The following is a 57671-nucleotide window of genomic DNA, read 5'->3' on the forward strand; positions in this document are numbered from 1 at the left end:
GAATAGGATCACATCTTTCGGATACTGTGCACCTTTGAAGGAAATCATGAGCTGGCTTTCGACTTGATACGACCGACGAGTCATTCACTCGTTAATTCCGAAAGCGTCAATGGCCGAAAGTTTGCAACGGAACCCGGGCAGAGACCAGGGCGCGCGAGGATCAGGCCTATGAGGCCCGCGCGGCAGAGCGCACTGAGCGGGCTCGGAAACTGGCCGTCGTCGAAGATCTGGTTTCGCGGCGAAACCCGACCCAGCGCGATGCGGACAAGAGGTTGTTTCTGTCTGGCCTGACTGACGATCTGGATCGCAAACATTTCCGCGCGCATGGGTGGAGGTCGAGATCGAACGCAGCGGCGGTTTTCGCGTTCTGGGAAGAGCTGGAACCGGGTGTATTCGAAGACCATGGATAGTTTGAAACAACCTTGAAACGCGGGGTGTGTTTCAAGGTGGCAACCAAGGCCGATATTCAAAAAATCTCGACCTGTCTGCTGAAAGAAACCACGAGAAAAGTGCACGTGCTTTGATGGTAAGGCTCAAGCAGTGCTTTCAGTTTTCAGGGCCTTCGATTTCAATTGGTCGGATGTTGACTTTCAATTGGTCGTTCCCGTACTTTCAATCGGACAAAAAGAAGTCTTTCGAACATGTATCCAAGATTTGCCAAAACCAGAATAGAAGAAGCGTTGTCAGACACGCGTGTTGTCGTGATCTCCGGACCTCGGCAGTCTGGCAAAACAACCTTGGCAACAGAAATCGCCTCTGACAAAGTTCCCTTTTTGACATTGGACGATGCGACTGTGTTGCAATCAGCCATAGATGATCCGGTCGGTTTTATCCGCGGGTTGGACCGGGCGGTTATCGATGAGGTTCAGCGCGCACCGGACCTCCTTCTGGCAATCAAGAAAACGGTGGATGATGACAAAAGGGCAGGGAGGTTTCTGCTGACCGGTTCCGCCAACCTGATGACCATTCCCAAGGTCGCGGACTCTCTTGCCGGGCGAATGGAAATTGTCCGTCTCCTACCTCTCAGCCGGACGGAAATCCTGGAAACGAAATCGGGTTTTATCGACCGGGCATTCGAAGCCAAAGCCCCTGTCGTAGACCAGCCGGTCATTGGCGACGAACTTGTTGAGACAGTTCTTTCCGGTGGCTACCCCGAGGCTCTTGGACGGAAAAGATGGGGGCGAAAGCAGGATTGGTACCATGATTATCTTGATGCGATTGTACAACGGGACGTTCGCGATGTGGCCCAGATCGAACAGCTCGCAATCATGCCAAAACTACTGGCAGTTCTGGCAGAGCATTCTGGTCAACTGGTCAATTACTCGGGGATCGGTGCTGCCATAGGTCTGAATCACGTGACCACTCAGAAATACGTACGTGTGTTTGAAAACCTCTTTCTCGTGCACAGTTTGCAGCCGTGGTTCACCAATCGCCTGAAGCGCCTGACCAAATCCCCCAAGTTGCACTTCCTGGATGCAGGCCTTCTGGCGGCCATGCGCAGCATTACTCCGGACACTGTCAAAAAGGACAAGACACCCTTCGGGTCGATCCTGGAAACATTTGTGTTCAGCGAGTTGCGCAAGATTGCAACCTGGAGCGAGCAAAGGTGCACGTTTTCGCATTTCCGCGACAAAGACAGAAACGAGGTGGATATCGTTCTGGAAAACAGGCGTGGCGAGATCGTTGGGGTCGAGGTGAAGTCGTCTGCTACCGTTACCTCCAGCGACTTTTCCGGGATGCGTAGGTTGGCAGAGGCGTGTGGTGACAAATTCATCCAGGGGCTCGTTCTTTACGACCACGATCAGGTTGTACCCTTCGCGGACAACATGTTCGCAGCTCCAATTTCCAGCCTGTGGGCAACGACTTGATGGACGCGCAAAGCCAAGGAAGGGCAGGGGGCTTGAACCATCGATATCGCTGTTCCCGGCAGGTAGTATTCAGCACAAAGGGCGGGAAACGGTCATTTGCCGCAGGCCTCTCGCGTCACGCCGTGCAAAACCTCTATCAGGATCTCCCTGCCGCTTTTCCGACCCGTATTCCACTGGAAAAGTCTCTGCGGGACGTGGCCCGTTTGCACAAGACGGACTGGGGTTTTGTACTTCGCACGTTGGAGCATCTGGGCGAAGCGTCTGGAAAGGCTCGGCGGATCAGATGCAGCAGATACTGTTAAGGTGTCTGCTTCGATGAAGCTGTTGGCATGCATTTAACAGATACGTGAGATTTGGGGACTGGAAGTAAGAAAGCTTTGCCCTCTTGTCAGTCTCAATCCAATACTGAAGCACGTGACATTGTTGTCGGAGATTTAGTTGCGATTTAGCGTAGGCATCGCTGTGTCAATTCTGGTGGCTGTGTCTATCGGGGTATCGACGTTTATCGTCCATTCCCTGTGGTGGACAACAGCGCGCGACAATAGCCGTATGCTGGCGGCTGAGATCAACGGCCAGATTGCAAATACCGTGCGCATTGAAGTGGGCGTGACCCTCAGGTCGGCCGAAGCCGCCTGGGCAGCCGTTCGCACTATCTTTGTACAGAACGTCATTGCGACACGACAGGCCGACAAGCGAGAGTTTGTCTTTCTGTCACAATTGCAGGCGCAGCCGAATATCTCGTGGATTTTCTTCGGCTGGCCCGATGGGAATTTTTTTGCGTCACATCGCCTGGGTGACGGCGGGCTCGAGATGATTGAAATCGACGAGGGTATTCGGGACGGAATGTTACGGAAAGACCGTTACATCTTCATTCCCGGTGACATCCAGTTCGAAGAAAGGACCTTTACCGAAACATCCTATGACCCGCGCGAACATGCCTGGTTTGAAAACTTCATGGGCCTCAACTCTGCCGGGTGGATCGAAGCGCGTGATCTTCCGGATAGTGACAAAACCGTTTACGCCTTTGCCGGTCCGATAGATGTCAGCCGAACGCGGCAAGGGGTTCTGGCCGTTGCGATCGATACGGACCGATTGTCACGCTTTCTTGCCACGCTCGCACCCGGCGAGTTTGGCGCGGCATTTATTCTGAACGCCAATGGCAAGGTCATTGCAGTTCCCGACGCTGAAGCGGATGAGATCACTCCGGCGCGCATGGGTGAGGGCAAGCTTTACGAAGCCGCCATGATATCGGGCGAAAGGCTGTTGGCTGACCCCCAAACAAATACCTCGGGCACTTTGACGAAACGTATCGTCATCGACGGTGTACCTTATGCGGTGGCGTTGACGCCGCTGGGATTTTACGGTTGGCGCGTTGCAACAGTCATACCCGAAGCGGCCTTTCTGTCGGGCATCGATGAAACGCTGATCAACCTGATTTATGTGTTGATCGTTGTGGTGGTTTTTGCAACAGGACTGGCAATCTGGCTGATCCGCAGAGTTGTGGCAAATCCGTTGGCGCGCATCGCTGAAGACCTGGGTAAAATTGAACGCTTTGACGTCGAACGGATTGCGCGCAGACCGTCCAGCCTGTCTGAGCTTGCCAATCTTTCTGCAGCTACCGCCAGTATGGCGGCAGGTTTGTCTGCGTTCCGAAAATACGTGCCCACGGATCTCGTGCGTATGTTGGTTGCTGAGGGCATCAAGATACAGCCAGGCGGAGAAATCAAACAGATTTCCGTTTTGTTTTGTGATGTTACTGGGTTCACCGGTCTGTCCGAAAAACTTGGTCCCAAGATTGTCCAACTCATGGAGCCCTTTTTCAATGCGGCCTCTGTGGCCATCACTCAAAACGGTGGAACGATCGACAAATTCATTGGCGATGCGGTAATGGCGTTTTGGGGTGCACCCCGCAAAGATACCAACCACGCTGAAAATGCCTGCCGCGCAGCGTTGGACCTTGTCGCTGCCGTAGATGCGTCCGAAGTTGAAGACAAGGCCGGCAACCTTCTGCGCGTCAGGATCGGGGTGAACAGCGGTGAGGCTCTGGTCGGAAATATCGGCTCAGAACAGCGTCTGAACTACACCGCGATTGGTGATGTCGTAAACGTTGCCAGCCGGCTGGAAAGTGCCAATAAAGACTTTGGCACGCTGATCCTGATCGGAGAGGAGACGCGACGTCAGGCCGCCGGCTCGATTGTGGTCCGTGAACTGGACACGCTTGCCGTGTTCGGACGCACCGAAGAACTGGTTGTCTATGAACTGATCGCGATGCAGGATGAGTTTGATGGATCCCTTGCCTGGATTGGGTTGTATGAACAGGGCCTTGCACACTACCGGGCCGGGCAGTTTGAAAAAGCTGTTGCAGCATTCGTGGCCGCAGATCAGGCCCGAAACGGGGATCCCGCCTCAGTCGCAATGATGGCCCGGGCTCAACTCCTGTTGGACAGGCCACCACCGGAAGGCTGGCGTGCTGTTACAAGAACCAAAAAGTACTAGATTTCACTCGATCAAGTTCGGGCGCTTCGATCTCGGGTTTTTTTGCAGACATGTGACGTTCTGATTGCGCGCACAAGCGTCCGTGGTTTGGACGGCTATTCGGAAAATCCGAAAATTCGCACTTTGCATGAGCGTAACATGCCGGCGACATCACAGTTGCAGCGAATACCCGGCTGGTGCGCTGCTGCCCCAACATTGGTGCAATTGCTTGAATGAGCGCGAAGAACCCTATAACCGGCGTCGCAATTTCGCGTGTCACGCAGAAATATCGGAGGGCGAAACTCGCGGAACGCATAACAAACCGGCCCAGAAAAACGTTGTGGTCAAGAGTAGTTGTTTAGCCTGGTGCACTTCGTATACAGACAGCAGATGTGTGAGGGAAAAACATAACATCCAGACAAACGTGAAAATGAAAGTTTGTACTTTCAGCCTCTCCAATTGGCTTTAGGAGCCGACAATTTTGCATCTTGGTTCCCAGCGCTAATTCCCTTCTGAAATTATCAACCCCCCGCGTTTCACCAGGAGGTCAACAATCGCGCTGACCCCTTTTTTGTGACGAAGGGACGCGAACAAAAAAGGCCGTCCGTTGCGCATTCTGGCTGCATCTCTTTCCATGACCTCCAGTGAAGCGCCAACATGCGGCGCCAGATCGGTTTTGTTTATGACTAGGATGTCGGATTTTGTTATTGCCGGTCCGCCTTTTCGCGGGATTTCCTCACCAGCGGCGACGTCGATCACATAGATTGTAAGGTCGGCGAGCTCCGGGCTGAACGTAGCCGACAGGTTGTCGCCGCCGCTTTCGATCAGAACAACATCAAGATCGGGATGGCGTTCCTGCATTTCAGCGACCGCTGCAAGGTTGATCGATGCATCCTCGCGGATTGCTGTATGGGGGCAACCGCCCGTTTCGACGCCGATAATCCTGTCTTGGGGAAGGATCTGCATACGCATCAGCGCTTCGGCATCCTCCTGCGTGTAAATGTCATTGGTGATGACGCTCACCGAACAGAAATCGCGCAGGGCTTCAGATAAGGCAGCGGTCAAAGTGGTCTTTCCGGCTCCAACCGGACCACCGATGCCAACGCGAAGAGGGCCGTTCATACTGCTCATGTCCGAAATATCCTTGAATACTGTGTTTCATGTCTCATCGACGCGATGTCCGTTAGGAATGCAGTCGAACTCAACTCTTCCAAGCCTGCCGATTGCGCCTTTTCGGCGATATGAGAACATAGCGGTGTCAAATCACGGATCAGCCTCTGAGCATCGGTTTGTCCCAGTGGCACAAGGCGCGTCGCACAGGCGACAAGGTTGCTTGCGAATGCTTGCAGAAACATCTTGGTCGTCAGCAGCAGGGGAAGGTTTTGTAGTCTTGCAGCCCGTCCAATCGAGACGGGGTAAGTGAACTGCCCAAGGTCCAATTCCCAGACCCCTTTGGTGACATTTCCGAAGGCCTGCCCCAGCAGTTCGGTTTCCATGAGCCTTTCGGATGTCGCGCAAAAGGCCCGCGCCGTGACATCGACGTTGATCAGGTCATCTTTGTCCAGCGCATTGAAGGCCGCCACAGCGAACAGAGCGTCATTCCACCCAGATCCATGTTCCAGCGCATCTGATATCCAGGCTTCGGTATCTTGAGAATTCGCGACAGTTCCCTCGTCAATTGCAGCTTCCAACCCATGGGAATAGGCAAAGGCCCCTACAGGATATGCCGGAGAAAACCACTGGATCAGCGTCAGGATATCGCCGTCAGTGGGCGTGGCCATGGGTCCTGCCGTGGCCATAGGCCCCGCCTTCGGGGGTGAACGGCTCGTGCACCTCTCGCACTGAGGCGCCAATTTTCAGAAGCATGTCTCGAATGACATGATCGACCTGGATCAACAGGCGATCCTTTTCGATCTGGCAGGGAGTATGGCGGTTGCCGATATGCCATGCGATGCGCGCCAGGTCAGGGGCTGCAACCTCGAGCAAGGTTTCAGGTGCGGCCTGTATTTCCACTTCGCGACCGTCATCCAGAACCAACGCGCCGCCATGGTTCAGCGAGGTCGTTTGCGCCAGATCGACAAGAATCTGTTCGCCACTTTCGCATGTCAGGACCTTGCGGCGCAAAAACCGGTCTTCATAGGTCAGCGACAGGGCGTCCGCAGGCTCGCCGTGTAAATGATCATAATACTGCCGTGCTGTACAAAGGAGGATGGTCATGTCAGCGCCCCCTCTGTGGAACGGGCAGCGATTACCAGATGGAGCCCGCGAAAACGTGTTGTACGATCCGGTCGCGGGACAGGCCGCGTTTGCGCAGTTCTTCGTCGCTCAGCGATTGCAGGAACTGCACTTGATCGGTGCGCGATCGTGCTTCGGCCAATCGAGCAAGAGCCGAAAAGATCGACGAACCAATTGCCGAGAACAGACCGAATACGGAAAAACCGGAATGCGGTTGACTTTCTGTGTGTGCCATTGGGACCCTCGTAAGCTTGCGAGACGTTGGTCCTCCCTTGCGTCCTAATATCTGTCATCTTTCACTCGCTTAGTAGTGGCTGATTGGTCATGCCCGGGATGCGCTTGCTGCAACGCAGCGTAATTTTTAATCAGAACATGAAGTATCGCTGTGCCATCGGTAGAACTTCGGCAGGCTGACAGGTTAGCAATTCGCCATCCGCGCGCACCTCGTAGGTTTCCGGGTCAACTTCGACATGCGGTGTCGCGTTGTTCAGCAAAAGGTCCTGTTTGCCAATCTCTCGCGTGTTTTGGACAGCGACGGTCTGCTTTGCCATTCCAAGTGTATCACCGATCCCGTCCGCCTGCGCGGCCTGCGAGACAAAGGTGATTGCCGAGTTTTCAACGGATCGGCCATAGGCGCCAAACATTGGGCGGCTATAAACCGGCTGCGGTGTGGGGATCGATGCGTTGGGATCACCCATCTGGGCGCAGGCGATTGTGCCACCCAGCAAAACCATCTCTGGTTTCACACCGAAGAAAGCAGGATTCCAAAGGACCAAGTCAGCGCGTTTGCCTTCCTCGATACTGCCGATTTCGTGGCTCAGGCCATGGGCAATGGCCGGGTTGATTGTGTATTTCGCAATATAGCGGCGTACGCGTAAGTTGTCGTTCTCACCGGTTTCCTCGGGTAGGCGCCCGCGCTGTTTCTTCATCTTGTCAGCGGTTTGCCAGGTTCGAATCAAGACCTCTCCGACTCGGCCCATGGCCTGACTGTCAGACGCGATGATCGAGAATGCCCCCATGTCGTGCAGGATATCCTCGGCCGCAATCGTCTCGCGCCGAATGCGGCTTTCGGCAAAGGCCACATCCTCGGGGATGGATTTGTCGAGGTGGTGACAGACCATCAGCATGTCGAGGTGTTCCTCGACCGTGTTCACGGTAAAGGGCCGCGTGGGGTTGGTCGAGGACGGCAGAACATGTTTCTCACCGCAGATCTTGATGATGTCCGGAGCGTGACCACCCCCTGCGCCTTCGGTGTGGAAAGCGTGGATCGTGCGGCCCTTCATGGCGGCCACTGTGTTCTCGACAAAGCCTGATTCATTGAGCGTGTCGGTGTGGATCATCACCTGCACGTCCATCGCGTCTGCCACCGACAAACAGCAGTCGATGGCGGCAGGGGTGGTGCCCCAGTCCTCGTGCAGTTTCAGGGCACAAGCCCCGGCCTTGACCTGTTCTTCAACTGCTGCGGGCAAGGAGGCATTGCCCTTACCCGCAAAAGCCAGGTTCATCGGAAACGCATCCGCTGCCTGCAACATCCGCCCGATATGCCAGGGGCCTGGCGTGCAGGTGGTGGCCAAGGTGCCATGCGCAGGGCCTGTGCCACCGCCAAGCATGGTTGTCAGGCCGGAATGCAGCGCGTCCTCGATCTGTTGCGGGCAGATGAAGTGGATATGGCTGTCGAACCCGCCGGCCGTCAGGATGCGGCCCTCGCCCGCGATGGCCTCGGTCCCCGGACCGATTATGATGTCGACGCCCGGCTGGGTATCCGGGTTTCCTGCTTTGCCGATCTTGGCGATGCGCCCGTCTTTCAGGCCGACATCCGCTTTGTAGATGCCGGAATGATCGACGATCAGCGCGTTGGTGATCACCGTATCCACGGCCCCTTCGGCGCGCGTGGCCTGAGATTGCCCCATCCCGTCGCGAATGACTTTGCCACCACCGAACTTGACCTCTTCCCCATAGATGTCTTCGCGGTGCCCGGTTTCGCTGAAACGCGCTGCTGTTGCGCGCTCGACGATTAGGTCTTTCTCGACCTCGATGATCAGATCGGTATCCGCCAATCGTACTTTGTCGCCGACTGTGGGGCCGAACATCGAGGCATAGTCACTCCGGCTGATCTTGCCCGGCATCTTTTAGAGCCCCCATGACATGCATATTGAAACCGTAGATGTGGCGGCGCCCATCGTAGGGCACCAGCATAACCTCGCGCGTTTGGCCTGGCTCAAATCGCACGGCAGTGCCTGCCGGGATGTCCAATCGCATTCCCAAGGCCGTGTAGCGATCAAAATCCAGGGCCGAGTTCGCTTCGGCAAAATGGTAATGGCTGCCGACCTGCACGGGTCGATCACCGGTATTGGCGACGACAACCAGACGGCTGCTGCGTCCTGCGTTGAGCGTCAGTGAACCTTCGGCAGGAATGATCTCACCCGGGATCATTTCGGCAGCTTCATTATCACTGTGATGGCGATGACTGCGATCAAGGCCAGCCCAGCTGCGAGAAGGGCGTAATCACTGCCATGAGCATGAACATGGGTATCCGTATGGGCCACGGCAGGACCAGCCAGAACAAGAGCGGGAAACAGCATGCGGGTCATGGGAAACTCCTTTGAAATTCAGCGAATGGGGTTATGGACGGTCACAAGCTTGGTGCCGTCGGGGAATGTGGCTTCGACCTGCACCTCGTGGATCATCTCGGGCACGCCTTCCATGCATTGGTCGCGGGTGATCACTTCGGCGCCGGCTTGCATCATATCGGCGACCGAACGGCCGTCGCGCGCGCCTTCGACCACGGCGTCAGTTATCAAGGCAATGGCCTCGGGGTGGTTCAGCCTGACGCCACGGGCCAGCCGCTTGCGGGCGACCTCGGCAGCCATGGCGACCAGCAATTTGTCTTTTTCACGAGGGGTCAGGTTCATGTCAGAGCATCCAGCATCGGGGCAATGTGTTTTTGTTCAGTCGGCGCAGAGCCGGTATCAGCGTTCGGCGCAGTGCAAAGCTGTTGCTGGCCAGAATGCGAACGACCAATAGGTCTTTCCGGATCAGGGTTGCCCCGGCGGTGTCCGGTAGCATTTCCCGGACAGGTTTCAGATGACCTTCGGCAGAACTCGACGCCAAGACGATTAACGCCATCGCCCCCGCCCCGTTTGCAATATGAGGTTTGGATAAGTGCCTATGCCAATCACCAGAGAACCTGATCGTCTCGAGAAACACCGGCGTCCCTCCGCGTCGAACCTCGATCCGATCGCGCAAGCGGATGTCGGTCAGCGTCTCGCCCATGGCAACGCGCCCAAAGACAAGCGGCTCGACCATCAGCATTTCAGCGTCGAGCGCCATGTCGATCCGGAGGCGTCTATCCAAAGCACTGCCGTTGTACAAGATGGTCTCTTGCGGCAACCAGTTCAGCCGGGCATCACCCTCAACCGTCAAGTGATTTGTAATCTGGCCCCATTCTTCAGGCCGGGCTTTGTAGGCGCGCTCGCAGGCTTGTGTCGTCAAAGTCAGCGCCGTGCTTTTTGCTGCTTTGCAAGAAAACCGGAATGAATCGCCACCGGTCACGCCGCCCGCCGTGTTCAGAAGAACCGCATCCAGATCAGGTGAGGTCGCTCTAGGGAACAGGCATCTAAAGGACCCGGACTGTCGAAACGTGTCCAGCACGGTCCTGTGGCACAATTGCTTGGTGGATAAGCTGACGGTGCCTGCAGCACGCGTCGGTACCGCGCTGTGCGTGGGAAATATGGCTGCAACTTGGGTAATAGGGCACCTTTAGAGCGTCGTTCGGTGCCATCTGTTTCTCTGTTGAAGTGTCGGAACACTAACCTGCAGTGTCAGAATCTGCTTATTTCCACGCCATGTGCCTAATTTTTGTACAGCGCTTCTGCCTTGGATGAAAAAATAGGCGCATCTCGCCGATTTCCCAAATTGGGCTAAAGGAAAGTTGCCAAGCTTGCTGCAATGCAGAATCCGCATGGGTTCCATTGCAGAGATGATCTGGGGGTGTGTGGGCTGCGCGAGTTGAACCTCGAACCCAACCGCTACACGTATCGCAACAACAGTTGCGGGGATTGAGCAGCCTTATCTGACTGGTCCAACTTGATTGTTATTGCATGAGACATTTTCTCTGGTTCGTGACCAGTTCCACGCAAATAGCGGCTTTGTCCCGCAGATTGTGAATTTGTCCATCTGTTGATCTTACTCGTACCGCGAATGGCATGTGTGGATAGCTCCCGCATAGCAAGACATTTTTTGAAAGTAATTTCGCACTGGTCAGAAGCAGACGTGTGTCCGGCCTGTTTGCGCAGCACACGCGGCTGCTGGCCTTGATGGTTTCCGCGACCAAGTCCCATACGGGTATTGCGGACAACTAGTGTCCTTGCCGTTCGACGGGGTGTCTTGGCTGGCGGGCTGACTGTACTCCATCATTTCAAGGGTCTTGCTGTCTCGAGTATTCCCATCTTGTTCTCTCAGATCGTGTGGGGACGGTAGTATTCGCTCTTGGTCGGCACAGCCCAGACGATCCGCGCCGTCTTATTGGCCATGGCGATTGTCGCCAAACGGGGAGGCTTGCGGGCGAGCAGGTCTATGGCCCATGGATCGACACGGTCGGGGTTCACCTTCATTTGCCGCAATCGCGCCGTCATACCGGTCACCAAGAGGCGCCGGATATATCGGTCGCCCATCTTCGTGATCCGCCCCAATCGTTCCTTACCACCACTGGATCGGTTGAGCGGCGTCAGACCAAGCCAGGCTGCAATCTGTCTGCCGTTCTTGAACTGCTTCGCGTCACCGACGGTTGCAACAATTGCCGATGCTGTCACGGGTCCAACTCCTGGGATCGTGCGCAGCAACATCACGCGCTTGTCCAGTTTCGAATGCAGGCGCATGCGCACCTCGTACCAACGGAGGCGGAGATGCATGGCAACGAGTTGATGACTCAGCTGCTTGAGAACATCCATCGCAATTTCAGGCAGGTCTGGTTTGTCTCCATCCAGAAGGTTCTTGGCATACTTCACGGCACTTCCTGTACCCTGCGCTATGATAATGCCAAACTCGACCAGCAGGCTGCGTAACATATTTCTGAGCTGTGTCCGTTGGCGGACTATCAGATCGCGAGCACGATGGAGGAATAGGACCGCTTGCTGCGCTTCCGATTTCGGCGCTACAAACCGCATTTTTGGGCGCGTCACTGCCTCGCAAACCGCCTCAGCATCAACCGCGTCAGATTTGCCGCGTTTCACATAAGGCTTCACGTAGTTGGCCGGGATCAGCCGAACATCATGGCCCAGCTTTGAGAGTTCTCGTGCCCAATGATGACTGGACCCGCATGCTTCCATCCCCACCAAACATGGCTCGAGTTCATCAAAGAAGGCGACAAGTTGGGCGCGCCGAATCGCTCGATTGAAAACGACGGTGCCAACCGTAGTAATCCCATGGACTTGAAAAACATGTTTGGCCAGATCGATGCCGACTGTTGTAACTTGCATTGGGTAGCTCCTTTCCTAGCAGTGATACACAACTGCAGTATGGCGCATTGCGACGCCGGTTGGAGCAGGAGCTATCCACCCCATCGGGTTCAACAGGCGGCGCCGCAGCATGGAGATTATGGGGTGAATGTCCGGAAAGGGGGGCGAGGCGACAGATGCAAACCCGCCACCGGTTTTATTTGGTGGCGGGCGATTTTCGTGCGCATTTTGAGTCAGAGCTTGATCCGGAAAGCCGCGAAGCCATCGGCGCCTTCTCCGGCGTCCTCGATTGAGACACCTTTGATGTCGCCCATATAGTCCCGCGCCTTTGGACCTGTTTCGAACAAAACTGTCGTGTCCGCAAGCGGCGCAAATGACCAGTTGGCATCTGCCTTTGGATCAATCGTGCCCTGTTCGACAATGTAGCGCACGATGACGTCGCGGTTGGTATCGGGGGCTTCGAATACGATTGTGTCACCCAACGCTCCGGGGAAGGATCCGCCGCCTGACGCGCGATAATTGTTGGTGGCGATGATGAATTCCATGTCATCCGTGACAGGTTCGCCATTATAGGAAAGGTTCATAATCCGCGCCGCATCGGGGTTAACCTCTTCGCCTTTGGGCCCAAAGCGCGAGGGCTGGGACAGGTCAATCTGATAAGTCACGCCATCCATGACGTCGAAGTTGTAGGATGGGAATTCCGGGTTAAGCAGAACCGCATCTTTTGAACCCGCTTCAACATGATTGAACATTCCGGCTGAACGTTCCAGCCAGCCCCTGACCTGCGCACCGTTCACGCGGACCGCCCGCACCGTGTTCGGGTAGAGATACAGATCGGCGACGTTCTTGATGGCAACGTCACCAACGGGGACATCGGTGTAGTATTCCGGACCGCCGCGGCCACCGGCCTTGAAAGGTGCTGCCGCGGACAGGATAGGCAGGCCTTCATGTTCGGTGCCTTTCAACATCTCTTCGACATACCATTTCTGCGCGATCGATACGATCTGCACGGATGGGTCATCTGCGACCAGCGCAAAATAGCTGTGGAGCGGCGCAGATGTCTTGCCAACCGCGCGGCGGACATAGGCCAGAGTTTCGTCGTGATCCTTGGCAACCGAGTCGAGGACCCTCTGATCATCTCCGACCAACGCGGTAATCGAGCGATCCTCGTTCCTTTGGGAAATTGGCCGCGCTTCGGATGTGGAGGCCACCACGCGCCACTTATTTCCGTCCCTTTCCAGCAGCAGATCAAGCAGGCCCAGATGCGACCCCCAGAAGCCGCCCATGACGGCGGGTTTTCCCATCAGTGTGCCCTTTTCAACATCGATCCCCGGACGGTCTGCAAAAGTTGGCGAGGGAAAGACCAGGTGGTTGTGCCCGGTGACCAGCGCATCAATCCCTTCGACACCTGCAAGCACAACCGAGGCGTTTTCCATACCATCTGCATGGTTCGCATCGCCAATGCCGGAATGCGACAACGCGATGATCAGATCGCAGCCTTGTTCCTGCATCTCAGGCACATAGGCCTGAGCTGTCTCGATGATATCCCGCGCCTCGACATTGCCCTCGAGATGCTTGCGATCCCAATTCATGACCTGCGGAGGCGTAAAGCCGATAACACCGATTTTGATCGGATGTTTCGTGCCGTCGCCCATTTCGATTTCGCGGTCGAGAATGGTGTAAGGCTGAACGAGCGTCTTGTCATCGCGCGGACTCGCGCCTTTCTCTTTAGCGACGTTGGCAAGAACCACTGGGAAATCCGCACCAGCCAAAGAGGTCTCAAGAAAGTTCAGCCCGTAGTTGAACTCGTGATTGCCCAGCGTTGCTGCGTCATAACCAACCGTGTTGAATGCGGTGATGATTGGATGATTGTCCCCTTCTTTCATACCGCGTTCATAGGCGATGTAATCGCCCATCGGGTTGCCTTGCAGAAAGTCTCCATTGTCAACCAGAAGCGAGTTCGTCGCCTCAGAGCGGATTTCATTGATGATCGTGGCCGTGCGGGACAGGCCCACCGTGTCGCGGGGCTTGTCGGCATAGTAATCGTAGGGGAACACATGGACATGAATGTCGGTTGTTTCCATGATCCGAAGATGGGCCTGATTGTTGGCCGCAGCAACCGAGAAGGGGTGAAGCGTAATTGCGGCAGCACTCGCAGCTGTTGTGTATAGAAACTGGCGACGCGAAAATAACGGGCGGTCAGTGAAAGACATTAGGCACCTCTCAAGTTAGTTGGTTAACGCGCCTTTTGAAGGCTATCGGCGACATACGTGTGACATCAGTTGCCAGAAATTCTGTCGCGTCACTTATAGGCGGTGACATGCAGCACCATACCCAAACGAAACGGGTTTGCTAAGGTGCTGCGGGTTGCGAACTTGTGTTTCCCTTTGCTTGATCAATCTAACCACAGATTTTTGGACATACGAGCCTGAACGAAGTGAACACCAAGGCACAAAATCCCACTTTGTTCGCTGCGGCCGGAGTGTTCTGGGAGTATGCTAAAAATCCGCTATGCCCTGCTACCCGTGAGCTCGTTTGTCTCGACGATTTGCTGGTGCAGCGAATGTCAGGTTCGGTGAGCCGCACCGCAGTACTGAAAACCATCGTCCAACGGCAGGAAAGGGCCGTCAGAGTTTTTCTCGGCTGCATTTGCTTTGCTGCGCTTGGAGCATCGGCTGATGCTATCAATCCTCACCAGCCATAAAGGACGAAAAGGCGTCCTTGTAATCCGGGTGCCAGCGGCTAAGCGCGGGTCGATTTTCGATCACGTCCGCCAGGTTCCATGCGATGCGTTTTTCGTCGATATCCCGCGTCACGTCGTTGTCTGGGCACAGGATGTAAAAATCACCCCGGTTCACACTGTCGACGAAGAAATCAACAGTCTGCTCAGCGGTCCAGGCAGAGGCGGGTTTTTTCGGTGCCGAGATCATGCCGGTGTAAACAAAGCCGGGCACCAGCAGATGGGCCGTTATTTGGTGTCCCGGGCCAGTACGTAGTTCGTGTGACAAGGCCTCGGTAAAGGCCTTCAAAGCTGCTTTTGAAACATTATAGGCCGGGTTTCCGGGCGGGGTGGTAATACCCTGTTTTGAGCCGGTGTTGATGATGGCGCCCGGTCTGCCCCTGGCGATCATGTTCGGGGCAAAGACCTGCGTGCCGTGGATCGGCCCCCAGAGATTGACGCCCAGCATATTCTCCCATGGTTCCGCAGTGTCCAATGTGGATGACTTGCCGCCCACACCGGCATTGTTCATCAAGATATCCGCGCCGCCAAAACGGTCATTCACCTGCTTTTCAAGCGCTTCCACTTGCGCGCGAACGCTGACATCGACCTCGGCTGTCATCACTTCCGCAGCACCAGCGGCCCTGATCAGATCTGCAGCGGTGGATAGATTCGCTGCATCCCGATCGACAACAACCACCCGCATGCCCATCTGAGCGAATTTCAATGCGGCGGCGAGACCAATGCCGGACGCCCCACCTGTGATGACTGCGACAGAGTCGGAATGGAATGCGGGATGGGTCATACGGTGCACCTTTTCGATTGCGGAAGTCTGGCGGCAAGCCCGGACGCATATCCGGGCCTGCCGCGCGTGTCACGCGGCGTCAGCGACGGTGGTGTTCAGCGTCATCATGCCGTCCATCCCATAGGCAGTAAAGAGCGCCTTGGTCGCCGCCTCCGCCTGCTCGTTCATCGGGATAACGGGCTCGGCCATGCCGCTTTTGTCCACTGCGTTGCGGAACCTGCGTTCGCCTGCAGGCGTATGGATAACCTCCAGCACCGCATCCGCCACGATTTGCGGCACCTGCAAGGGATTGTCAGCGAGGGACTCTCCCATGCTTTGAAGCATGGCGTCAGGTGCACCGGCGAACTCGCCATAGCTTGCGTCCCGGTCGCGCGACGTCGGAGCGGTAAGGTTGGCGAAGAAATTCGTCGGGAAACCGCCCGGCTCAATCACGGCCACATCGACACCGAACTGGCTCAGCTCCCAGCGATAATTCTCGCTTAGGGCTTCAACCGCCCATTTTGCTGCATTATACGGTCCAAGGAAGGGCACGGTGACACGGCCAAGAAGGCTGGTGACGTTCAGGATCAGACCCGCGCGCCGCTCTCTCATCTTCGGCAACACCGCGCGCGTCATGCGTTGAACCCCAAAGACGTTGACGTCGAAGATGCGACGGAAATCCTCACCCGAGAAGTTCTCCTGCAGACCCTGAGCACCGGCACCCGCATTGTTGACCAGAACGTCGAGATAGCCAAAGGCAGCCTCGACCGCGGCGGCACCTGCTTCGACCGACGCGTCGTCGGTCACGTCGATATCGACCACTTCGACACCGATCTCACGCAACGCTTTTGCTGCGTCCTGGTTGCGCCCGTCCAGATCGCGGACTGTTCCGGCGACGCGATGTCCGGCCTTGATCAAGTCAGCCACGATCAGATTGCCAAACCCGCTGCTGGCCCCTGTGACGATAATGTTCATTTGCTGTCTCCTGCGTGTGATCCCGGTCCAGGACCGTCTGATGAGCTGAAGTTAGGTATTGCCAACAGAAAGCAACAGACGTATCAAAATGAACTAATGGTTGTGAATATTAGAACAGTTGGCATACCTGCCCTCATCAGCTTTCACAGCGTTGCGCGCCTGGGGGGTATCAGTGTTGCGGCCGACCATCTGAATATGGCGAAATCCGGGGTCAGCCGGCACATCTCGCGGCTTGAAGAACATTTTGGTGTAAAGCTGGTCGTACGCAGCGGCAGGTCAGTCAAGCTGACCCCAACAGGCATCCGGCTGCATCAGCGTATTCAGTCTATTCTGGCCGACATTGATCTTCTCGATGACATTGCCCGCGAAGCAACCGGGGATGTGTCAGGGCAGGTCAATTTCGCGGCCACCGCTGAATTCGGATCGCTCATCGCCTCGACGCTGCTTCCGGCGGTGCGAGACAGGTTTTCCGATCTCACTTTGGTCATGCGTCCGGCTTATGACTTTGAAGATATGCAGGATCCGAGCACGGATCTGGCCTTTCGCATAGGCACGTTCGACGATGACCGGCTGGTTGCAAAAGAACTCGGCAGCTTCAATTGCTTGCTGGTTGCTGCACCGGAACTTGCAACACGATCGCCCGTCAGCGCACCAAACGACCTGAAAGACAAACCCTGCCTGACATTCCGCAGCGATGTCGCAGAAACCACCTGGACCTTCTTCTCGCCCAAGGCCGTGTCACCGGTACAGGTCAGCGGGCCGTTTGCGACCCGAAGTTTCCCGGTGTTGTTCGATCTGGCTGTCGCGGGACGAGGCTATGCTTTTCTGCCAGAGTTTATGCTGGCGGACGCCCTGACTGATGGTCGGCTGGTCAGATGTCTTCCCAACCACGTGTCGCGATCCTATTCGGTGTTTTTGACCTATCGCCCGGGTACGCGGCGCATTGCGCGCGTCGACGCGGTCGCGTCGCTGGCTGAGAATTTGATCCCCGCACTTCTTCAGGATGTAGGATCTGAATAGGAAATTGGTTCAGGACCCAAGGCATCATTGCCGAAGGCAAATTGAATGACGGATTGTGCCGCAGGATTGCCAGTTTTTCGTTCCCGCGCACATGCAGCACTTGACCGCTAAGTGGGTGATACGGTGCCCGAAACCCAGAACTCGTTTCGTCTGGATCTGACCCGTTCGGCAAGGAAATCGACGAATAGTCGGACCCGTGCCGTGTTGCGCAAATCACGATGCAGCAAAAGCCAGATGCTGCGATAGGGCATTGGCTTTTGGAACGGTGCGCGGATCAGCTCAGCGTGTCGGTCTCCGAGGTTGCAGGCGAGATAGGCCATACCTAGGCCAGAGGCCGCCAGCGTGATCAAGGGGACCAGTTCAGAAACCCGGTGTTTTAACGTGGCTTTGGGGTAGTAGCTGTCTTTCACCCATTTCGCGGTAGTCGCGTCTTCGGGCTCGTGCCAACCAATCAGGTGCAGGTCCTCTCCGCCATTGTCGCTGATGCGTTCGGCGTAGCTGCGGGTGCAATAGGCTGCCTGGGACGTCTGGACCAGCTTTCGCCCGACCACGTCGTCCGTCACCTCGCCGGCAATCCGCAGGGAAACGTCGGCTTCCCGGCGCATCAGGTCGCGAATATCGTTTGTGAAATTCATGTTGAGTGTAATGTCTGGGTATAGATCAGCGAAGGCGGCGAAATCATCCATCAGCGACGTCATCGCCAAACCATGGGGAAGTGTGACGTAGATCGTGCCTGAAGGCTGAGCGTCACGGCCAACGATGACCCGGGACGCAGCTGTCATTTCCGCCTCGACCCGTTCGGCATGAGGCATCAGGTCCTCGCCAAGTTGTGTCAGTGACAAGCCGGACTTGGAGCGGTCGAACAACCGGCTGCCCACACGCTCTTCCATAACCGAAAGCCGCCTGGTCAGGGTCGTATGGTTGACCTGAATGCTATCAGCACCACCCCTGAGCGTTCCGGTTCGGGCAACAGCCAGAAAGTATTTCAGATCGTCCCAATTGAGGGAATGGCTTTCCTGTATCGACATGCACCATATGTTTCATTCCTGAAGCCTCATGTCCAGTTTTTGCTATCTACAGTTCATTTTTGCGCCGACCTATCTTTGGTGCATCAAACCGGACACCAAGGAACCTACATCATGAATCCGATCCATTCCGTCTTGATCACCGGAGCAAATGCCGGGCTGGGCCGCGAGGCCGCTCGGCAGCTTGCCCTGCAGAAGGGCATCGACAAAATCTATCTGGCTTGTCGCAACCGGACCAGAGCGGAGGCAGCCAAAACGGCGCTGGAAAGTGAAACCGGACGCAAGATTTTTGAATTGGTCCTTCTGGATGTTACCGACCCGGCTTCGGTTCGCAACGCAGTGGCCAAGCTTTCCACCCCGATTGACGCCGTTATTCTCAATGCCGGTGGTACAGGCGGGCGGGAGCCCAACACGTTCACTAGCGCAGGCGTGACCAACATCTTCGCCACCAATGTTCTGGGCCATGTGGTGCTGGTGGATGCGCTATTAGAGCGCCAATTGGTGACATCCACTGTTCTTTATGCGGGATCTGAGGCCGCGCGGGGTATTCCAAAAATGGGAATGCACCGCCCCGATCTGTCCGATGGAACCGTAGAGGAGTTCAGGTCAATCGCCGATGGCAGCAAGTTTGGCCCCCAGGGCGATCCGATGCAGACTTATGGTTATGCCAAGCTGACGGCGATCCTGTGGATGGGGGCGATGGCGCGTCAGCACCCGCATGTCCGTTTTGTAACCATGAGCCCGGGCGGCACGGCCGGCACCTCGGGCTTTGACGATCTGCCGCTGATGAAGCGCATCTTCTTCAAACATGTTGGCGGGGTGTTGATGCCACTTTTTGGCATGATGCATAGCGTCGAGGTCGGAGCAAAACGTTATCTGGACGGGTTGCTGAACCCCGAATTCAAAACCGGTCACTTCTATGCCAGTCAAACCGGCTATCCAACGGGGCCGGTCGTAGATCAGGCCGGCATTGATGGCGCTCTGTCAGACATCGCTACGCAGGACAACGCCAATCGGGCTTTGCGCCAGTTGGCCTGAACCCAAGGAGACTAGAAATGGAAACCACACTAAACATCCTCGTCATTCTTGCATCCCTGATGCTGGCGGGGCTGGGCGCCCTGTCCATGTTCGCGCCCCGGCGTATAGTCGCCAATTTTGCCATCGAACCGGTGGGGACGGCCGGACTCAGCACGATCCGTTCCGTGATCGGTGGGCTGTTTCTGGCTTCGGTGGCACTTCTGGTGATCGGCCTGATGACCGGCCAGACGCTCAGCTATGTTGCCGTTGCAATCCTGATGGGAGCCGTAGCGCTTGGACGCATTGCCGGCCTTCTGACCGACGGGTTCGACAAGGCGGTTTTGCCACCATTGGTCGCTGAACTTGTGATTGCCGCGCTATTGCTCACTGCCTACTACCAGTCGTCTGTTTAGTCGGTCGACAGGAAATGGGCGGGTGTTGTAGGCCAATCCCTGCCGTCCACATCCGAACAAGGTGGGCATATCAGCTGGATGCAGCGTCGATGCCGGGGTGAGAAAAAGATCTTGCCGAAAACCTTGGGGCCTATGGCGGTCAAATGCAGCTTTCGGCGAAGAGAATTTCGCCAGCAGAAATGATCGCAACCCTCATTCTGCGGCCAGCCTGAGTACCGCGTTGTCGGAATCGGGATTTTGGTGAGTGGACAGATGTCGTTTTCCAAACCGTCCCCGGTAGACCAATGCGAAAACCGGTGGCGTGAAGTAAAAGGACACGACGGTCGACAACAATACGCCACCGGCGATCGCCACTGCGAATGGCGGCCAGAACGCGCCGCCACCGAGGATCAGAGGCAGGAACCCGCCAAAGGTCGTCACCGTTGTCGAGATGATGTGGCGGCTTGAACCGGACACAACCCGCGCCATGGCAATATGATCGCCGCGGCTTGCATCAGGGTCCTTTTGCAAGCCGGTTAAAATGATGATCGCGGCATTGACGGACACACCGATTGAGCCGATGACGCCGATAATCGCCGTGATGCCGAATGGAAACTGCATGATGGCCAGTGACAACATCGAAAGTCCCGCGGACAGGACGCACACCACAAGGGTTACAACGGTCAGCCGGAATGAGTTGAATGTCAGCACAATCGTCGCAATGGACAATGTGACGATCAAGCCAACGGATGCTAGCAGATTCCCGACGGTGTTGGACCGGGCGTCGCTGTCGCCACCCAAGGACATGGTGTAGCCTTGTGGCAGCACAAATCCTGACGCATCGAGCGCCGCCAATACATCCTGCAAAGCCTCTTCGGGTAATACACCCGGGACAATAAATGCCTGAATGGTGTTTTCGCGAATGCCGTCTGTTCGCGTTATGACGCTTTCGGCCGGTTCAATAACGGGGCGGGCCAGTTCTGACAGCGGCACGGCGGGAAACACGCCGGTCGCCGAGACGGCGGCCGCGTTCGGCAACAGGATGGGCATACTGACAATTGCGCTAAGATCCGACCGGACCTCGTCACCCAGACGCACACGCACAGGCAATTGTTCTGTTCCTTCGATCAGCGACCCGCCGGTAACGCCCACCAGCGCGGAATCCAGCTGTCGGGCGATATCCGCCACGTCCAGCCCCAACAAGCGGGCTTTGACCTCATCAATCTCGAACCGGATTTGTGGGTTGCCGCCGTTGACGCTGGCCCGGGCCTGGGTCACCAGATCAAGATTGGCCATGATCGAACGCACCTCATCGCCCAGCTTGCGAAGAACCGTGATGTCCTGCCCTTGTATGTTCACCTCAACCGGTGCCGCGACGGGCGGGCCCTGCACCAGATTGCGCACGATAATCTGAGCGTCGGGAAATTCTGTGTCCAGTTGGCTCTGCAATGTGCCAACCATACGTGCCGCGTCGTCAGCGGTCTCGGTTGTGATCATGGCCTGCGCAAAGCCGGGCTCGCGCGAGCGGTTGCCGACAATATTGTAGTAGAAGGCAGGGCCGGATTCTCCGACGGTCCAATAGACGCTTTTCACCCCCTCATCCGCCAGCAGCATTTCGTCGATCTGTCGCGCGGTTGCTTCGGTCTTGGCGATTGATGTGCCACCAGGCATATCGACTTCGATATAGAATTGGTTGCGGTCTACGCCGGGAAAGAACTGCGCCGTCAGCGTTGGAAACGCCACAAAACCCAGCACTGGTAAAATCAAGGCCAGGGCGATGGATCGCACCGGGTTGGCGACGGCAAAACGGATAGAGGCTTCAAACAGGCGCGCAAGCAGAGGGATGCTGATACCGCGGCTCAGCATCCCGGCATCGGCGCGGTCTGACAAAAGCCAGCCCGCAATCGCTGGCGTCACAGTCAGTGCAACAAGCAGCGACCATACCAGCATAAGCACCACAGAGATGGCGATGGCGCCGACAAAGTCCCCGGCAGGTCCGGGAAGCAAGATCATCGGTGTGAATGCAAGCGCGGTTGTGACAGTCGATGCCAGCAAGGGCGCGGCCAGTCGGCGGACAGCGTCCCGGACGGCCTCAGGGCGCGCCATTCCTTCCTGCAGGCGACGCCGAATTTCGTCGGTCATAACAATGGCCGCGTCAACGAGCAAACCCAATGCCACAATCAGACCTGTGACGGACATCTGGTGAATGGGCAAACCGATCATGTTCATCGTGGCCAGAGTCGCCAATGAAACGACCGGCAGCACCAAAGCGACAACCGCCGCGGCGCGCACGCCCAGCGTTACGAACAGCACTGCCACCACAAGCGCCACACCGATGGCCATGTTGATCCCGACCTCTGTCAGGCGGTCCGTCGTGTATTGGCTTTGATCGAAAAGTAGAAGTTCCTGAATGCCCAAAGGCACCGAGGCGCCGCCGGTCTCAAGTTCGTTCCGTAGAAAACCGGTCCAGCGGTCGATCTGAACACCGTCTTGTGCCAGAACGCCCACCAGAACAGCGGGCTTGCCGTTGGCGAATGCGATGGACGACTGCGGATCGCGTGCGCCTCGGTCGATGCTGGCAATATCTCCCAGCTTCACCACAGCGCCTTCCGCACTTTCGCGCAGGACAATATTGCGGACACGGTCCAGGGTCTCGATCTCACCGCTGATGTTGATCGTGAGATCCACATCGGAGTGCAGTCGCCCCGACTGAACTTTGCCATCGGCTTGTGCAATTCGTCGGGATATCTCGGCAGCGCTGAGCCCCAAGGCTGCCGCCTTATCCAATTCAACACTGACCAGAACTTCTTCGTCCGGCAGACCAAAGTAGTCGACGGCCCGTGTCGCAGGTATCGCGCGCAGCCGGTCGCCCAGTGTTTCGGCGTGGCGAGACAGCAAAGTAATCGGGAAATCCGGAGTGTCTGCCGCCACCGCGATGACCGCAGAATAAGCGGAAATACCTTCGGCGTCGAAGTCCGGAGGCAGCACGCCCACCGGGAACTTCTGGCTGGCATCCTCAACCGCATCTCGCGCTTCAGCCCAAACCTGTTCGATGGTGGTCTCATCCAGCGTTTCAATCAGCTCGACAGAGACAACGGAAACGCCCGAACGGGATACCGAGCTGATTTCATCCACTTCGGCAATTTTGCGAAGCTCTTCCTCGATTTCCGCCGTGACAAGGGCTTCGACGCGCTTAGGATCTGCGCCCGGAAACTTAGTGGTTACGGTTGCAAAAAGGTTGGTGATTGTGGGGTCTTCTTGCCGGCCCAGCGACAGGAACGACGATAACCCCGCGGATACAAGCACCAGGATGATAAGAGCGACAAGCCGGGGGTGGCGAAAGGTCAGGGTTTCCATGGGATCGCTCCGCTACTGGCCGGTTTCGAAGGCGACACGCTGACCAACGGTTACACGCTGTGGTCCCTGATCAATCAGAACCGTGCCGTCTGGGAACGCTCCACGTACAAAGACGCGGTCATCTTCGGCGTGAAGCACTTCGACCGTGGCCAAACGCACGGTTTTTTGACCGTCCGCCACCAACAACGTCCACTGGCCTCTGTTTCCTTCCTTTAGCGAGGTTGTCGGAACCCAGGTTCCTGCGCTTTGAACCGGTTCGATGACATGCACACGTGCAGTCTGACCGAATGCAATATCCGGCTGATTTTTCAGAACGAACAAGGCTGTGCGGGTGCGGGTGACCGGATCAATATCGGGCCGCAGGGTCGCGAGTTCTGCCTGACGTCTTTCACCTGCTATTTCGATCTCGACATCCGATAACAGGGCGGGCGCGACGTCCAGCGGTATTCCAATCCGCACCTGCGGGGACACGACCTCGACCATGCCCAGCACCAGTTCGCCAGAGCGCAAAGTCTCGCCTCCATCGACGTGGCGTGAGGTAATTTGCCCCGCAAATGGTGCCTTGATGCTGGATTTTTCGTTCCGAACCGCCACGTTATGCAAGGCTGCATCAAGCTCGCCAATTCTGGACGACAACTCATCCTGTTGCGCCAGCGCCTCATCCAGCCTTGCCTGGCTGGTAAAGCCCTGTTCGACTAGCTTTGTATTTCGTCCGACCGTTTTCTGCGCAAAGCTTAGCTGTGCAGCAATGGCATTTCGCGATGCGGTCAGGCGGTCGCGTTCAACCTTTAAAAGCGCGATATCCAGTGTCGCAAGAAGCTGACCCTTCGCCACTTCATCGCCCTCATCCACCAGGATCTGATCCAAAGTACCGTTCAGTTCGAATGACACATTTGCCGAGCGCTGCGGTTCGACCTGACCGATGAAAACGCGATCAACAGTATACTGCGACTCGGACCTGATCGGTGTGACGGAAACAGGGGTAACGGATGCAGCATCCGGTGCGGGCACGGCGTCCGCTCGGCGCGTTAGCTCGGAGGTTCCAAAGAAGACCGCGGCTGATGCAATGGCGATAACGCTGACAGTCACCCCTAACCGGAAAGTAGCGCGCAACATGCGCGAAAACAGGCTTTGCCGGATGGGTTCAGAAGAAGATTTCGCAGGATTCGGCATTTTGGGACCTCATCAAGTTAGTGCATCTAACATATGTTAGAAGTTCTCACTTTGACAAGTGTTACGTGATCTGCCACATGTTGGATCATGACGAGCACAGAAAAAACCTTGGCCACAGCCAGCAAAACCGGCCACCGATCCGTAAAGAAGAAATCGTATCATCACGGTGACCTGCGCGCGGCACTCATCGAAGCGACCCGGCAGCTGGTGGAAGAAAAAGGCCCGGACAGTTTTTCGGTTTCCGAGGCTTGCAAGTTGGCGGGGGTGTCCACTGCAGCACCCTATAAGCACTTCAAAGACAAGACAGAAATGCTTGTCGCCGTCGTTCTTGAGGGCATGGCCAGGCATCGCCAAAACATGCTGACTGCGCTCGAGGGTATACCTGAAGGATCGCCGGAACGTATCACCGCCATCGGAATGGAGTATATTGCATTTGCGCAGAACGAGCCGGGAGTATTTCGGCTGAAGTTTGGCGGATTCACAGATCGCATCGCCGACCCTCATTTGGAGGTGGGTGGACAACAGAGCTTTGGCATTCTTTTGACCGAAGTTGCAAAATGTCTTGGCGAGCAGGGAATCACGGACGAAGTGCGCCGCCGGGGGTTTCTGCTATGGAGTTTCGTGCATGGCCTGTCGTTCATTCTGCAAGACAAGGGGCTCGCAGAAAAAGGTTCGGAATTCGAACTGCACGATCTTCTTGAGGATGTTTCTGAGAGAATGCTGAGTTGATAGCACTCCCGTCAATTTCAACTCGATCGACCAAATCCAAAAAAAATTCTCAAACACGGAACTGGGTCTGCGGGCCTTCGATTGCTTTGGTCCGCCATGCGTACCGTAGGTGAAGCAAACATCTCGCCGACGCAGCGAATGGCAGCAAAGCAGGCTGCAAATGCAGCAACGAGGTCAGTTGCCGGATGTCCGTAGTGGGCCGGTTTGGGTCGTGCGTGAACACTGATGTGGGTCTGTCGCTTGTTTTACTGTTCGGATGTGAGGCGTTCCCGGTTAGATATCAGGAGCGCCACAAATATCACTCACGTCATACTCGGTATGCCGTGTAGCCCAACGGTTCAGCGTCGTGTGATCTATCGCAATGCCACGCTCGGACATGATTTTTTCAAGATCACGGTACGACACGCCATATCCGACGTAGAAGAACACAGAAAAGAGGATCACATCCTTAGGATATTGCGCGCCTTAAAACGAGATCATGAGCTGGCTTTCGACTAGTTGGGACCGAATGCCATCCACGCGCTAGACCCAAACGCGTCAACAGCCAAAGCTATGCAACAGAGCCCTCGTTCTGCTGGTTGTTCCATCTGTCCAAGATTGTGTCGCAATTTCAGGACCGGCCACGTTCGGTCTGGCACGGGCAAATGGTACTGCGACCTCGGCAAGCAGTCGGAAGCCGGATGCCGTCGCGTTGGTCACCGGAACTTTGGCATGAACCGGTTGGCGGCCTGACGAAGGTGCCTAAGTGAAACCTGAAAGAGGGTGGTTTTCCGCCTGATCGGTCATAAATTGTGACTGCGCGGCCCCTGCGGTTCAGATGCCTGCTGGACAGTCAATCGCATCAGTTCTTGAAGCTCCGCGTCGCTTTCATGTGCGAGTGCTCCTGCAATCAATTCAATCAGTTCTGGCGAACGGACCAGATAGGCGGCAAAGACCGCGGATTTTCGTGCGCCGGCAAACTCGTCCGCGAGCGCCTTTTGCACCAGCGAAGTCAACTGTTCATGATCAGAGCCAACCGGTGCCACCTGAGCAAGCCGCACCAACCGTTCTTCCAATGCACGCCCGGAAAGCGGTTGTGCGTCCGACAGCAACTCTGAAAAGCTCTGAACGTCAATTTGCTTGCGTATTCGATTTGCAAGGCTTTCAGCGTCGGCGTCTGATGGCGCAGCAATGTCAATGCGAAGAATCTGGTTCAGGGAATCATCCGACAGGAACACGATGATTTCACCGGATTCGGAAATCCATGTGATTTCTGTTGTTCCATTCCCGTCATCTACTGGCGGAGCGCGGTCAAATTCCCCCAACGCGGTGGTCGCGGACTTGATTGCGTCAACGGCTGACGTCAGATCGTATTGAGACGCCAGAAGGCGGATTCTGAGTTGGTTGGTCATGACTCAAGGATACCGACTTCGAAGGAAGGCGACCATACTTGCAATCAACCCGGCCACTGCGGCGTCGCGTTGTGCGGGTGTTGAGGCGCGGCGGCCGGCGCGCGAAACGTTTGTGATAGCCCACCTGCGGAAGGCTTGCGCCAGGTCGCGCAGCGCTGTCCCTTCGCCGTAGATGTCCATGCTGCGCGCTTGCTGATGCAATACGCGATCCAGTCTCTGGAACACGCGGCCGGTGCGTTCACGCCGGGTTGCCGAGGCTTGATCGACCTGGGCCTGAGTGAAGGAGCCGCTGTCTTGTCTGCCCCGGAATTCCTGATCGGCTGCGACCGAAGCCCCTTGCGGAGCCATCGGATTGAATTCGCCGCTGGCTGCCTGCATTGGATCCACCATACCAGCGCTGACCAGATCGCGCGTAACGGCACGGGTGGCTAATTGCCCGGGTGCCCGCGCCGCTTCGACCACGTCGAGCAATTGATTGCCCGAGGGCGTCTGCAGCGTGGCCGGCGTAAATCCGGCGTAGCTGGGTGCACCGGGCTGTACCATCATCGACCCGCGCAGATTGTCCCGGATCGTGACCTGTGGACCGCCGGGGCGAGTTGAGAATGAGGCGATCCGGCTGGCCTGGCCGCGTCTGCTGCGGAACGGCATCAGCATTTGCCGTGGTCCAGAAAAGAACCGACGGGCTCCGAACACGACGTCTGCGTCGTTCATGTTCGGACCCGCCACAGTGTGCCGCCCCGATGCCAGCCCCTGATCAAATGCGGCTGCTTCGCTGGCCACTTGCGGATTCTGCAGCCGCTGTTGTTCGAATATCCGTTCCGCTTCGCGCAATATGGGCTCAAGCGCATTGCCGATACGCTGCGGGCTCATTTGCGAGATTCGTCCGGCTTCGGAAGCCGGGTTCACCCGCGCCATGATGCGCCCGCCCGTTATTGCAAGCGAAGACAGGCGATAGCGGATGCGCCACACCGCCAGACGCGCTCGCAGTCCCAGCCTTGAGACACCGCGTCTGTGCAACCGTGCCACTTTGGGGCGAATGGCACGAACGGCACGTTGCAGCCGCTCGCGCCGACGGCGCTCCCGTTCTTGTTGACGGCGGCGGCGGCGGTCGGCGGCGCTTTCCCGGCGGCGGGTGTTCGGATTGCGACGGTCCCGTCTGCGGCTGCGCCGCGAGCGGCGTTGCCGGCGCTGGCGTCTTCTGGTGCGCGCTCGGGACCGGGCGGCGCCTCGTCTGTTCGCGTTTCCGCCGCGCCCGCCGTCCCGTTGCCTCTGCCTACGTCCGCGTCTGCGGCGGCGTCGCATCCGTTGCATCAACGCCCGGAAGCGCGAACCGATGCGGCGGATGATGCGGCCAAAGGGGCGGGCGATGGCCCCAACCACGCGGCGGATCAACCTGTCGACACCCAGAAACGTCAGGATGGCGTCGACGGCGGCCACAATGCCGAAGGCAATCGCGCGGGCAAAGGCCACGGCTGCACCGCCCAAACCACCCGCGACGGCCATCAGGAAACTGAAAAAAGCCTGCGCGGCGGTAAACAGGCTTTGCACAAGGGCGTAGGCCCCGCGAATGGCGTCGATCACCGCCATGATCGCTCCGACCCCGGGGATCAGCTTGGCCGCCAGTGTCGTGGCAAGCCAGATCATCGCCGCCGTTCCGACGGCCGGTAACATGGCGGGCAAATTCTCGGTAAACAGCCCGATCATATTGGTCGCCAGCGCCGTCAGCATTTCGTACCAGTTGGGGGGCAGCGATAACAAAAGCTGCAACATCGGCAGCTTCATAAAGAGCCACTGCTTGAACGCTTCCTGCAACTGCCCCCAAAGGTGATTGCGCATCCCGTCGCCTGCCTGCGCCAGCGCGGATGACAGAAACGTGCCAATGGCCATGCGGGTGATCCGCGCCATCAGCGCCATGAACTGCCCCAATGCAGCGGCAAGGGCGGCAATGGCCCCGGCGATCCGGTCCACCAGACCGGCATTTTCCGAGCGGATCTTCTCCAACTCGGCATCCATCGCCTGAATCGCGCGTTCGCGCTCGGCATCCAGCGCGCGCTTGGCGGCCTCGGCGGCCTGGTCGATGCGCTGCTCCATCCGGGTGAAGCCATCGCGCGCCCGTGTCAGAGCCTCCTGTGCCGCCGTATCAAGCTGGTCGGCATTGTCTGTCATCAACTGCTCGATCGTCTCTCTGGCGGTGCGCAGAGCGGTTTTGCAGTCTTCGATTGTGGTGTCGATGTCGGCCTTGATCTGGGTGATCAGCGCATCGATATCGGCAATATACTGGTTCCTGTGCCGTTCGTAGAGCCGCTTTACCTCTGGCACGGAGTTGATCGAGAGGAGCCAGTCGCGCACTCTGCGTGCGGCACCCCTCAGGCCTGAGTATCGCCGCCGCTTGAGCGCTTCGAGGTCAGAGCGTACGCCACTGGCAAAGGCTTCGAGCCGCGCGCCTTGCCGTTCACGAAAGCTCTCAACCGCGTCCGTAGTGAGTGACGAGAGTTTTGTGTTCACCTCGGTCTGAGCGGTCTGGTAAGTGGTGTTGATCTGGTCGGCCAGCGACTGCTCGCCCTGTTCCTCACTAACGCGCGTGCTGTCCTGTTGCGTGGACACGCCGGTTTGTCCGGCCTCGCGCTGACCAACCATGTCCGCCTGCGCGCCGGACTGCGCCCCGGAAAGCGCGCTGCGGGCCGTGTCGCGGGCCTGTGTTTCTGTCGCGCGGGCCCGGCTGCCCGCAGCCTCGACATCGTCATTCAGCTTGGTTTTGTCGTTTCCAATGTCGCGCAGGGGGCCTTCGTCAGCCTTGTTGAGCGTTTCGTCATCCACATCATGTTCGGCCAGTTTGGCGTCCGCTTCGGCCTTGAACTCGGTTGCATCCAACGCCTCTTCGTTCACTTGCGGCGGCACCGCCTGCGTCAGGGCGGGATCGGCAGTGTCCGGAGCGGTCATAGGCTCGGGCTGCGGCACCGCCGGGGCGGGGGCTGCGCCTTCGGGTGGGGCATTGACCGCATCAAGGCTGGATTGCACCTGTGCGGTCTGGCTTTGGGCCTGACCTGAAATTGCGTCGGTCAGCGGTGCCCGGCGCGCGGCACCCCCGGCCCCGGCGAAATCCTCCAGCTCTTCGATGGTGCCCGGCGTTGCCGCAGATACGGCCGAGCGGGAGGCGGCGCGTGCCGCCGCTGGATCGCCTGCGGGCACGTCCGCGCCTTCCAGTGCCGTGGCATGGCCTTGCTGGCCCGAGGCCTGTGCGGCATTGGCTGGCGGGGCGGCGGCCTCGCGCGCGGCTCCGATCCGGCTGTCAGCCCCTTCATTGGTCGACAGCGCCACGGCGCGATCTTCCAGCCTGCGCTGAGCCTGGCGGGCAGTTTCGGCCCCGCGGTCGCCCGTGACCTTGCCAAAGGTGCCGCCCCCGCCGCCGCCGCCACCGCGCGGAGCCCGGCTTGCGCCCTTACGGCTCTTTTCCTTTTTCACCTTTTCGGTGTCTGTTTTCTGCTCTTTTTCCTTCTTGCCCTCCCGTTTTGGTTTCGCCGCAGCGGCAGGGCCTTCTGCCGCGGCACCTGCAGGGCTGCCTGCGGTCATCACATTGGGCGCACCGGGTGCCGTGCCGGCTTGTGTCGTCTGCGCTTCGTCCGGGGCTTTCGCGGACTGCGCGCTTCGGGCGTTGGATGCCTGTTTGGTGTCGCGTCTGGATGCACTGTCCACCAGTTTGCCGCCTGCGGGGCTGAGGGTGGAGGTCATCGTCGGAGTAAGTATCGGGGCCGGACCGGCCCTGGTGGCACCCAGCACGCTGGTCGGGGCGGCCACAACGGGCGAGGGGGCTCTGGTGCTGGCCTTGGCGCGCCGCATGATGCGCCCCCGTGTCGACAGGCCCGAGAGCGACAGGCTCGCCTTGCGCCCGGCCACGATATTGTCTGCAGCGGCGCGCGCTGAAACCTCGGCGCTGTCCGAGATGTTTGAGACCAGCGCATGACGCTGCACAACCTGCCCGCCTGATCCGCGTTGCTGGACCACATGCGCAACCTCCTCGGCGATCAGGTGATCCCCGGCCTTGGTGCCGGGATTGTAGCGCCCGGGTGCGAAGGCGATATTCGGCCCTGTTGCAAAGGCCTCGGCCTGTACTTGCGATGTGGCTTTGGCCGCCGCCCCACCGGTATGGACCCGCACATCGCCAAGATTGGTGCCAAATCCGGCTTCCAGCCGCTGGCGCGTGGACAGGGGCAGGGGCGCGCCGCCGGTCAGGCTGGACTGAAGTGTCGACAGGTCTGCCGCACCCATTGCTTCGGGCGCTGGCGTCGGGGCCGGTCTGGCGGGGGCCCTGGCGGTTTGGGGGGCGGATTTCGCAGCGGCCTGTTTCATTCCGGGCCCCGGCAACAGAGAAAGGGAAAGCGAGGCTTTCCCTTTGCTATCAGAGATTTGAACTCTGTGAACCATAAATACATATCACGTTGGCGAAGCCCATTGTTGCGAGAAACGCCGTGGATATGCAGCTTGGACACTACCACAAGTTGCTTGTATGTCCTAGTGGTTTTCGGCACAGCTTCAGTCTCTGATCAAGGTATATTGACGATTTCTGCCTGTCCGGGGCCTCCGGAAAGCGCGTTGGCCGGAATAGACGCAGTACCCGTCTGGTCAGAGATTTTCCAGACCGAGCGGGTGGGATCAGGCTGAGGATTCAGCGCGCGGAACCGTACTCCGTGTGTGGTTCCGAAACAGGCGTTTCGCTCAAGCTGAACATAGCTGCCGAACACCCCCCATAGCCGGATACCATCTGTTGGTGCCAGACCAACCGGCACGGGCCGGTCAGGATCAATGATCCCGGTCTCAGCAATCAGGTTGTTCACCCGATTGTTGCGCACCGCGACACTGACAGAGCTTCCGACCATAATTCCCCAGCGCGAGCGGGCATACATCGGCGGGCGGATATCAACGCGGTTGCCATCGACCTCGACATCGCGGAAAACCGTGCGCTGCGTATCGAACCCGACTGTGTTCCGGGCATTGCCCGCGATGCGGATGCCCTGTTGAAAGCCCGAGATGCGATTGCCGTTGATCCGGACCGATTGCGCATCCTGACGGTCGATCAGGGTCGAGGGGTCGCGCTCTCCGGCAATCGTCGGTCCGCGCGGGGCGGCGATCACGATGCCCGTTTGCCCGTGCGTCAGCGTGCCGCTCGCCCTAATGGCGATACCAACGGCCCGGACCCGCCCCCGCGCCGTTGCCGGGACTGTCACAGGTGACGGAAGCTGCAGCGCGGCGCGTATCAGGCCCCGCCGGAACCGCCGGATATGAGCCCGCATGCTGGGCTGGCCACCCGAGGGGTTGCCTGGCGGGTTGGCATCGGCCAGATCGTCCCAATTCCTGGTGGTGATCAGATTATGGGTTGAAAACCGCAGTGGATCGCGGCCCCAACCTGCAATTGCGATATTCTGGCGTCCCAAATCCACATTGCTGAACGACACCACCGATCCGCCGACGAAGATATTAGTATCCACGTTGAAACTGAGCTGGCTCAGAAACACGTGGCCAACCGTTGAGGCAAATATGTCATCGCTCGCCACGCGTCCGCTCAGATCGAACCGGTTGCCCGGCACTTCGATATCGCAGCCCGAAACCTCCACATCGCGCACACCGACGGCCAGAATGCCGGTGTCGTTGTGCCCCAGCTCCATCCGGCAGTCGCGCAGTCTGGCGCTGCGGGTGCGGCCATCATCGCTGGTCGTGATGCGGATCGCGGCTGCGCCGTCGAAGACTTCGGCCCGTGACCGTATCACAAGCCGCTGCACGTCTATCTGCCCGCAATCGTCAAACCGCAGGATGCTTTGCCCGGTGCCATCGGCATCGATCGAGAAATCCACCAGAGTCACCGCCCGGCAGTTGCGGAAATGGAACGTGGGCCTGCGCACCGTCAGTAAAGAGCCAAGCCCGATGCCGGTGATGGTGATGTGCCCTTTGTCAAACACCTCGATCACCGACGGCACGGGCCGTGTGCCGGGACCGAGGCAGATCTTGGCGTCGCCGCCATCGGGGATCGCGTCGATGATATCGCGGATATCGCCGCCTTCGGGCACCGGGATTTCGCCGCAGCCATCGCCGGTTTCGCGCTCGAACAACTCGTCCAGCGCTTCCTGCACCGTGATGCTGTCGCTGTCGACGCGCGCGCCGTCATATGAGACGTCATCCGCCTCGATCTCGCAGAGTTTCGGAAAGCGTTTGTCGAGCCATGCTTCCAGCAGCATCGGGTTGCCCGCGGGCGTCTGCTGCAGGATGGCAAGCGGCGCAAACAGCCGTTCCGGCCCATGCGGGGCAGGGCGGACGGGGCCATTTGCGTTGGCACTGACAACCCGCGCCTCATATTGCCACCAATCGCCGGGCTCGAACGCGGTGCCTGCGATATCCGCCTCGATCCCGTGTTCCAGCTCGTAGACATTGTCGGCGCTGTGCCGGATCAGCCCGGACCAGCGGCGCAGTTTGAGGCTGCCGGGGTCGTGCTCAGCCGTGGCGATGTCGGTCACGGAGGTTTCGTCCAGCGGATCGCGCAGATCGAAGATGCGGGTGGAGCCAGTAATCTCCTCACCGCCCGACAGGCGCAGAAGCCTGCCCACCCGGCGTTCCGGCCGGGTAAAGCCGCTGGCGTCAAGCGTGCCGGGGGCCGCGTCGCCCAGATCGGTCGCATCGCTGAGCAGTTCCACAAGATCGCCATCACGCAGATCGGAATTGGCAGGCACCGACAGGCTGGCCGCAAGGGGCGGGATGCCACCATCATCGGGGAACCATGCGCGATATAGCTCGGACCCGTTTTCTCGCGACCATTTGAAAAGCACGGCTCCGATATTGTTTTCGTGCGTTTCCAACCGATACAGCCTGTTGTCCGGACCGGTATAGCCGCCCGGTGCGGGCAGGTCACAGGGATCGGCGGTCAGAGTTTCCGTAGCGGTGCCCAATGTCAGCGTGCCGGTTGGGGACAGCCGGTTGGCAAAGGCATCAGACACAGCATCTGCATCGGCAAGGCCGGAAATCTCGGCCAGCTTCACCTGATGGCGCAGCTCTGTCCGGGTGGTGGTGTCAAGATCGCCCCCAAGGGCGGTTTCGCGAATGCCGGGGTCCTCCAGCGCGGAGATGTGCCGTTCCCAGACCTCGACATATGCTATGAAACGCGTGCCGGGTGCAGCAGGCGAGGATTGCCCGACAATGTCAGCCCCGGCGGGATCGGGCAACGCAGGCCACGCGCCGCCCTGGGTTTCAAAGGCCAGCCCGCCGACTTCGTAATTTCCCGCAGCACCGTGCAGGACGGGATCGGTTGTGCTGTCGGCGCGGGTTTCGATCATGGCGACCCAGATCCGCGATGCCGAATCGATATCGATCACAATATCCGTCCCGTCGACCGTCGCATCGACCGGCTGGTAATCCGGCCCGGACGGCACCGCAACGGGCGTTCCGTTCACCAGCGGATTGGCCCCGCCATTGTCCGCGCGCGCCCAGATCCGGATGTCGGTCGGCCCTTCCAGCGGCGTTGCAAGCGCAATGCTTACCTGACCGCCGGTGCCCATGCGCAACCCGGGCAACCAGTCCAGATACTTACGCGAATAGTCCCGCACCACTTCGGCCCCGCCGGACGCAATGAAATCATTGCCCAGCGTGCCGTCGAATTGCGTCAGCAAGCGTCCCGGCGTAACGAGCAACCCCAAATCGGACGACCCGGCGTCACAGGCCACCATCGCAAGGTTTTGCCGCAGAGATCCTTCGATCGCATCGGACAGGGCCGCCATGTCCGAGTCCAGTACGGCCCGGCCCTGCTGCAGCAGAACACGGCGGTAGCGTTCACCGCGTTTGGTGTCTGGATTGAACCCTCTGGTAAAATCTCCCTTCATGGCAGACCACCTTTCTTTTCGTTAGTTCTGTCGGATCAGTCCGGTTCGAAGACCCGCGGGTGTATGTTCACTCAGCCGCTGGAATACGGCGCGCTCAAGTTCGGGCAGGCCTGCAAGGTTGAAGGCCCCCATTTCACCGCCGTCAGACGCACCGGTGAGGATCGTGCTGTCAGTGTCCTGTGCCAGTCGCAGATGCGCCGGGTCGCGCCTGTCAAAGGTGACAAAGCGCGGGAAGGGCTGGCGCACCACGCGGTGTTTACGCGGCGTTTGCCCGCCGGGGGCCAGCGCAGAATAGCGGATGCAGCCGGCAAAGCGTTCGCCTGCCGTGACCGGGTGGCGCAGGATCGAATCCGAGATATCGACCTGCCGGGCCTGAACCGGTCCCAGCAGGGTCACGCGGTCCATGGTAAGATCCGCCTCCGGTGCAACAATGGCATCCGTCAACCCGCCCGCCCCGGCATCCAACACACCGTCAGCGATGCGGATCAGGCCCGGATCGGCAAGCGTGATCGGGCCAAGAACCGCGCGCGTTATGGCAAGCGCCTCGGCCCCGGTATCTTCGAAGAAGCTGAACGCCAGTGTCAGATCGCTGCGCCGGACCGTCACGAAATTCAACATCTGTGATTGCGCCTGCGGTAGATTAAGCGTCAGTGCAGCGGCGGACGTGAGCGCGATTCCGGTCAATTCCAGAGACCGGTAAGAAACACCACCGGGCACCGAGTTCGCCACACTCACAATCGGCTGCGTGTCGCGCGCGGCGCGGATCACGATGTCATCCGGCCCGGCGGGCCAGGTCAGGACTTCACCGGGGTAGAACCGGCTATCGGCGATTTCGATGACCTCGCGGGGTTGCGGATCGCTTGCAATCGCGGTCAGGGCTTCGGCCAGAGTGCGGTGGAGCGTCTGGCCCGCCGCGACCGCCACAGCCCCTTTGGAGAGGTGCCCGGACGCGGAAACCAGTCGTGTGGCCGGTTCGGGCGCACGACCCAGCACTCTGTCATGGTCAAGCGGAAGCGCGCCCACACTCATCGTGGAACCTGTCTGCATGGCGACCGAAACGCTATCGGGCTGCGGAACCGGCCCGGCGGGATGGTCCGGCGGCGGTTCACTGGCCGCCATCGCGAAAAGCCCATGTGCCGGATCGATGTCGAGCATGCCGGGCAATGCGGGATCAAGCACATCTGGCGGGCTTTCGTTCTGCCAGGCGCAGAGCACGCGCCACCGCAGTACGCGCCTTTGCGGTGCGATGGGTCCCGGCAGTGGGACAGCAGACCCCAGAGCGCGGCGGCGCAGAAGATTGGTGCCCGCCGTCCAGGTGGACCCATCGCGCCCGACCTGCACTGCCGCTGACTGCGCGGCAAGTGGCGCAGGCCCGATTGGCCACGGCCCGCCGGTCTCACTGGCGATCAATTCCGGTGTGTGGATCAGAACGGCGCGGCCATCTTGACCGGTAAAGGCAATCTCGCCGGGCATCAGCCGCGCATTCGCGCGTTCGCTTTCAAACCTCAGACAGATGGACAGATCAGCCGGGGCGGCAGCCACGGTTTCGGCCAGTTCGGTCCAGCGCGCCGCCACATCCGGTGCCGGGGCACCTGTCTCATCAAGCGCTTCCCAGGTGCCTGCGGCGGGGTCGGCACCGCTCCAGACCAGCCGCAGCATGGGCCGGAACTGACGCCCCAGTGCTGCAAAACCCAGCGCGAAGCTGAGCGCCGAGGTCTCGCCGCCCGGCAAGACCGAGTTGCCCGACGGGTGCAGCGCCTGCGCCCCGTGAACCACCAATGGTGCGGCACCCGGGGCGGCAAGCGGCGCTGCAAAAGGTCGGCGGTCAGCAGTCGCGGGCGCGGGCGGCCAGATCGGACCGACAGGTGGCGAGGCCAAAGCGCGGTCCGGCAGGTTGGAACCCGACAGCGGCACAGTCACACCTGCCCCAGCGCCGGTGTCGGCGTGATGCAGCCCGCCATCGGCACCGATATAGAACCAGCGCTGATCTGTCAGGCGGACAGCGGGCACCGAGACGTAAAGTGCGCCATTCCGGTAGCCTTCCTGAGCGAGTTCGCTAACGGGGCTGGGATGGCGCGCGCGGATCAATCCGCCGGTGATCCGCAAGACGGCCCCGGCGAAGACGCGGCTGGCCGCGCCGCCGGTTGTGGACAACCGCAGCATGGGCACGGCATCGGCGGGGATCGCGCCGGCGGGGGGCAAGGTGCCGATCTGGCCGGTGATATCCATCACGATACCGGCGCGCAGGACGGCGGCCGTGGTATCGGGCAACCCGGCCACAACCGGCACCGCCATGACCGAAACCGCCACAGGCCCAGAGGTGCGCGCGCCGTCATAATCAATGACGTCGATGCTTGGATTGGTTGTCAGAATGCCGTCGCTGGCAGGAATGTTGCGCGCCGTACGCGGTGCGTCTTGTGCGGATGCGGCGGCGGGCAAGTTGGCAATCCGCACGGAAAACCGCCCGTCCTGCTCGAACCACGCACCGGGATCTTCGGAAAAGATACGTTCGGGCACGCGATCCGTGCGCAGCGTATCCTCGACACCGGTCGGGCGGCAGCGCAGCGGACGCCATGCGTTTTCGGCATCAAAGGCAAAGCGCAGATCCGCGTCGCCATCCGGCAGCCGATGCGCCGAAGCCCCGCTGAGCGGGAAATACTGTGACAGATGCAGCCAATGCGCCATGTGACGCGGGTGGACCCGCCCGCTGTTGGCCGTGATTGCGCGGGGGTCAACGGATTTGGCAAGACTGGCCAGCGGGCCATTGAGTTTTTCGGCCACCGACGGCGCGCGTAGGTCAAGGGCGGTCCGTTCCAGCCGGAGGATGTTCAGGTCCTGAGTGATCTGAACGAGTTTCCAGCCTTCGTTGGTGGCAACAAGCCGGTCTGCCAGTGTGCGCGCCATCTCTTCCAGCATTGCTGGTGTGCCCTTGCGTCTGCGTCGGGCGACCGTGCCGGCAAGATCGCGCCGGTTTGCCTCGGCATCGAAAAAGACCAGTTGCAGCCCGATGGTTTCGGCCAGCAGTGGCAGCATCTCGTTCCCGGCCGTGTCCACGAAGAAATCGCCTTGCAGCTCTTCGATGCTTTGCCGCAGCGCGGCCAGCGGCGCGGCGAGAATGTCGACAAAGGTGCGCAGCTCTTCGTCCGAGGGCGGAACAGCCGCTGCGTTTTTCGCGTCCTGTGCCTTCAGGTGGGTGGGCAGATGCGCATAAAGCAGCGCCGCAGTGCGCGCAAGGCGGTCGGGATCGTAGCTATATCCGGTCATACGCTGCCCTCCTCGACATCCGGGATCAACGCGCCCGGCTCCACCATTTCGACCGTGAGGTTGTTCGGCGACAGGCGCAGCCACTGTCGGTCAGTTGCGTGTATGATGTCCGTCACGCCGGTGTCTGGCAGGATGTCAAAGCAAGTGGCCTCGACCCCCGAGATTGCTTCCCGTTCCAGCAGGCGCGCATAGAGACCAGAGAGCGATTGCGGCGCGGAAAAGGCGCGGCCCGCAAAGGTAAACATCCCCGGCGCCACACGATCATCGGAGAGCAGCGCATCAATGACTTCAGCGCGCACGGCATCGGCCAGCCATGCGGCGTTGCGTTCCACCCGAAGCGTCACGCAGATATCGACAGGTTGTGGGGCAAGCAGCACCATCGGCAACTCGGTATCGCGGCGCGCGTCGAGAAATGCGCGCAGCGCGGTTTGATCGGCGACCGCGCCACCATTTGCATCGGCGGCGATCAACTCGATCGCGCCACGATCCAGCCAGCGGGCGGACGCGCGTGCGACGCCGGGGAACAGCAGGGCAAGATCGGCATAGTCTTGCAGCGAGACGGCCCGGTCGAATGTCAGGATTGGCCTTGTGGCCTGCCGCCGCATGTCGTCGGGACTGGCAGGATCCGTGCCGCCATAGAGCGGCAGCGGATTCGACACGGATTTCAGCAGCGGTGACGCCTTGCGAATTCGCGTGAGCCGTCCGGCCCCGACATCGCCCACCTGTCCGTTTCCGATGCGGTATTCCGCGGTGATATTGCGGGTGCCGGATGGCGGCACAGCGGCGCGGTTCTCGCCGCCAAACACCACGGATAACGTCTGATCCGCGCCTGCTTCGGTCTTGTAATGGCGATCCTCGGGGGTGCTGTAGTGAAAATCCGTCACCCTGTCCCACAACACGCCATCAACGCGCACGTCCAGTTCCGGGGTTCCGCCTTGCGGTCCGGGGATCCGTGTTACGCCTTGTTTTTTAAGCGTGAAACTCTGGTGCGGGGTCACGCCGTCCGATGCACCCAGAATTTCTGATTTGATCTCGCCATGGCTTACTCGGCCCACGTTGAACCGCAACACCATGTCGCCCAAAGCGAAACCGGAAGCCGGTATCCCATCGTCTAGGCTCAGCACCAGTTCCCACAAGGCGTCCCCCCGTGCTGCCAGCCGCAAAATGGTGGCCGAGGCAGCGAACCCGTCAGATATCCGTTCAAGAATGATGGTGCGACCGGGGCGGATGCCGCTGAGATCGGCTGCAAATTCGGCGGTCGCCGTGAAGGGCGCGGCGTTCGGTTGCCGGGCAACGACGGGCACGCGCGTTTGCCAGTCAGCGTAGATCACCGCATCAAGGGGCAGTTGGCCCCATGTTACGACCGACCCACCCGGGCTGCGCAAATCGAGCAGCCCGGCGCGGGCGCTGAATGTCTGCCGGATCAACTGTTCGGTCGGAAAGTCCGCCGGCGCATCGGCAGGCTGCGGGATCGGCACAAGCTGCCCGCGTTGGAACGTCACGGCCGCTTCGCGGGCGTTGTTCACGGCGTAAGGTGCGGCGGTCGATGCGCCGACCAGTGCAATCGGTGCGTCAGGTTCTTGCGGCGGCATCGGTTCGGACAGGATCAGCGAGGTCCCCGGTGCATAACTGCCCTCGCTCAATCCGCTGATCACATAGCCAAAGGCCGTAGCCGGGGCCGCAGGCTGCATTGACGGATATGTCGCCGGGTTGCTGATGGCACTCGGCGGGAAAGTGACCGGGTCGGCATTGTGGCCAAAAACACGCAATTCGGTATCGGGGCGGCACAGCACCTCGTAGGGTGCGCTGGCATTGAACTCAGGCCAGGACCCGGTGCTTTCCGACCCTTGAGACAGGCGGCGCAGGCGCATCAGGCCTGGAGCTTCCACAACAACTTCGCAGACCGCCGACTTCCCGCCCCCTTGCAGCAGGACAACCTCACCGGGGTCGAGCCCGGGTGAGGATGCCACGGGCAGATCGACAAGATCGCCATCGAAGGTGATTTCTGTCGGCACCATGGCCAGATCGGGCATCACGGCGTTCCAGGCATCAGAAACCTCGAGCGCTTCCAGCGTTTCATACGTTTGTGCCTTGATGTCGCCCTTGGGCTCGGATTGCAGGGCAAATCCCTTGGGCACAGTGCCCGCCAGTTCGGGTTTCACCTCGAACACGGCGTAGCCCGTTGCGGCGACCCCCTGATCAGGCTCGTAGGCAAGCCGACGCGCGTGAAGCGTAAGGTTTCGGACCTGCGTGGCGGTGCCAAGATAGGCTTCAGCCGCGTAGTGGCTTTGATGCTCGCCCAGTATATGCGCAAAAAGAGCGGGTATCTCGACCAGGGTGCGCGCCAGCCCGCGATCCTTGGCGGGTATCTCAACGATACCCGGTGCAATGGTACGGCCTGTTCCAGGTTCGGGTACGCCGGACGGGTCGCGTGCCAAAGCCTCGGACAGCGCGACCAGATCGGCAAATCGCAGCCCGAAATAGGTGGTTTTGCCCAGTTCAGGATCGGTTCCGCGGGGGGATGACGTTTGGCGCGATATGGGAGGGCGGCTCATGACGACACTCCAGTTGCTGGCTCGGCGGCGGGACCGCCGACAACGAAGGCATCAGGCGGGCCAGCGGGTGGATCGATCCCTTCCACGCGCAGGGTGAGCCGCCCGCGATCCGGCCGCGCGTCTTCCCCGGCAAACTGGGCGATCTCGGTGGGGCCAAGGCGGATGGCCCGGCGCACCGGATTCGTACCCGCGTCGAGAAGCGGCCGGAAAGCCAGCGCGCGCACGGCACCTATGGCGGGCTGGCGCTGCACGTCAGCAAGGATGTCGCCCAGGCGCACCTCGGCCCCGAAGCTGGTGCGCGACCGGTGGAAGAACCCGGGCGAAGCAACGGTGCCGGGCAGCAGCGCGCGCCGGGCCTGTTCGCGGACCTGCCCCACCCCGGCACCAGCAGCAGGGCATAGCAGAAGGTCAATATCCAGCGGCACGTAATCGGGCGGTTGCACCAGATGTTCGCGGCCCGCCATGCGCAAACGTTCGACGTGGTTCCAGACCGCGTCGGCAAGCGGGGGTTCAAGCACGTCCCCTTCTTCCGGAGCCACGAGTATGGCGATGGTGTTGAAGATACCGCCCAGCGGTTTGGCGACTGCCTGCGCCACGCCGGGTACCTGTTCAGCCGCAAGGCGATAGTCATTTGCGCTGACGCATCGTTCAAGGGCCGGATGGCGGATGCTTTCGGGGATTTGCTGACGCGCCACGTCAAGCGATACCGGCCTGCGCCCACCGCCAGCCTGTGTAATATTCGTGGCGGCAATCACGGCGAGGTTGGAGATTTCGGTATTTCGCGGATCATCCGGTGCCAGTTGCCCAATAGCGTTCAGGGCAAATGCGCCGATATTGCCCGCTGCCGGGTCGCCATGCCGATAGGTGACGCGCAGACCGGCATCCGGCAAGGTTGCAGCAGCCGACATTGGTACCGCACGGCCCTGCACGCCATCCCCGAACAAGATCCAGATAGAGCCGTCATTGTCCCTTTCGCTTGTGTAGTGTCTGTCAAACCCGGCGGAACTGCGCAGGTTCGGCTGCCATTGATACGTTTCGTCGCCGATGGTGACAGAGACTGCAGGGCGCGGCGGCGTGCCGGTATCTGTCATTACGTCGCCTTCCGGCGTGCGCAGCGCGCGCAGCAGCAACTGTCCGGTGGCCGGATCGCTCGCGGTCATAAGATCGGCCCGCCCGGTGCCAAAACCAATAGCGCCCGCAGCACCGGAACTGTCTGCGATCCTGGTCTGACCGTGTTGTGCGGACACAAGGTTAGCCGTGATCAGCATCGGCAGGCCTGAGCTGTCGGACCAGGGGGCAAAGGCCTCGGACGTGGGGGTGTCCCACTGAACCTCTGTCACCTGAACCGGCGTGGGCAACAACGGATCGCCTGGATCTGCAGTCCAGCCGGGGGCCTCGAACTCTCGCAAACCGGTCAGAATTCCCACATGGGTGCGCGGGCCCTGCATCAACGCGATGCGTTGCCCTTCCACAAGTCCAAGATCCCAGCCCAGGATTAGAATCCCACGCGTCCCGGCAGGTAGGATCGCATCCGCCGCGCCGGGCCAGGCAGCAGCGCGCAGGCCGAGCCCGTCCGCCGGATCAAGCAGTCCGGCATTCCACACGGGATCAAGCAAAACCTGCTCTGCCGTTTCGAACCATGTGGTAACGCGCCCGCCTTCGGCTTGGCGCACGATCGGGATGCCTTGGGGCAGGAATCCGGAATTGGCCACATCCAGTGCGATCACGGTTTGCGCGGTTGCGCCCTGATCCAGATCGTAGCCCAGGAAGGCCCCATGCCGGGTCAGCGAAATGCGCTCGCGCGCGGTGTCGATAAATCCTTCTTGCGCGACCCGGTCCTGATGCAGCGACAGCATGTCGGCGTGGTGCGCCAACAGTTCCACCAGCGTCGCCTCAACCGAAGCCGGAGCGAGATCGGACCAGTTCGGGTCCGTTGACCTGATCCAGTCCTGCGCCACCTGCACAAATCCGCGATAGTCTTTAGTCGTGAGGTCAATGGCCGGTTCGGGCGAGCCTGCTCCGGCAGCCGGATCTTCGGCGGGGCGGCAATCCCCGGCGGGGCAGTCGATGTAGAAGTCAAAATGGCTTTGCGCAAAAAACGGGTGCAGCGGATCATTCCCGCCCGTGACCAGCCGCGCAATATGCCGCCCGCGCGGCAGACGACCCGAGGCCGGCGGCAGGAACTGCACGGTGACAGCCGGATCACCGTCGGCCACAGTGACGGTGATTTCCAGCTCATCCGGTTCCGGGCCTTCGACCTCAACTGATTGAGCGGTCAGCCCGTCAGAGACCTTGGCCAGATCGATCCGCAACTCTGCCGCCAGCCCAGCGGGCGTCGGATCGGTGAAATTCAGCGCGGAAATGCCTTGCCACCCGCCCGGTACAATCTCTGCCTGGTCCCAGATCAGGCCATATGCGCCATTGCCGCTCATATGACGATCTCCAGCCGGTTCTGCGTCCGGTCCGAACGGCGCGTGTAGTCTATTGCAATCAGCACCGTGCCGCCGGGCGGGTCGAGGGTGACATCGACATCTTCCAGTATCGCCTCGGGGCCCAGATCACGATCCAGGCTTTGGCGAATGCGATATTCCAGCGCCGGGCGTGCCAGCGGCGAGAGGTTTTCAAAGATTGAACGATTGAGCCCGGCCCCGAATGTCGGTCGCATCACCCGTTCGCCCGGTGCGGTGAACAGGATCGACATGATCTTGGAACGCAGATGCACATCCGGGTCATCCGTTTCGGCCACGCCTTCGCGTTGCGGGACCACATCTTGCCGGGCAAGCTGCGGCCCAAGTACGAAGGGGTAAGAGATGAAACGGTCTGTCATGGCGCTTTCCTCATAAGATCGGCCCTGCCAGTGCTGGCCCCACAGCCATGGTCGAGATGGCCATTATGAATATCGCCAGCCCCATCATTTGCGCCCGAGTGTCGCGATCAAGCTCCAACACACTGAAAACAGTTGTAAAAACAGACTGGCCCAGAGGCGTTGCAACCGGGCTAGAGGACACCATCGGGCCAAAGACCTGTCCGGTCATGTAAAGCGCGACCCCATTGGCCAAAAGCGCACCCGAGGCCGCGGGGCTTTGTGCCGACAATGCCGGGGTTGCGATGTTCATCAGGATCGGTCTGGCCACTTGTGCCGTTACATTGGGAACGCCCAGAACCGACGCGGATTGAAACCAGTTCGCGACAACCTGCGAAAAGGCGTCGGCGCTTTGGGATACGCTGTCCGGATAGGGGCCGTCATCCCCCGGCAACCAGTTTGCGGCCAGCGCGTCAGCAAGTGCATTGGGATCAAGCGGCATCTTCGGTCACTCTGTCTTGGACACGCGGCTCAGATGGCTCGCGGTCATGGGTTGCGCCGGAGGGCTCGAGGGCCCGACCCCGGTGGGATGGGTGTGCGAATTGAAAAGCTGCATAAACTTGTCGCCCAGCACGAGTTTCTGGCCCGCGCTGTCGCCCAGTTTGATTTTGTCCGCCTTGATGGTGACTTCGCCCGAGGATGTGATGCGGATTTCAGCGCCTGCGGCCTCGGCCACCACGACAATGCCGCCCTCATCATCCATCGAGATCACATGGCCCGACGAGGTGCGCCAGACGTTCTGGCCGGGTCCGGCCGCGGTGTCGGCCCCTTCGGGAGCTTCCGACCCCGTGGAACTGCCAAGATCGTCCTGTCCGCCCGTGGATGACGGTGCACCCCAGAAAGTGCCTGACCAGATCGGGCGGGTGATGTCACCTGCCTCGAACTCGATCCACACTGTGTCGCCCACATCCGGCAGCGCGAAAAATCCGCGATTGTGCCCGCCGCCAACCGGGGCCGAAGGCGTGGCCCAGCCGGAAATCGTGTCTTCGCCCAGAACTTCGGGCACCTGTGCGCGAATACGGCCAACGCCGCTGGGGTCTTCCACATCGGTGACGACGCCGGGGTACTTCCCATAAAACCGGCTTTCGACAAGGGCGTGGAAGGCGCGTGCGAGTTCATCGAGCGTCATGCCGCAGGCTCCTCTTCAGCGGATTGCCCGAAGGCCTCGGAACCGGAGCGCCCCAGCGCATTGGTGATGGCAACAAAGGACTGCGTGAGTTCGCCTGCGACCATCAGCGTGCGTACCGACTGGACGTAGTAGATACCTGACAGGCGGTCCCCCACGCCTTTGATCAGCACCGGCTGGTGCGGTTTCAGCAGCTTCCGGTACAGGCCGGGGTCAAGCGCACCGCGTGCTTCGATTGCGTGGCTGTCACGTGACATCTGCCCGCGCCCATGTGCGTTGAGCGCCGTGTCGCGCGGGGCTGCGCCCCGCAGAAAGCGCTGCGCCGAGACTGAGGCGACGCGCCCCAGCCCGCCCGCGCTGGACCGGGTAAAGAGGTCTTCGCCCAGAACGGCCACGTCAGCCTCGGAATCGACCCTGACGAGCCGTTTGTTGAGCGTATCGATGGCTGCCCCTATGCGTTTGGCCGGGTGATTGTGAGAAATCTGGAAGTCGATCCATGTAAGGTTGGCCCCTTCGCGCAGGATCGTCAGATCGGCCTGCGGCGGGGCGTCCAGATCGGGCGGGCTGAAAACACAGATCGGAGTGCCGTCCGAGGGATCGGCCTTGAAGAAGACCGAATGGCCGTTGCGCTCGGCCAATGTCATCAAAAAGCGCCAATCCGTACTGCGCTGGACAAGAAGCTGATCGTCTTCGGCTGACTGTGCGTCTGTATCCGCTGCTTCGATCTCGATGCCGTAGCGGGCGGCGATTTCCCTGGCCACATCAGCATCTGTGGCGTCGGGATAACTTGCTGCGCGCTCTTCGGCGTCCATCAGGATCGCGGGATCGTGCGCCACGATATCCACATAGGAATTGGCCTCAATCGGCTCGAAATGCGGGCGTATATAGGCCAGATATCCCGTAAACACGCGGGCATCGCTGCCCCCCGGGGCTGCCAGCGACAAGGACAGCTCGGTGCCCGGTTCCATCCCGTCTGCATCCAGCAGCGGATAGGTGCCATCAGCCCCCTGAGCCAGTGCAAATCGCAACCGTAGCATGCCAACCGCATCGTCGCCCTGACGAAGTTCCAGTTCCGTGAGACGGGACAGCATATTGCCGCCAATGGCGGTGCCGTCGCGGTACAGAGCTATGCGTCCAGTGGCCATGTGTTCTCTCTACTTGTCCGGCGGGATGTTGATCTTGCGGCCCGGCTCCAGCGCGTCGAACGGATCAATCTGGTCCGATGCGTCAGCGATCTTCCAATGCTTGAGGGGGTCGCGATAGTAGCGGGCGGCCAGCGTATCCAGCCGGTCGCTGTCGGTAACCGTGGTGGAAAAAACCGATGGCCTGTCGTGGCGATGGGTGAGCCCGACAAGCTCCACATCCGAGCCGTCTGCGCGCTTCCATGCGACGCGGGGGGATTTTTCGTATCGGCTTTTGCGATCAATGGACATTTGCGGCCCCTAACCCGGCAGGCTGATATTGGCCCCTTGCGAGGCGGTGGTATCAAGATAGACGCGCGCCATCTTGCGGCGGTTGTCGGCGGTGAATTTCAGGGATGAGGCCACGCGGGTATTGTCGCGCGCATCGCCCTCGCCCAGCGTTTCAAACGAGACTTCGACTTCGGCCCGTGTCGGATAAAGCTGGCCGTTGAAGAACTGTTCATTGATCGCCATGCCCGTGATCTTGACCGGCACAACGCGGCGTTCGCCCCAGACAAACAGCACCATGGGCCGCCGCCCGCGCGCGCGGGTTGGTTCGCTCCCGTCCGAGGGCTGGTCCGTCTCGCTTTCGGTGGGGTGCATCAGGTCTTCCAGCGCAGATATCTCGGGCAGAATGCCGTACTCGACCGGCATGTTTTTCGACCGTTCCTCGCGAAAGGCGAGGTCAAAGCGCAGCGTGATCGAAAACGCTTCTTTCAGGCTGCCGCTGTCCGCATCCGCCCCCTGATCGGCAGAGTTGCCATCGGAACCGCCGCCGCCTGCCTGCGCGCCTTGCCCCTCGGCCTGTTCAATCGAAAGCTGGCGGCTGAGGTCCTCGGGGTTGAAACGGAACGGGATAAAGCGCGAGATCTGGTTGGCCTCGCTGCCCGTGTCCTGATCGAACACTGCCAAAGCGCCCTGCTGGAAGGAAATCGTGTCATCAGCCATCAGTCCGTCCTCCCTGCGGCGTCGATCTGAGCAAACATCGCCTCGGCCACGCGATGGGCACCGCGTTCGCCAAGCCAGTCATCGGGACTAAGATCGCCGATTATCATCTGTTCGATGGCGAAACCCAGTGCACGCGGGTCGCGCGCATATGGCGACGCGGCCAGCTTGTCGCCCAGCACGTTCAGGGCGGCGCGCAGGGTTTCCTCGATCCGCGCGGCATCTTCGGGCCGGCCTTCGGCGTCAATGCGGACAGAACCGATATCGAGCATCAGCGGGCGGGTCATTGCATTCCCTCCACAAATTCGGCGAATGGGCCAAGGTCTTTCCGGCCGCGTGGCAGACCGGATTTTTCCAGTTCGCGGATCAGAGCGCGGGCCAGATGATCGGGCCCGAGCCGCGCATTGTCGGCGGCTGCCAGATGCGCTGCCGCAACAGCCGCGTTCCGTATGTTGCCGCCGGACAGACGGAACCGCTGGGCCAGTTCTTCGATATCCAGTGCCTCGTCCCGCCAGGCGGCTGAAGGCAGGTTGCGGTCCCAGAGGATCTGCCGCTCGGACCGCGACGGCATCGGGAACTCCACGACAAAGCGAATGCGGCGCAGGAAGGCTGGATCGAGGTTGGATCGCAGGTTGGTCGCCAGGATCATGACCCCGTCAAAGCTTTCCATCCGCTGCAACAGGAACCCGACCTCGATATTGGCGTAACGGTCATGGGCGTCTTTAACTTCCGAGCGTTTGCCGAAAATCGCGTCAGCCTCGTCGAAAAACAGCACGCCGTGCCCGGCTTCGGCCTCATCGAAGACACGGGCCAGAGCCTTTTCCGTCTCACCAATGTATTTTGACACCACCTGGCTCAGATCGATGCGATAGAGGTTAAGCTTTAGCGCGTTGGCCAGACACCGCGCGGCAAAGGTTTTACCCCCGCCCGGCGGGCCGGAAAACAGCAGCGACAACCCCCGCGCATCGGCGGAATCCCGTGTAAGGCCCATATCCGCCCAGACACGTGCGCCATGCCGATGCCAGTTGACCGCATCATCCAACTGGCGCCGGTTTTCGGGGCGCACGACAAGGTCATCCAGTGTCACATCGCTTTGAATGCGGGTCACCGATGGCCCCATACGGCGCGCGCCGTCATTCAGAACGGCCTCGGCCAGCGCATCCGCGTCGGGCGGCGGGGTTGGAACGCCATTTGCCGGATGGCGGATCGACATGATCACCTCGGCCTCTTTTTGTGCTGCGCGGATTTCCGGCAATGTCAGGTGAAACCGGCGGGCCAGGTGCGCCCGGTCCTGCTCGGGTAGCGGGACGGTTGACCAGAGCGCTTGCAGATCGCGTGGCCCGGGTTCGGGGGCATCGACGGCTGCAAAGCCGGGATGTTCGAAACGGAACGGCGCGATCACCGCAAATCCGTCGGGCGGCAGGCTGGGAACCTGAACCGTATCAAAAAGATCGATGACCGTCAGCGCGCCATACGCGCTGACCGGTGCAGTTTGGTTCTCGCCCCACCGGAAAAACTGCACATTGCGGCCTTGAACACCTGCCAGATCAAGGGCGAATTGCCGCGCGATCCGGCGTGCGCGCGCCCTGATCCAGACAGCGCTTTGCGCCTGCAACAGGTCCGACGCGGTGCGGGCCGCGCGGGGAAACAGGACGATTTCAGGCTTGGTTTCGACGTCTTGCGCATGTTGTGCCGCCTTGACCCCGAACAGAATTCCTGAATGTTCCGGTGTCAGGCGCAACCCGTGCTGCGCAAGGGGCAGGGCACTGCCGGCAGGCTCGACCCGGGCGATCATCCCTGTGGCGTGCAGCGGGCTGCCGGACAAAGCAAGCGTCAGGGCTGTGTCGTAATCCGCGCCCAGCCCGGCACAGGCGATACGGGCAAAACTGGCCGGAGTCGGCAGCATAAGCCGCGCATCTTCGGCGAGAATGGAAAACCCCGCAGCGGCATCCGGGTGCCGCTCGGACGCGGCAAGGGCGGCCAGCAACCAGTCTTGCAATTCAGCCCTGGGCGCGGCTTTGGCCAGCAGGTCCCACCCGAAAACATGGTCCGAGAACGGTATGCGCGGATCGACAGGCGCGTTGTCGGGCAGACGCACAAGGCATTCCGCAGCGTAGATGACGGCGCGGCGCATCCAGTCTGTCTGTTGCTCGAACAAGGTCATGTTGTGACCTCCAGCAGGATGAACGGCGTAAAGAGTCCCGTGGCCATGCGCAGGCTGACGCGATGGGGCACCGCGCGCAGTCCCGCCCCGGTCAGCGAGGCGGCATTCAGCGTGATCGACCCGGCGGCCAGACTGTCGGGCGGCAGATCAATGACTTCATCCGGGGCGCGAATTCCCGCGTCGGGCCACAGGAAAACACGTGATGTATCGCCCAGATTGCCGCCGCTCAGGGTCAGGTTGCCGCCCAAAACATGCGGCACCAAAGGCGCGTCCAACCCCGGGGTTGTCGCGGGCTCTACCGTGACAGGCTCCGGGTCCGACCCGGTCTGATCGCCCCGGATGACGGCATCAAAGTCACTAGCAGGATCTGCAGCCGGGTAGGTGGCCCAAACCCGTCCGACAGCGTCTGGGCGTGCAATCTCCGTTGGCCCGGCGGGGGTGTTGGCGAAGGTAAACTCGGCAGCCCCGATGCGCAGGCTTTGCGCATTCCCGGCCTCGGCGGTTTCCAGCATGATGCGGCCTCCTGCCCGGACGCGGCGCGGTATGGCGCGCAGAATGCGGGCGGGTGCGATCGGGCGCACATCACCCAGACGCACCCCGCCCGGTTGCACCACATCGGGTGCCGGTCGCGGTGCGCTCAGGCGTACAAGCTGGATCGGCCCGACCTCGAACAATGCCCAGGGGCGATGGCGCATTTGCAGAGGCGTGTAGATTTTCTCCATCAAATCCGCCGCCGTGGGCACGAAGACAACCGTAAGGTCGCCCTCACCGCCGGACGGATCATTTTCCGGCGTTGCCGGATCGTCCGCCAATGGCAATTGCAGCACCGGGCCGGTTTCAAAAATCTGGATCGCCTGACCCAGACGGTTGATGGCCTGAGCCGGTTCGCCCGCGTCGGTCGCGCCATAAGCCGTGACCAGATAAAACCCGCTGAGTGAAACCGGAGGAGGCTCTTCCGTCCCGTCGGTGCCCACTATCCAGGGATCGTTGCGATGTGTTGGCTGAGGCGTCACCCACATCAACGACACCCGCATCGCCTCGGCCGAACTTGTCGCTGTTTCCAGAGGCGGCGCTGCGATGACATCCGTCAGGGCCGGGGACAGGTTGCGCCGCAGGTATCCGGCCAAGGCCTGACCGACATCGTGAAGATTGGCAAAAACCGCCATCACCTAACCCTCTCCAAAGCCCGGCAGGGGGATGGCGTGGGCCATCGGTGCCCGCCGGGCAGTTTTAAGCCGGGCAGGGGCAGGGGCCGATTTCGGAGACTGAATCGAGATATTCACGGACCCGACTTCAATTCGCACCGCAGGCGGTGTCGGTTGTTGCGTCGGTCGCGGTGCGGTTTCGGCCTCGGGTCCGGGCCGGGGGCTGGCCGGGGCCGCAACGGGTGCCGTGGCAACCGGTTTGGCTTCAACAACCGGGACGGGTGGGGCCGGGTCCGGTACAGGAGCGGAGGGTTGGCTTTCGTTGGCGAGCGCGGGCTCGGGTGCTGAAATTGGCGTGGGCAACTGATCATCGCCCAAATCCTGCGCCACGGGGCGGATCGCATCGGAGGGCTCTGCAGGAGTTTTGCCTTCTGCGGTGGGTCGGCGTTTCTCGGGGTCGGTGGAGCCGTGTTGCTGCGGGTGTGGCGCGGGCCCGGCGCGACCATCCACCCGAGAGCGGGGTACTTCAGTGGCTTGCACAGAAGCCGGTCGCTCTGCCGCGTCAGCATGTGTTGACACCGGTTTTCGGTCAGGCATCTCAGCCGGATCAGGCATCACAATCCGCTCGACCCGGTCGGGCGTGGCAAAACGCACCATCCGGTCGATAGGCTGGTTCTGGCGTTGCTCTTCTTTTGAACGCGTGAGTGATGGCGGCTGGACCGGCGCAGCTTCGTCCCCGGAAGGCAGGGGATCGGGCGCGGCGGAACGGGGGTGTAGTTCTTCTGAAGAAACTTGTGGAGGTCGCGACTGAACTTTGTCGTCGACGGCGGGTGGTGCAGGCGGCGGAGGGGTAAGGACATGTCTTTCGATGGCAGGCTGAACTGACTTGTCCAAGGCGGGCGCTTCGGAAACTGCCGAACTATCGGCTGGCGCTGATGCTTCAGCCGATACGGCCATTTCTTCTTTTTCAGAAGATAATCTCTGGCTCGCTGGTCGCACTGTTTGCGGAAGGGCCTCGCGCTGTCCGGGAATAACCGGAGACAAGATGCGCGCAAGACGCGGGCCCAGCTCGGCCATTGTCGGATCAACGCCGGACATCTTGAACCTCAATCTGCAAAATGTCGCGCTCAATCCGGTCCAGATAAGACAGTCGGCGTTGGCGGGGCAGGTCCAGAATATCCGCTTCCGACCAATGGTAAGCCCGGGCGATCATATGGACCTCGTCCAGCAGCTTGCGCGCGTCTGCCATGCGCGCCTCGGAAACAAACCTCTGAATATCAAAAGGCTGCACAATTTCCGCGCCGCATTCGGTGCAGGATGTCGCCAGTTGTACATCCAGCCCGGTCAGCGCCTTTTCCAGTGTCGAGACCGCCTCGGACGCCTTGTCCGACGCCAGAATGTCTGCCGCCCATTTCTCGGTCCGGCCTGTTGCCTCGGCGAGCAGAAGGCGCAGGCGCCCGGGCGCATCCGTCAGGGCTTCCGCCGCTTTCAGATGTGACAGCCGCAACGGACGGGTGGTTTTGCCCTCGAATTCAGGCGGCTTCTGATCGGTGTCCCGTGGCAGATCATCTACCCCGAAAATCAAAGCCACCCCCTCGCCACAGCCCGGGCAGGTCAGTTCGGCATGCACGCGCAAGCCCGAGACCGCACGATGCACGTCAAGCAGGCAGCTTTCCCATTCCGCTATCGTCGGATCAGCCCCGGCGTCCAGCACGCCAAGCCCGATGGCCAGCTCCGCCAGCTTTGCAGCGTCGCCATCTGCCTGCGCAAGAAAGCGCATTTCCTGTCGACCGGTGATCTGGTTCATCTCGTAGTCCCACCCGAAAGGCGTAGAACCCGGTTCAGGTTTCCGCCGGTTCAGTCACGGAATTATCGACTTCAAATGCCTCGCACTCTAGTTTAAGCGTTTCGATGGCGACCGCGTTGGCATTTGCGTCGAATTCTGGCAAAGCCTGAAATTCGCTGACCCAGGCCCGGCGCAGGTTAATCGCCATCACCGGCGTCGCCTGCATGTTATGCACGACGATTCGCACGGTTTTGCGGTATTGCAGCAGGGAATTCGCCGCGGCCCCGTCGGGGTTATGCACCTGATTGGCCCAGTCCAGAAACTGCCTGTCATGGGTCAGGCCGCGTTCCAGCGTAACGGGCTCTATCTTGGTGCGACCGGGCATTTTTCGCACAATTCCGCTGTCGCCGGCGGCGCGCCATTCAATAGCTTCGGTCATCCGTTTGACAGCCGACATCTTGGACAAGGCAGCGACAACCTGGCCATCCCAGACCACCTGAAACCGGAAATTCTTGTAAGGATCGATCCGGTGCGCATTCACGTTAAACATGGGCATTGGAGCGCTCCTTTAGGATGTTGCGGTTTTCTGGGACAACGTGACAATCACGAACTCGGCCGGGCGCAGCGGGGCAAAGCCAACCTGCACATTCACGATCCCGGCGGCCTGATCGTCAGGCGTTGTGGTGTCACTGTCGCATTTGACAAAATACGCCTCGCGCGCGGTTTCTCCGGCAAAGGCGCCATTGCGGAACTGGGCGTCCATGAATGCACCGATGGATTCCCGCAATGCAGCCCAGAGCGTTTCGTCATTGCCTTCGAAAACCGCCCATTGAATGCCGTTGTAGATCGAGCGGCGCAGGAACATCGCGGTTCGACGGACGTTGATGTATCGCCATTCGGTTGTGGGCCGGCGCGTGCGCGCGCCCCAGACGACCCGGCCCGCGCCCGGCACCGTTCGCAGGGCATTCAGCCCGTGGGGGTTCATCCTGTCCTGATCGCGGTCAATGATGTTGAAGTCAATTCCGGTGGCACCGGCAACTGTGGCTTCGACACCCGCGGCAGCCTTCCACACCCCCCGGCGGCCATCGGTCCGGCCATAAAGCCCGGCGACGTGGCCGGCGGCAGGAATTGCAAGCTGCGGATTGCGGCCCAGCCCAACCGGATCACCCACCACGATACGCGGCCAGTAAAGCCCAAGATGGTCGGACGCGTTGATGTTGTTGCGGGCTTCGCTGACCGCAGCGCCAACCGGATCCGTTTCGGCAGTAGAGCGTGGAGCATCCGCCACAAGGAACAGATCCCGTTGCGGGCGCGTCTCGACATAGGCCAAAAGCGCATTGAGGATGCCATTATGCTCTGCCGCGTTTGCTGCGTTCAGCATCAGGTCGGACCCGCTGACAATCAGCGCTGCATCATCCAATCCATCGAGGGCCGCGAGGGCTGCCGCATATGCTGTGGCTGCAACAGCCGCATCACCGCCGGTTCCCGATGCCAGGGGTGTTCCCGGCGGGGTTGCGGTTGGATCGCCCTCGTTACCCGGCCTGAAGATATCCGTTCCGTTCCAGCGTATGTAAGAGGAACGCGCCAGCTGATCGACAAGGTATTTCTCGTCCAGCGGATCGGCGGACAGGCCCTCGAACGTTTCCACTTCGGTAGGGTTCGCTTCGCCCGGTGCCTCGTAGTAGACATGCAGGTTGAACCGGGCCGCATCTCCATCCGTTGAATCCGCGATGGCGATACGCACGTTGTTGCCCCAAACCCCCGGCGCATTGGCGTCGATGGCCGCACTGTCGGTGCCATCCGTGACTGCAAGGGTCGAGGTTGCGTTGGTGCCGCTGACCAGCCTGAGCACGTAGGCCCGCGGCCCGCCATTGTCGAAAAAGCCCTGAACCGCGAAGGGCATGAACAGCCGCGCGGTTGTGGTTGTTGCGTCCAGACGCGAATATCCGCCAAACATGCGCTGATACTGGATCGCGCTTGTGATCGGTGTTGGCCCAACGGGCCCGCGTTCGGTTTCTCCGACAAATATGGTGACGGCTGTTGGGGCCGCCTCGATTGCCCGCGCGCCGCCTGGCGCTTCACGGACATAGACTCCGGGCGTCAAAGGTGTGGTCATTCCAAGGCCTCTCAATTATGCGGGCCCGAAGGAAACAGTCTGTACTAATGCGCTCAAAATTCGATTTATGGTTGTACATTAAGAGTGAACCATAGGTTGCACAGTTGCTACCTTTTCGGGAATCGCTGGCGGGAATCTGCCGATAGGTTCTGGTTGCAGCCAGCCCCAACCGGCACTGAACTCGCGCCGCCCAATTGTCTTACCAATTGAAACAATAAACTAATTTTGAAGTAAACTGGTCAGATCTGTTTCAATTTTCCCAACGGCTGACGTTTATCCAGGCTCCAGATTCATTGATTTTGAGAGCCGAAAGTTCGCGGCCGTGACGAGAAACTGCCTGAGTTACGGATTGGAAGACGCCATGCTAGGGCAGGGTATCGCGATTTCAGCCTGCCCTGACCCAATCGGCACATATGAGATCCGGGAGGCCTAGCAATGAGTGTGTTCTACGATCCGATCCAAAAGGCGATCTACGAAGCGTTGGTTGCCGCAGGGGACATGCGTGTCGCTGCTGTCCGCCGTTGTGGCCGAAGTGATGCAATCGCTTCTGCTTTCGGTGTTAAACGCCATGCTGCGGGACAGTACCTATGGTCAGTCCCAAAGCCTGACAAGAGCATAGTCCAGACCCTTTTCGCAGCCCGCCGTTGTGGTCCCGGGTCATTAGCAGGACAGCGTGCGGCCTGTCAGGCGGCAGCGGTTTCGCACATTTCCGGTTGCGTCAATTGCCTCCATCGACCAGCCGCCATTGGCTTGCCGGGTCAACATCAGAAAGCCGAAATCGCCATTGTTGGCCACGACGCTTGCCAGGCGTCCGGCAATTTCAACATCGGTGGTAACGCCCGTCGGCATCGGATCAAGCTGGGTGCCGCCGTTGCCGCTGATGCCCTGCACCGGCCCGTCCCGCAAGTCGATGGCCTGAAAAGCGTGAATATGGCCCGACAGGATCAGGTTCACCCGGTCCGGGATGGCCTGAGCAAACGCTGCGCGCTGGGTGTCGTCGCCGTCGATCAGCTCCCCGAAGGCCCGCATTTTGACCCAAAGGGGCCGATGGGTCAGTAGCCAGGTTTCGCCGCTGGTCTTTGCAAACATATCCCTCGCCATCTGCGCGTAGACGTTCAACAAGGCTGGGTTGCTTTCTGCGGCGGGGCCGGCCGCGGAGTCGAAGGAGATCAGGTCAAGACCGTTGACCGAGGCGATCCAGGGGTCGGTCACAGCCGGACAGACCGAAGGCACGGGCCCGGATGCGAAATAGCGGAACCAGCCCTTGTTGCTGCGCTGGCAACTTTCGTGATTGCCTCTCAGAAACACAAACGGTGCGCTCTGGAACAGGCGTTCTGCCGGGTCCAGCCAGTCTACGGACCAGGTCGGAAACGTGTCGCCAAAGGCTGAGCCACCGCATTTCTCCGCATCCGGGCATTCTGCCGCCCGGTAGAGGTAGTCGCCGACGTGAATGACCAGATCCGGCGATCTGGTTGCGATGTCCGCCGCGATCGTTTTCAGCGGCCACGCCGCCGGATCATTGCAGGCCTGCACCCGGCCGCGCCGGATGCGGCACCCGGTGTCTCCGATCACGGCAATACGCTGAACGTCTGTGCTCAGCGTTGGCAGCGTTGCGCCGTCGAGGGTGATCTGTTGCGGGGATTTCCGCGTGCGATGCTCGCAGACGATTTCCGGAAACAGATCGTCTGGTGGCGCACGCAGGGTCATGGCGACCGGCCGGCCGTCGATCTGCAATAAGGGGCAGTCGGGCGATGTTGAGGTTGCGCGGATAACAATGTTGCCGTCAGGCCCAAGCTGAACCCAATGATGCAGCACGTCTGCGGCAGAGGGCAGGGCCGCGCAACACAGCCAGACCCAAGCCGACAAAACGATGGAAGCGGTCCTGACCAATACGCGGGCACCCCTTTCGAACGGTGCTGTAAATCTACGGGCGCGGCCCCGGAAGTCCAGCGGGTTGCCCTGTTGCCGCCCTGACCGGGTCATTCAGAACGTGATCGGCATAAATCTTGATGTCAGCCAAAGCGCTGCAATCAGGATAGCGTAGGTTGACAGAACCCAGACCGTTGCCGTCCCGGTGGGCAGGCTGTTCATGCTCATGTGATGGTGGCCCGCCATGTGATGCCCGCCTTCCCCGCCCATATCACCGTGTTCCAAAGGTTCATGCCCCATTTTGGGTGCAGGACCATCAGCGCCCGGAAGCGTCATGCAGCCGTGTTTGAGGTGGTTTGCCACCAGCCACCGGTTGATCGGAAAGGCGACAACCGCGCCGACAATGGTGGCCAGGCTCATGCGGAACCAGAATTGCGGGCTAAGCGGGTCTTCGGACCCCGGCCACGCAGCCGCAAGCAGAACCATCGTAGGGATCATTCCGGTCATCACCATGTTCATCGACACGGTTTCCGCAAAGAACGTCTTGCGAACAGCCTGCCCGTAGCTTCCGAACATCGGCCTCATCATCAGGGCCTGAAAGATGAACAGGCCGGACACGAAGCCAAAGGCGTATTCGACAGTGATGTCCCAGCCATTCGACAGGGCCAGAAAATGAACAAGGATGGCGGCAAAAATGATGCCGGTGGCATCCCCGGCCACGCAGTGCATCTCGCTGTTGATCCCCTGTTTCCAGATCGCGAGCGTGTATTGGTCATGACCGCCCGGAAAGGGGCGGCGACAGGCCAGCAGGTAGAAGAACAGGCCGACTGGGCCGGTGTAGAGCGTGACCAGGATCCAGGCGGCCCGTTGCACCCAGCTGGTCACGCCGTTGCTGATCGAATCCCAGATGACAAAGCCCACACTGGCACCGGTGAGCAGAAACCACACCAGCATCGCGCCATTCAGCATATCGGTTCCTCCTGCCCTGTCGAACGGGTGCGCCGGTGTGTTCCGGGTTTACACCTTACCTGCAGCGGTTGGGCCGGCCGTTGTTCCGCGCGACCTGATTGCCCCATCGCAGCAGGTTTACGTTGCAATCGTCCCTGTCGATCTGAACTTCGATCAGGCACAGACCGTCATGACCCATGGCCTTGGTGATCGCCGCGTCCAACTCGCCCTCGGTGGTGACCCGGCATCCCCAGGCGTTGCCCTCACCGGCGCTGAACACGTCGATCAGACCGGCGTAGTTCCAATTCTTTATGGTGTTGTAGGGGCCATCGTGGATTTCGACCTCGATGGTGTAGCCGCCATTGTTGATCAGGAAAATGATCGGCTTTGCGTCATAGCGGATCACCGTCGAAATCTCTTGCGCGGTCAGTTGAAACGACCCGTCCCCGATGCATGAGATCAACCGGCGATCGCGGTTGCCCAACGCATATCCAAGCGATGCGCCGACGGACCAGCCGATCGATCCGTATTGCATCTGGATTTCGAACCGGGTGCCCTCGGGCAGGGTGGTTTCCATTCCGTTGAACCATGAATCCCCGGTCTCGACCAGCAGCGTGCTGTCTTGATTCAGCATCTTCTGCACTCGGGCAAAAAGCTGGCGCACGGTGACCGGTGTGTTGGGGGCACCGGGGTCCGGCGGGCTTTGTTCGGTCCGGACCCGTTCGAACGCCGTGACGGCCGCCTTGTTCGGCGTCAGCTTGTCAGTCAGGGCATCGAGAAACTCATCCATGCGGACATTGCTGAAATGCGTATCGCCCAACTGAATAGAGGTGGGATGAACCATGACCGCCTTGCCGGGATCGAAGCCAAGCTGGTGACCCGTCGTGGTGTAATCGGTGAACACCGGGCCGACGAACAGCAAACCATCTGCGGCATCCACGATCTCGCCGCAGCCCGGTGTGCTGACCGGGCCCCAGTAGATGCCCATGAAGCTTTCATCCGTTTCCGACAGAAAGCTCTTGGCATTGGGCATCGAGGCAAGCGCATAGTCACAGGCGGTTGCAAGCTTGCGCAACGGGCGTTCTGCCTGACCGGCCCGCACCTTGCTGCCCGCGACCAGAACGGGCCGCTCTGCCGCGTTCAGGAAGTCGGACACTTGCGCCACCGCAGTTGCCAGCGTGTTCGGGTCGCTGTTGGGTTGCCGGGCGAAACTGCGCGGCACTGGGGCGGATGT

45 protein-coding genes and 1 pseudogene (1 of these 46 running past the window's edge) are annotated in these 57671 nt (G+C 60.1%); 6 read left to right on the plus strand and 40 right to left on the minus strand.

The window, feature by feature from the left end; genetic code table 11:
* Positions 1-80: 80 nt before the first annotated feature.
* Positions 81-515 carry a hypothetical protein gene (locus tag ACR0K1_RS22685; protein WP_480617428.1) on the minus strand — a complete coding sequence of 145 codons (435 nt, stop codon included), beginning with the start codon at positions 513-515 and terminating at the stop codon, positions 81-83.
* A 126-nt stretch (positions 516-641) separates the two neighbouring features.
* Here ACR0K1_RS22685 and ACR0K1_RS22690 point away from each other — a divergent pair, with 126 nt between their 5' ends.
* Positions 642-1868, plus strand: a complete 1227-nt coding sequence (locus ACR0K1_RS22690) for an ATP-binding protein (protein WP_480851946.1) — start codon at positions 642-644, stop codon at positions 1866-1868.
* Positions 1869-2960: 1092 nt separating this feature from the next.
* Entirely contained in the window at positions 2961-4364 is a 1404-nt protein-coding gene (locus ACR0K1_RS22695) for an adenylate/guanylate cyclase domain-containing protein (RefSeq protein WP_480851947.1), read from the plus strand.
* A 480-nt stretch (positions 4365-4844) separates the two neighbouring features.
* On the opposite strand, the gene ureG is transcribed toward ACR0K1_RS22695, so the two are convergent.
* From ureG to ACR0K1_RS22760, 13 genes are all read right to left on the minus strand, one after another.
* Positions 4845-5474, minus strand: a complete 630-nt coding sequence (ureG, locus tag ACR0K1_RS22700) for an urease accessory protein UreG (RefSeq protein ID WP_480617425.1) — start codon at positions 5472-5474, stop codon at positions 4845-4847.
* Positions 5471-6124 carry an urease accessory protein UreF gene (locus ACR0K1_RS22705; protein ID WP_480851948.1) on the minus strand — a complete coding sequence of 218 codons (654 nt, stop codon included), beginning with the start codon at positions 6122-6124 and terminating at the stop codon, positions 5471-5473. The genes ureG and ACR0K1_RS22705 overlap by 4 nt, the downstream gene beginning before the upstream one ends.
* On the minus strand, positions 6108-6560 hold the full coding sequence (locus ACR0K1_RS22710) for an urease accessory protein UreE (RefSeq protein ID WP_480617423.1): 453 nt from the start codon (positions 6558-6560) through the stop codon (positions 6108-6110). The genes ACR0K1_RS22705 and ACR0K1_RS22710 overlap by 17 nt, the downstream gene beginning before the upstream one ends.
* Before the next feature lie 31 nt (positions 6561-6591).
* A complete protein-coding gene (locus ACR0K1_RS22715) occupies positions 6592-6813 on the minus strand; it encodes a hypothetical protein (protein ID WP_480617422.1) in 222 nt (73 codons plus the stop codon).
* A gap of 130 nt (positions 6814-6943) precedes the next feature.
* On the minus strand, positions 6944-8704 hold the full coding sequence (gene ureC / locus ACR0K1_RS22720) for an urease subunit alpha (protein WP_480617420.1): 1761 nt from the start codon (positions 8702-8704) through the stop codon (positions 6944-6946).
* Positions 8679-9011, minus strand: a complete 333-nt coding sequence (locus ACR0K1_RS22725) for an urease subunit beta (protein WP_480617419.1) — start codon at positions 9009-9011, stop codon at positions 8679-8681. Before ACR0K1_RS22725 ends, ureC begins: the two co-directional genes overlap by 26 nt.
* Positions 9008-9169: a hypothetical protein gene (locus ACR0K1_RS22730; protein ID WP_480617418.1), complete on the minus strand. Its 162-nt coding sequence runs from the start codon at positions 9167-9169 to the stop codon at positions 9008-9010. Before ACR0K1_RS22730 ends, ACR0K1_RS22725 begins: the two co-directional genes overlap by 4 nt.
* Positions 9170-9187: 18 nt before the next feature.
* A complete protein-coding gene (locus ACR0K1_RS22735) occupies positions 9188-9490 on the minus strand; it encodes an urease subunit gamma (RefSeq protein ID WP_170655068.1) in 303 nt (100 codons plus the stop codon).
* Position 9491: 1 nt separating this feature from the next.
* Positions 9492-10229 carry an urease accessory protein UreD gene (locus ACR0K1_RS22740; protein ID WP_480617429.1) on the minus strand — a complete coding sequence of 246 codons (738 nt, stop codon included), beginning with the start codon at positions 10227-10229 and terminating at the stop codon, positions 9492-9494.
* 806 nt (positions 10230-11035) lie between these two features.
* Positions 11036-12055 (minus strand): IS110 family RNA-guided transposase, encoded by a 1020-nt coding sequence (locus ACR0K1_RS22745; protein WP_480851949.1) that lies wholly within the window; start codon positions 12053-12055, stop codon positions 11036-11038.
* A 212-nt stretch (positions 12056-12267) separates the two neighbouring features.
* Positions 12268-14247 (minus strand): bifunctional 2',3'-cyclic-nucleotide 2'-phosphodiesterase/3'-nucleotidase, encoded by a 1980-nt coding sequence (locus ACR0K1_RS22750; protein ID WP_480851950.1) that lies wholly within the window; start codon positions 14245-14247, stop codon positions 12268-12270.
* A 471-nt stretch (positions 14248-14718) separates the two neighbouring features.
* Positions 14719-15558: an SDR family NAD(P)-dependent oxidoreductase gene (locus ACR0K1_RS22755; RefSeq protein WP_480617415.1), complete on the minus strand. Its 840-nt coding sequence runs from the start codon at positions 15556-15558 to the stop codon at positions 14719-14721.
* Between the two features lie 69 nt (positions 15559-15627).
* Positions 15628-16512 carry an SDR family oxidoreductase gene (locus tag ACR0K1_RS22760; protein ID WP_480851951.1) on the minus strand — a complete coding sequence of 295 codons (885 nt, stop codon included), beginning with the start codon at positions 16510-16512 and terminating at the stop codon, positions 15628-15630.
* Between ACR0K1_RS22760 and ACR0K1_RS22765 the strand changes: the two genes are divergently transcribed.
* Positions 16513-17532 carry a LysR family transcriptional regulator gene (locus ACR0K1_RS22765; RefSeq protein WP_480617413.1) on the plus strand — a complete coding sequence of 340 codons (1020 nt, stop codon included), beginning with the start codon at positions 16513-16515 and terminating at the stop codon, positions 17530-17532.
* Between the two features lie 107 nt (positions 17533-17639).
* Here the strand turns inward: ACR0K1_RS22765 and ACR0K1_RS22770 are convergent, their stop codons facing one another.
* The gene (locus ACR0K1_RS22770) at positions 17640-18560 is read right to left on the minus strand and encodes a LysR family transcriptional regulator (protein WP_480851952.1); all 921 of its coding nucleotides are present in this window, start codon (positions 18558-18560) and stop codon (positions 17640-17642) included.
* Here ACR0K1_RS22770 and ACR0K1_RS22775 point away from each other — a divergent pair.
* Positions 18450-19595, plus strand: a complete 1146-nt coding sequence (locus ACR0K1_RS22775; protein WP_480617410.1) for an SDR family NAD(P)-dependent oxidoreductase — start codon at positions 18450-18452, stop codon at positions 19593-19595. The two genes, ACR0K1_RS22770 and ACR0K1_RS22775, sit on opposite strands and share 111 nt — an antisense overlap.
* 17 nt (positions 19596-19612) lie before the next feature.
* Positions 19613-19987 (plus strand): DUF4345 family protein, encoded by a 375-nt coding sequence (locus ACR0K1_RS22780; protein WP_480617409.1) that lies wholly within the window; start codon positions 19613-19615, stop codon positions 19985-19987.
* Positions 19988-20179: 192 nt separating this feature from the next.
* Here the strand turns inward: ACR0K1_RS22780 and ACR0K1_RS22785 are convergent, their stop codons facing one another.
* The gene (locus ACR0K1_RS22785) at positions 20180-23323 is read right to left on the minus strand and encodes an efflux RND transporter permease subunit (protein WP_480851953.1); all 3144 of its coding nucleotides are present in this window, start codon (positions 23321-23323) and stop codon (positions 20180-20182) included.
* A 12-nt stretch (positions 23324-23335) separates the two neighbouring features.
* Positions 23336-24334, minus strand: a complete 999-nt coding sequence (locus ACR0K1_RS22790; RefSeq protein WP_480851954.1) for an efflux RND transporter periplasmic adaptor subunit — start codon at positions 24332-24334, stop codon at positions 23336-23338.
* 249 nt (positions 24335-24583) lie between these two features.
* On the opposite strand from ACR0K1_RS22790, the gene ACR0K1_RS22795 reads away from it, so the two are divergent.
* Positions 24584-25225: a TetR/AcrR family transcriptional regulator gene (locus ACR0K1_RS22795; protein ID WP_480617406.1), complete on the plus strand. Its 642-nt coding sequence runs from the start codon at positions 24584-24586 to the stop codon at positions 25223-25225.
* Between the two features lie 318 nt (positions 25226-25543).
* On the opposite strand, the pseudogene ACR0K1_RS22800 reads toward ACR0K1_RS22795, so the two are convergent.
* The 23 genes and pseudogenes from ACR0K1_RS22800 to ACR0K1_RS22910 form a co-directional block, all read right to left on the minus strand.
* Positions 25544-25669, minus strand: a pseudogene (locus ACR0K1_RS22800) (IS6 family transposase); the annotation flags it as partial.
* 338 nt (positions 25670-26007) lie between these two features.
* Positions 26008-26616, minus strand: a complete 609-nt coding sequence (locus tag ACR0K1_RS22805; protein WP_480851955.1) for a hypothetical protein — start codon at positions 26614-26616, stop codon at positions 26008-26010.
* A gap of 3 nt (positions 26617-26619) precedes the next feature.
* Positions 26620-30963 (minus strand): eCIS core domain-containing protein, encoded by a 4344-nt coding sequence (locus ACR0K1_RS22810; protein WP_480851956.1) that lies wholly within the window; start codon positions 30961-30963, stop codon positions 26620-26622.
* Between the two features lie 194 nt (positions 30964-31157).
* Positions 31158-34475, minus strand: a complete 3318-nt coding sequence (locus ACR0K1_RS22815; RefSeq protein ID WP_480851957.1) for a DUF6519 domain-containing protein — start codon at positions 34473-34475, stop codon at positions 31158-31160.
* A gap of 21 nt (positions 34476-34496) precedes the next feature.
* Entirely contained in the window at positions 34497-37739 is a 3243-nt protein-coding gene (locus tag ACR0K1_RS22820) for a hypothetical protein (RefSeq protein ID WP_480851958.1), read from the minus strand.
* Positions 37736-40294, minus strand: a complete 2559-nt coding sequence (locus tag ACR0K1_RS22825) for a baseplate J/gp47 family protein (RefSeq protein WP_480851959.1) — start codon at positions 40292-40294, stop codon at positions 37736-37738. The genes ACR0K1_RS22820 and ACR0K1_RS22825 overlap by 4 nt, the downstream gene beginning before the upstream one ends.
* Positions 40291-42726, minus strand: coding sequence for a baseplate J/gp47 family protein (locus tag ACR0K1_RS22830; RefSeq protein WP_480851960.1), 2436 nt, complete (start codon positions 42724-42726; stop codon positions 40291-40293). Before ACR0K1_RS22830 ends, ACR0K1_RS22825 begins: the two co-directional genes overlap by 4 nt.
* Positions 42723-43121, minus strand: a complete 399-nt coding sequence (locus ACR0K1_RS22835) for a GPW/gp25 family protein (protein WP_480617283.1) — start codon at positions 43119-43121, stop codon at positions 42723-42725. Before ACR0K1_RS22835 ends, ACR0K1_RS22830 begins: the two co-directional genes overlap by 4 nt.
* Positions 43122-43131: 10 nt before the next feature.
* On the minus strand, positions 43132-43599 hold the full coding sequence (locus ACR0K1_RS22840) for a hypothetical protein (protein WP_480851961.1): 468 nt from the start codon (positions 43597-43599) through the stop codon (positions 43132-43134).
* A gap of 6 nt (positions 43600-43605) precedes the next feature.
* On the minus strand, positions 43606-44286 hold the full coding sequence (locus ACR0K1_RS22845) for a phage baseplate assembly protein V (RefSeq protein WP_480851962.1): 681 nt from the start codon (positions 44284-44286) through the stop codon (positions 43606-43608).
* A complete protein-coding gene (locus tag ACR0K1_RS22850) occupies positions 44283-45428 on the minus strand; it encodes a phage late control D family protein (protein WP_480851963.1) in 1146 nt (381 codons plus the stop codon). The genes ACR0K1_RS22845 and ACR0K1_RS22850 overlap by 4 nt, the downstream gene beginning before the upstream one ends.
* A gap of 9 nt (positions 45429-45437) precedes the next feature.
* Positions 45438-45716 carry a hypothetical protein gene (locus ACR0K1_RS22855; protein ID WP_480617278.1) on the minus strand — a complete coding sequence of 93 codons (279 nt, stop codon included), beginning with the start codon at positions 45714-45716 and terminating at the stop codon, positions 45438-45440.
* A gap of 9 nt (positions 45717-45725) precedes the next feature.
* Positions 45726-46412: a hypothetical protein gene (locus tag ACR0K1_RS22860; protein ID WP_480617277.1), complete on the minus strand. Its 687-nt coding sequence runs from the start codon at positions 46410-46412 to the stop codon at positions 45726-45728.
* Positions 46412-46696: a hypothetical protein gene (locus ACR0K1_RS22865; protein ID WP_480617275.1), complete on the minus strand. Its 285-nt coding sequence runs from the start codon at positions 46694-46696 to the stop codon at positions 46412-46414. Before ACR0K1_RS22865 ends, ACR0K1_RS22860 begins: the two co-directional genes overlap by 1 nt.
* Positions 46693-48573: an ATP-binding protein gene (locus ACR0K1_RS22870; protein ID WP_480851964.1), complete on the minus strand. Its 1881-nt coding sequence runs from the start codon at positions 48571-48573 to the stop codon at positions 46693-46695. The genes ACR0K1_RS22865 and ACR0K1_RS22870 overlap by 4 nt, the downstream gene beginning before the upstream one ends.
* The gene (locus ACR0K1_RS22875; protein ID WP_480851965.1) at positions 48570-49739 is read right to left on the minus strand and encodes a Pvc16 family protein; all 1170 of its coding nucleotides are present in this window, start codon (positions 49737-49739) and stop codon (positions 48570-48572) included. Before ACR0K1_RS22875 ends, ACR0K1_RS22870 begins: the two co-directional genes overlap by 4 nt.
* Before the next feature lie 3 nt (positions 49740-49742).
* Positions 49743-50375, minus strand: coding sequence for a hypothetical protein (locus ACR0K1_RS22880; RefSeq protein WP_480851966.1), 633 nt, complete (start codon positions 50373-50375; stop codon positions 49743-49745).
* Positions 50376-50802: 427 nt separating this feature from the next.
* The gene (locus ACR0K1_RS22885) at positions 50803-51525 is read right to left on the minus strand and encodes a hypothetical protein (protein WP_480851967.1); all 723 of its coding nucleotides are present in this window, start codon (positions 51523-51525) and stop codon (positions 50803-50805) included.
* Between the two features lie 34 nt (positions 51526-51559).
* Positions 51560-52060, minus strand: a complete 501-nt coding sequence (locus ACR0K1_RS22890; protein WP_480851968.1) for a phage tail protein — start codon at positions 52058-52060, stop codon at positions 51560-51562.
* 12 nt (positions 52061-52072) lie between these two features.
* A complete protein-coding gene (locus ACR0K1_RS22895; RefSeq protein ID WP_480851969.1) occupies positions 52073-53620 on the minus strand; it encodes a phage tail sheath family protein in 1548 nt (515 codons plus the stop codon).
* A gap of 660 nt (positions 53621-54280) precedes the next feature.
* On the minus strand, positions 54281-55603 hold the full coding sequence (locus tag ACR0K1_RS22900; RefSeq protein ID WP_480617266.1) for a metallophosphoesterase family protein: 1323 nt from the start codon (positions 55601-55603) through the stop codon (positions 54281-54283).
* On the minus strand, positions 55604-56458 hold the full coding sequence (locus tag ACR0K1_RS22905; RefSeq protein ID WP_480851970.1) for a DUF4396 domain-containing protein: 855 nt from the start codon (positions 56456-56458) through the stop codon (positions 55604-55606).
* A gap of 55 nt (positions 56459-56513) precedes the next feature.
* Positions 56514-57671: the 3' portion of a thiamine pyrophosphate-binding protein gene (locus ACR0K1_RS22910; protein WP_480617264.1), read on the minus strand. The gene runs 534 nt beyond the window's last position; 1158 of the gene's 1692 nt are visible here — the last part of the coding sequence; its start codon lies beyond the right edge, outside the window; its stop codon occupies positions 56514-56516.

The organism is Ruegeria sp. F5, from assembly GCF_056533845.1.

Excerpts from the sequence above, each read along its gene's own strand:
- ACR0K1_RS22690 (WP_480851946.1), top strand. The coding sequence starts at position 642 with ATGTATCCAAGATTTGCCAAAACCAGAATAGAAGAAGCGTTGTCAGAC.
- ureG (WP_480617425.1), bottom strand. The coding sequence starts at position 5,474 with ATGAGCAGTATGAACGGCCCTCTTCGCGTTGGCATCGGTGGTCCGGTT.
- ACR0K1_RS22705 (WP_480851948.1), bottom strand. The coding sequence starts at position 6,124 with ATGGCCACGCCCACTGACGGCGATATCCTGACGCTGATCCAGTGGTTT.
- ACR0K1_RS22710 (WP_480617423.1), bottom strand. The coding sequence starts at position 6,560 with ATGACCATCCTCCTTTGTACAGCACGGCAGTATTATGATCATTTACAC.
- ACR0K1_RS22715 (WP_480617422.1), bottom strand. The coding sequence starts at position 6,813 with ATGGCACACACAGAAAGTCAACCGCATTCCGGTTTTTCCGTATTCGGT.
- ureC (WP_480617420.1), bottom strand. The coding sequence starts at position 8,704 with ATGCCGGGCAAGATCAGCCGGAGTGACTATGCCTCGATGTTCGGCCCC.
- ACR0K1_RS22725 (WP_480617419.1), bottom strand. The coding sequence starts at position 9,011 with ATGATCCCGGGTGAGATCATTCCTGCCGAAGGTTCACTGACGCTCAAC.
- ACR0K1_RS22730 (WP_480617418.1), bottom strand. The coding sequence starts at position 9,169 with ATGACCCGCATGCTGTTTCCCGCTCTTGTTCTGGCTGGTCCTGCCGTG.
- ACR0K1_RS22735 (WP_170655068.1), bottom strand. The coding sequence starts at position 9,490 with ATGAACCTGACCCCTCGTGAAAAAGACAAATTGCTGGTCGCCATGGCT.
- ACR0K1_RS22745 (WP_480851949.1), bottom strand. The coding sequence starts at position 12,055 with ATGCAAGTTACAACAGTCGGCATCGATCTGGCCAAACATGTTTTTCAA.
- ACR0K1_RS22750 (WP_480851950.1), bottom strand. The coding sequence starts at position 14,247 with ATGTCTTTCACTGACCGCCCGTTATTTTCGCGTCGCCAGTTTCTATAC.
- ACR0K1_RS22755 (WP_480617415.1), bottom strand. The coding sequence starts at position 15,558 with ATGACCCATCCCGCATTCCATTCCGACTCTGTCGCAGTCATCACAGGT.
- ACR0K1_RS22760 (WP_480851951.1), bottom strand. The coding sequence starts at position 16,512 with ATGAACATTATCGTCACAGGGGCCAGCAGCGGGTTTGGCAATCTGATC.
- ACR0K1_RS22775 (WP_480617410.1), top strand. The coding sequence starts at position 18,450 with ATGGTTGACCTGAATGCTATCAGCACCACCCCTGAGCGTTCCGGTTCG.
- ACR0K1_RS22770 (WP_480851952.1), bottom strand. The coding sequence starts at position 18,560 with ATGTCGATACAGGAAAGCCATTCCCTCAATTGGGACGATCTGAAATAC.
- ACR0K1_RS22780 (WP_480617409.1), top strand. The coding sequence starts at position 19,613 with ATGGAAACCACACTAAACATCCTCGTCATTCTTGCATCCCTGATGCTG.
- ACR0K1_RS22785 (WP_480851953.1), bottom strand. The coding sequence starts at position 23,323 with ATGGAAACCCTGACCTTTCGCCACCCCCGGCTTGTCGCTCTTATCATC.
- ACR0K1_RS22795 (WP_480617406.1), top strand. The coding sequence starts at position 24,584 with ATGACGAGCACAGAAAAAACCTTGGCCACAGCCAGCAAAACCGGCCAC.
- ACR0K1_RS22805 (WP_480851955.1), bottom strand. The coding sequence starts at position 26,616 with ATGACCAACCAACTCAGAATCCGCCTTCTGGCGTCTCAATACGATCTG.
- ACR0K1_RS22810 (WP_480851956.1), bottom strand. The coding sequence starts at position 30,963 with ATGAAACAGGCCGCTGCGAAATCCGCCCCCCAAACCGCCAGGGCCCCC.
- ACR0K1_RS22815 (WP_480851957.1), bottom strand. The coding sequence starts at position 34,475 with ATGAAGGGAGATTTTACCAGAGGGTTCAATCCAGACACCAAACGCGGT.
- ACR0K1_RS22820 (WP_480851958.1), bottom strand. The coding sequence starts at position 37,739 with ATGACCGGATATAGCTACGATCCCGACCGCCTTGCGCGCACTGCGGCG.
- ACR0K1_RS22825 (WP_480851959.1), bottom strand. The coding sequence starts at position 40,294 with ATGAGCCGCCCTCCCATATCGCGCCAAACGTCATCCCCCCGCGGAACC.
- ACR0K1_RS22830 (WP_480851960.1), bottom strand. The coding sequence starts at position 42,726 with ATGAGCGGCAATGGCGCATATGGCCTGATCTGGGACCAGGCAGAGATT.
- ACR0K1_RS22835 (WP_480617283.1), bottom strand. The coding sequence starts at position 43,121 with ATGACAGACCGTTTCATCTCTTACCCCTTCGTACTTGGGCCGCAGCTT.
- ACR0K1_RS22840 (WP_480851961.1), bottom strand. The coding sequence starts at position 43,599 with ATGCCGCTTGATCCCAATGCACTTGCTGACGCGCTGGCCGCAAACTGG.
- ACR0K1_RS22845 (WP_480851962.1), bottom strand. The coding sequence starts at position 44,286 with ATGACGCTCGATGAACTCGCACGCGCCTTCCACGCCCTTGTCGAAAGC.
- ACR0K1_RS22850 (WP_480851963.1), bottom strand. The coding sequence starts at position 45,428 with ATGGCCACTGGACGCATAGCTCTGTACCGCGACGGCACCGCCATTGGC.
- ACR0K1_RS22855 (WP_480617278.1), bottom strand. The coding sequence starts at position 45,716 with ATGTCCATTGATCGCAAAAGCCGATACGAAAAATCCCCCCGCGTCGCA.
- ACR0K1_RS22860 (WP_480617277.1), bottom strand. The coding sequence starts at position 46,412 with ATGGCTGATGACACGATTTCCTTCCAGCAGGGCGCTTTGGCAGTGTTC.
- ACR0K1_RS22865 (WP_480617275.1), bottom strand. The coding sequence starts at position 46,696 with ATGACCCGCCCGCTGATGCTCGATATCGGTTCTGTCCGCATTGACGCC.
- ACR0K1_RS22870 (WP_480851964.1), bottom strand. The coding sequence starts at position 48,573 with ATGACCTTGTTCGAGCAACAGACAGACTGGATGCGCCGCGCCGTCATC.
- ACR0K1_RS22875 (WP_480851965.1), bottom strand. The coding sequence starts at position 49,739 with ATGGCGGTTTTTGCCAATCTTCACGATGTCGGTCAGGCCTTGGCCGGA.
- ACR0K1_RS22880 (WP_480851966.1), bottom strand. The coding sequence starts at position 50,375 with ATGGTGCGTTTTGCCACGCCCGACCGGGTCGAGCGGATTGTGATGCCT.
- ACR0K1_RS22885 (WP_480851967.1), bottom strand. The coding sequence starts at position 51,525 with ATGAACCAGATCACCGGTCGACAGGAAATGCGCTTTCTTGCGCAGGCA.
- ACR0K1_RS22890 (WP_480851968.1), bottom strand. The coding sequence starts at position 52,060 with ATGCCCATGTTTAACGTGAATGCGCACCGGATCGATCCTTACAAGAAT.
- ACR0K1_RS22895 (WP_480851969.1), bottom strand. The coding sequence starts at position 53,620 with ATGACCACACCTTTGACGCCCGGAGTCTATGTCCGTGAAGCGCCAGGC.
- ACR0K1_RS22900 (WP_480617266.1), bottom strand. The coding sequence starts at position 55,603 with ATGACCCGGTCAGGGCGGCAACAGGGCAACCCGCTGGACTTCCGGGGC.
- ACR0K1_RS22905 (WP_480851970.1), bottom strand. The coding sequence starts at position 56,458 with ATGCTGAATGGCGCGATGCTGGTGTGGTTTCTGCTCACCGGTGCCAGT.